We start from the raw sequence: 57671 nt of genomic DNA on the forward strand, positions 1-57671 counted from the left end.
TTATACTGATTAACATCCCCAAACTCAGAACACTTAGCCCGGCTTTCAGACCCTTCCCGCGGAATACAGGTGGCAAAGTGTGAGGAGTTGATAGATATTACACGCCCAGATATATGCTCTTTCAAAGCGCGAAGCTCATCCGATGTGATAGCCTTAGTAAGACTAGCTGCTTTACTAACAAACCGTGAAAAACCACCAAGATACATACTACCAATTTCTATATTTTCTACTAGTAAGTTGTCGACGATGGAGTTCAGCACTTTCGCACGAGCCACCTTGAGTAGATCACTTGCCTCTTTATTGCGTAAATATGCCATAAAAAACGAGTTGTCCATATGACAGAATTGGTGTCGTATTGCCGCTCCTACATCGCCTTGGTACCTAGTCAAAACGGCCTCAGCCCAAATATGTCGGAATGCGTGTGGTGTTGGATAGCGCACTCCCCGCAAAAGCTCTGTGGATATATCACTCATTGCTTTGACGTCTAGGTTGATAATATCTGACCGCAGCCAATTTTTTGTTTCCGTTGAAAGATATTCATTGGCTATTTGTTCATGTTCAGGATCAGAAATACAGCCATTGTGATGAAATTCTAATAAGGATGCTTTGAATTTACTTTGCCTCTTCCCACCAAACCCCGTGCAATTGATTCTAACAATGTCTTTTCTAACCTCTTCACAAGTATTCAAGAGGTGTTTAGCCCTAGCACTAGATAAATCATACTTTGAACTTAATTTTATTAGTGTTTCATTTTCCTGCTGGGTTAAATTCGATCTCCCCGGTTCCGATAATTTCTTTAACTCAATAATTTCTTGGAAAGGTTTATATCGCCTTACAAAGGCCTCCCAGTTGAGTCTGACACGAGTCTCTATGATTGCTCCAGACTCATTGCTTGCCACAGTACCTTTTTGACTTCCCGTCATAGTATACAAACAAGGGGCTCCTTCTGGAGGTTGAAAAAGTTCATTGAGCTGAGCCGCTATTTGATAGCATTGTGACGTGATTTCACGGTCTATTTTGGTTTTGCTATTTGTTTTAGGTACTACCCATTTGAGCTTAAATCGAAAAGGTACATGAGAGTTATCTAATATGTCCAAGTTTTGTTGCGCATGAATTGCACTCAATGGAAATCCAAACTCACTCTTACGATACCCTAACCACGCCACCATAAGACTTGTCATAGCACCTGAAACACGCTCAAACTCTCTTAGCAACTGTCTGTAAGTTATCTTTGCTTTTTGCTCAACCAACTCATTAAACCAATTATTCAGTGAGCTAAGAAAAGCACTTTCAATTAACATGCCTTCTTTTAAAACATTCGACATCAATGAATAAACATCATTGGCAGTAACCGCATTTAAACTCTTGTTATCTATTTCAGTTTTATTCAGTGAGCTAAGATACGACTCCCAAACCGCTTCTGGAACTTTAGTTGTCTCAATAGGATAATATTTTTGTAGCATTAGAATTCGAATGACTTCGACAGCATCAAACCGCAACTCTAATCCTAGAGCCTTTACCACTTTATAAATATTTTCTTCTTGAAGCGATTGCACTTTTTCAAAATGACTTTTGTATTCATTAAACAACGATTTTTTAAAAGTGCTATTTACCTCATTAGTAGAAAGGCAGGTTTTTCCATACTTCCCATTGTGAGGCTCAAAAGAGCCATCAATTGTTTGAACGAAAACCTTAGTTATATGAGATAAACTGTTGTTTTTTCTTCTATCTAGCTCAAGCTTTTTCCAGGTCAACTTCAGTGCTCGCTGACAAACCAAAGTGTAAAAATAGTCGGAATCATGCACTTGCCTCAAAAAGTCAACATAGTATTGCCCAAGCTCAAGAGTTAGGAAGTTGTAACTGCCCCCTTGTTTGTATTCATTAAGGGTAATCCCCATTACAGCACGGCAAGCACAGTCTAAAACAGCTTCGACTTTTCTTACGGTTAAGCCATTATCTATTACTCCTGTGATCCCCTGAGACTGAAGACTATTTCTATTGTTGATAATATTGAAATTGCCGTACGTCCCATTGTAAGCCATTGGCGATAGACGAGAAAAAACACCTTTATCATTTATATTTTCAGTTAGATAGCTGAGATGGAATGCTTCTATATTATTTGATGACAATGATTTATCACCTTGACCTTTTAGAAAATACGCCATATGTACCAATATCCCATAAACACCATAAAGTGCCCCAAGGGATCGCGGCATAATACTGTTAATAACAGCAAGTTTTGCGTACTCTTTAATTGAAAGCGAATAACAACCTACCTTAAGGGTCACTGTGGCAATGTTTTCATCTTTCAGTAATGGCATATCAAATATTGAGAAATTTAGCTCTATAGCACCTTTAGAAGGATGTTTAAAATAGAGGACATCAGAAAACAAATTACCGCGTTCTGAAATAAAGGCGTCATTGGCTAATAATTTTTTATTTTGATCTTTCCAAAATTCGCTAAGTTCTGATTGAACCTGATAAAGTTTCATTTTTCACTCCATTTATGTTTCATGAAAAACACTTACTGACAAACCCGAGCGCAGCATATTCTGGAAGAGTTCTTCTCCGTCGTTCAGTGACCTCTTACTCAATTTCGTCAATACTCGTTCCATCCACTCAACATTTGAAAATACAGTCTGATAAAGGAAATCAGGATTAGCACCAAGCAACTTTTTGTAGTGTTTTCTAAATTCATGCAAGTAATTAAGAATTTTGAAGGCCGTTACTTTACTGTCCAATACATAAATTGGTTGAAATACATCCTCTTTGTTACCCGATAATGCCAATATACCAACCTCATTAATCTTTCCTTTTCCTTGCTCCGTTACTATTTTTAAGCGAGACAATATTTCACCTGTTTTGTATGAAATGGCTTCTGCAACATTTCCAAATTCATAATTAAAAGCAGCTTTTGCTTTATCTCGTTCCTTACCACTCAATTCATCAAAACTTATATCGTAAACATTATTTATCAGGTCCTGCATGATGCTCCGTGTGATACGGCCGGCTGAATTCATAAACTCTTCGTTGTCGGGACCAAGATAGTGTAACTTCTCTGTATTGTTTGTATGTGAGTTACGATTTATCAAATAATGCAATGTATAAGGATCACTAAATGCATGAACAGCAGAGTTCTTTATTGCTTGCAATGTGAGGATATTTAAATGGCTTGGAGTTTCTGACTCTAAAACTAATGTTTGTCGTTGTTCAATGCTGTAGTCTTTTGGATTTGAGACTATGTTACCCGTATGCTTGCCAAATGAGATAACAGCATTGAGTGCCGTCGGTATTGCTAGAGGTAACTTTCCGTTTTGTCTGTGAGCAATGGAAAGTTGTTCACTCATAAATGGTAGTTGTAATATTGCATTAAAAAGCCCGCATCGGCCATCTAATGTAGATGAAAGTGTTGGTCGAGTGTCTCCGATATTTTCACTTACCTTAAAGATATTTTGATTTAGAAGAGTTAATAATGCTCGACCTTCCAATTTTCGCACAGATAGAGTTCTTGTGTTGTGAACCGCATTTGACCTTCCTTTAAAGTACTCACATTCAATGTGCGTTACTCGCGTCCCTACTTTTAGTAATCGAAATGAGCGTTTTGATAGTTTGGGAATATCACTTGGTTGCACAGTTAAACTTGCCATTAACCAATGAAACATCCATACCTCTATGGGAGTAATTGGTATTGGCGCATTGCTGTCTGCCAACTGTTGCAATAATTCAAAAGAAAAAAACTCCCCCTTTAACAGAGCTTTAAAAGTTTTGTCAGTAAACCAATTGGAGAATCGCTTACTGTGGCGAACCTTAGTACAAAACGCATCATTGAGACTGCTCCTGCTATCGAGGCCTTGTCGAACTAGATCATAGTTTTTTCGGTTTGTGACATTGGACAACAGAATAAAATCTATAGCATTGGTTAAGTAAGCCCCCTTTTCATTCCCATCGTGATACTTACACAACAACTCATAAATACACTTCCCTATAACTGTTTTTCTTTGAGACCTCGTCAAATTTTTAGAATTTTGAAAATTAAAATCATTTGCAGAAAAGCCACTGTCATTTAGAAATTTCCTTAGCGCCAATTTAGCCTTATATGACTCAATAATTAAAACAGAAGCTGTAGCTCTTAAAGATTTAATTGTTAATTTGGCTGAAGCCAAAGTTAAATATAGTTGATTTCCAATACCGACTTTGTCACTACGCAACCAGTCCAATGCACCAAAATAGCTAGCGATTGATATTTGTTGCTTATTAACATTTGGGCTGATTTTTGTCTTTCTTAACTCAGCCAAATAGCTTGCTTCTTCGGCTAACAGTGAAGACACAAATTTCTGATACTGATACGCATAGCAAAATAAGCTTTTAACTGCCTTTAATTCACTATTACCGCCATGGCTCTGCCGTTTATCAAACATATAAGACTCGTATTCTTTTAGGGCCGAATATCGATTAGATATCTTGGTACTATTCATCCAACACACAAGAAAGTGCACTGCTGAATTAACCAATCTTTTCGCAGTTGCAGGTGCGAACTCATCTGTATAAGCGTAATTAATAGCAGCGATGCAGAGCCGAAAGAGCAAAGTTTTGTCTTTATCTTCAGTGAACTTAAGTTGCAAGTGACGTGCTGGTAAACGCTGTTCTGCGGGGATAATTATCGATGTATTATTTAAAGGTAATACAAACGAAGTTACACTCTGTTTATTTGAAAAATCCTTAAGAATTTGCTGTTCCAAATAAACTGATCCAGCATCAAAGTTGTTGTTTAATTCATCCATTATTCACAACTTCCCTTAATAAACGCTCACGCAAGCCGCAAGAATGAATATATCTTTTAGTTACTTCTCCAGCATGTCTTGAATCTACTTTATGTCCTAGACGCCGGGCAGTCTCTATATAGACAGAAGACGTTGTTGTTATTGTTTCGTACTTTTTATTAGCTCCCTCGCAAGATTCATAAAAAAAGTCAGTTCCAAACGAATGTCTTAAGTGGTGATATTTACTTCCGGAAGTAATCTCCTGGACATTTACATAAAACTCGGGTTCTACTTGAATCTTACGTTTTAATTTATCTCTAATTTTCCTAAAAGTATCCGAGCCATATGCTTTAGATATGCACTGACCAAAGGAGTTAGGAGCTGAAGATACTAAAAGGTGATTTGAATCAGATTTTGGCCTCTCAATCTCATAGTATTCTTTCATCTTGCTCAATAATTCTCTGGGAATATAGAGCACTCGTTCTCTGCCATATTTAGTATAAATTGAAGGTAGTGTGTATTTGAATTCAAGTTGTTCAGAATTTGTTTCATAAAGCTCAAATAACGTTAAAAGACCGCTGTGATATTTTTGGTTCGCTTTATAGGCGTTTAGTAAAAAACCTTGATTTTCCTTTGTTCGGCAACCTAACTCTCCACCATTTCTTAACACTATCTCCTCAAGCAATGACTCTGCATTCCTATAAAATAGCTGACGAGTCTGAGGTAAAAGATATTTAACAGCTAGATCGCCTTTATTGTTATTTCGAGCTGTTTCTCGAAAGGAAGATTTTATGCCTACTTTCTTTTTTCTGACTTTAAAAAAATAGAAAAGCCAGTCATAGTATGCCGTTAATGAATTAACAGCTTGATTGGCAACAAACTCACTACTTTCGCATTCACCAATCAAATATTCGTTGATGTATTCGTTAATAACTTCATTTGGCAAAGCTGTATGAGTAGGTAAAGTAACTAGGCTACTATCTTCATATTCACTAACCCATTCAAGAAATCTCCCTAAATGATTAGTAATTTTGTAACCAGCATCAGCTCCTATTTCATTCTCGAAAAAAACTTCCTCTTTTAGCTTCGTATCACTATTGAGCCTAACCTCGAAATCAATTCTTACTCCTGAAAGCTGCGTATACCTAGCGAATAAACATGGCAATAACAAAGGGGTGTTTGTTTCATCTAAATAAACATAGTGTTTGTTAAAATCTGAATCATTGAACCTTCGCATACATAAAACCTCTGAATATCAATATTGTGAGTTCAAACATTTTTCAGGTAAGTAAATTCAGCCCGTATTTTTAACGTAAAAAGAGACAAACGAATATTCCCTTAAAGGATATAAACTCGAAGTGTTCACAAAACAATTTTTACCCTTTCGAATAATAAAATTTTGTTATTTCGGTAAACCTGCGCAGCTAACCTGTACCAGCTAACTATAATTAAGGTTACCACTAGGGCAACAAAAACTCCAACAACAAAAATGCTAAATAACAATAAGTTATGTGATTTTCTTAATGTTTACGATGCTGAATTAAGATTGCTTTATTATGTTACGACGAAGTTTGAATAAAACCTGTTTTTAATTACCTTGATGAAGTTATAAGGGAACTGTTATAGCAAAATATTATATTAAAATTCTTTATGCAGTTAATGTCTGATCATGATTGATCAAACAATTTAGATAATGTTGAATTTAGATTGAATGACTTAAAACCGCTTGAATAACCTACTCTAAGTTTAGCCCTAGCTGTTCAGCATCTACTGATATTTTAGGGTCTTCTAATCCAATGTGGATCCCAAGCAATCTGACTGATTTACCATTTCCCCTTTTTACAGCCTCTTTTAGAAGCTCTTGCAGCGTTGCTGAGTTTATTCCTGACGACTTTAGATCTTTGGTTGTTTGCTTAAAATCACTAAACTTTACTTTTACACCCAGCTTATTCATTGAACGAGACTTTAAATATTTTGACGCGCGTTTATCGAGCTCGGGGAGTAAATACTCTTCAATGATTGACTCTAATTCATCAATACTGCTAATGTCTTTTTCAAATGTTCGTTCCACCCCAACCGACTTTCTTACCCTTGTAACTTGCACATCTCTCTCATCAATCCCTTGGCTTCTACTCCACAAAACATGTCCGTATTTACCAAACCTACTAGCCAAAAACGCTTCATTGGATTTCCGTATATCTCCGCATGTTTCGAAACCTAGCTTATTCAATTTTTCGAATGTAACTTTGCCTACGCCTGGTATTTTTTTAAGCGATAAAGTTTCCAAAAAATGACTAATTTCACTCGGTGCAACAGTTAGCTGTCCATTAGGCTTATTCATGTCAGAAGCTACCTTAGCAACAAACTTCAATGGTGCTATCCCAGCTGATGCAGTTAAGCCAGTTGTTTGAAATATCTTCTCTCTAATTTCCTGAGCGACCAACGTTGCAGAACCTTGATGAAGTTTACAATCAGTTAGATCTAAGTATGCTTCATCCAAGGAAAGAGGTTCGATTTTGTCAGTGTACTCCTCAAAAACGCCTCGTATAATTTGGCTTGTTTCTTTGTAAACCTCCATTCTGCCAGGTACAACAATTAAACCGGGGCACTTCTTCATTGCCAATGCTGTCGACATTGCAGAGCTAACGCCAAATTGACGAGCGATATAATTACACGTAGAAAGCACACCTCTACGGTTTGATTTTCCACCTACAGCAACAGGTTTATTAATTAACTCTGGATTATCTCTAATCTCAACTGAAACATAGAAAGCATCCATATCAAAAGATCAGAAAATAAAGTTCCTTACTCGCTGTACCGTAGATAGAAAGAGGCTTACATAAAAAAACAAGTAGGAACTTTTTTTTTGCCAAATTTGATCATAGTTCCTTACTTTTATTATAGCTATTTCCAACTAACCCCACCTTTTTGTCTTATCTAAAATTATCTTAAGCTGCTTCGTCATAGTCAATGCCTCTGAAGAATACTTCATTTTGCTTAATCGCACGTTTCATAATAACCAAATATTCATCAGGTAAGTTCATTTTTTCAATTGATGCAGGTAAAGCGGTAGGTAACATTTCAGCGATAACATCTTCAGATTCTAACCTATTAACAGTACGGATATAATGCTCTGTTGTTTCAATACTAGCATGACCTAACTGTTTCTTTAACCAAACATGAATAGATGAACTTTGTTTTACATCAAGAGTAACTTTATGCTGTTCACTATATAACCATAGCAATTGAGTAGCGCCTGTATGCCTCATTGAGTGAGCTGTAACATCAAACCCTAAGGCTTCACTGGCTTTTATAAATACAGCTTGAAGCTCTTTCTTTGAAACTGGAGTGCCATTTTTATTCAGCCATAAAAACTTATCTTTGACTGTTCTTACTTTATTTCTAGCATGCTTTGATTTCACATATTTACTTTCATATAGACTTCTTCTCTCCTTGTAAAATGGTTTCATATATTCACTTTCAATTAACTCCATAGTACAGAGATGAACCAGGCATTTAGCTCTCCTTTGGCCTTTTTTGATATAATTTAATTCTTGAAATGATTTACTGCCCTGCTTCAATTGAGCATAACGTTTCCATTTAGGATTTTGCTTTGTCGGGGCCATTGGGAATTGAAATACTCCTCCAATGCGTAAAAATGTTTGCAGCATAGTGGCAGCCATAATTGCGTATACAGGATCTTCATCATATAAATATGAATAAAGTTCAAACCACTGATCCATTGAAATAACTTTCTCTCTGTAATCATCTGTAAAAATTAGGTACTCAGTCGGAACCATCGTTTCTCGATCATTATCATAATAGTTAATACTACCTGCTGCATGAGATAAAAATTGATCATCCTTCCTAACTTTTGATGATACTTTCAGTTTCTTCGGCATAATCATATTATGCGAAACATTGATTTTAGTTAAATATGTATAAAATAAACGCCAACTTCCAGCGTAAATAATTAAGCTGCTACCTTTCCATTCCTCATCTTCATATAGGCTTTTTATTACTTGTGATAACGTTTCATATGTAGCCTCTAGATATGAGATTCCCTCTTGCTCAAAAATATTTATTAAAAAACTAATATGCCCTGCAATATCATCAAGCCGACTAGCTCCTACATCTTTCAACTCAGATTTAATCTGTTCTGGATAAGCATTACGAGCAACTAAAAAACTTAGCAAGTTCTCCTCTATTCCGCCACCAACATAGTATGGAATAGGAACAACGCATGGGGTATTTCTATTAAATTCAAGTACTCTCATTACATACCTCCTTTCAAGGTTCTTACTTCAGGTTATTCTTTAGCATTTCAGATAAATACAAATGAGCATGCTCATGTCTAAACTGTGAAGCCGACATAGGAATAAACTTACTAGAAGATGGAAGAAAAAATGGTTGGAAAGCTTCTGATCTAGAGCAATTAAGAAGGGCTTTCAAAATATACTGTTCTGTCATGTTAACAGTCATGAGATCAATTTTTAAATCTTGAGGCTTTACACATGAAGGTTCTAATCTGGAGAAATTTTGGCATGCCTTAACGTACCGCTCTGTCATATTGACTGTCGTGTGACCAACTCCTAAATCATGAAGCTTTAAACTTGAAGGTTTTTTGTTCTGAAGGATTATCTTTTCTAAAATATTATTTAAAGATGTTTTTGAGTTTTCATTTTGTTTGTAAGTCATGTCTATTACCTCTTTTTTAAAGACATATGACATGATAGTAGGTTTTTTATTTTTTTATAATTTTGTGCAAAATTAGTTACTTTTCTATGTCAAACGGGCTGAAATAATCAATATAACCATTAAATACACCCGTTTAGTTCACTATTTAAATACTAGCTCTACTTACAAACTCATCCCTGCACCATTAAATTTCAGCCATTTCTTGGCTTCATCATAGTCAGGCATTACCTTTTCAATGGTACGCCAAAATTTTGGGGAGTGATTTTTATCTTCTAAATGAGCAAGCTCATGAACAATAACGTAGTCTAATACGCTTAAAGGTAACATGGCGCATTTCCAGTTAAGGTTAATAGTACCTTTAGATGTGCATGATCCCCATCGGTTTTGTAATTCCATCACACGAATATTCGTTGGGTTGAGCTTCATTTTCGGCTGATAGAGCTTAAGCCGTTCATCCAGTCGTTTTTGTAGTTTAGCTTTATAAAAAGTTTTAAAGTGTTCAGGAGCATTAATGACTTCTGAACCTAATAACTTAAACTGTCCATAATGAAAAGAAAGTGGCTCTTCTTGCTCAGTCACTAGCTGCAAGCGATAGCTCCTGCCAAAGTACAGGAAGCTTTCTCCATTTACATATTCACGATGAATCCGTGTGCGATTAAGATCTTCCCATTCAGCAAGACTTTTATAAATCCAACTCCTTTTAGACTCGATAATTTGTTCAATTTTATCGACATTAAAAGGAGCTGGTGCGATAACCAAAACAGTGCCATCACGCTCAATATAAATGCTTGTTGTTTTTCGGTCACTTTTCTTTAATTGGTAGCTAATATCCTTATATGTGCTGACACTTTCGGTATTAACCACTAATGATCACCCTTCGATTTTTTACTTGATAAAATATCTAACTCTCTTCTCTTAGCTAAGTTTAAAAGCTCTACTGTGACTAGTTCAAATGATTCTTCTAAAGCAGGAATCTCACTCAAGATAAATATTTCCTGAATTTTTCCTTCCAGCTCATCAACCATATTGGCTCTATCCCAAAAGTTAAGCCCTTCAATTTTATCAGCCATCGTTTCTAGAATTTGCTCAACGATCTTCTTAATAGCTGTTAACTCATTCGCCTGACAATTCCCATCAAAGGCTAATTCAATAATAAGGTCAGTAAACGGATCTCCAGCAGTAGTGTCCTTACCTCGACCTTCATCAATTTCTCCTCTCAAGGTTTCCAACTCAAGCAGCATTTGATCCCAGTTTTCATTGTATTTTTTAAGAATGTCTTCAAGCTTTTCACTAAATCGCTTGTACATCACAGGGTCATCAGCTTCATTAACCTTACAATGCTTGCGGATGGCGTGTTCCATCTCACTTGCCGCTGCGCGGTCATCTTTATGCTCGTTCAGCGTTGTTATAAATTTATCTGAAAATAGCTCTACAGGCGGTACTTTTGGGTTGATACCTAAACTTACCAAGTGCTCACTAACAAGCTTTCTAACCTTCTCACCTACACCACCAATATTGATAGAGTCATCTTTATACCTTTCTCTCGCTTTAGCCTGCAAATGGCTAAATTGATACATTGGAATTTTGTAAGGATGAGCTAATTTATTAGGCAAAATTATATCCATGCTTTGCATGAACTTCTTAAGGTAAACATTAAAACTATCGCGTGTTTTTACATCTTCTAAAGATTGAATTACCGCTTCTGTTACCTTGTACCTTTCAATATCAGAATCTAGCTTTTGTTGAACTAGGCTTTCAATTTGATTGATATTCTTATCTTCAAACAATTGAACCAATTGTCTATAACGGCTTTGCAATACTGGCATTTCAGATTCTACTGATTTGAACGTATCTAAAATATCTTTTTGATCTTTACCAGAATATAGAGATAAAGCTTCTTTTAAGTTTTCTGTTAAACCAATGTAGTCCACAACATAGCCAACCGTTTTACCTGGGTAGGTTCTGTTAACACGCGCTATTGTTTGCAGTAGATTATGTTCTTTAAGCTTTTTATCAATATACATAACCTGCTCAATTGGTGCATCGAAACCAGTTAACAGCATGTCACAAACAATTAGAAATGCGATACCAGTATCTGGCTTTTCATAGTCAAATTTCTTTTTGAAATTTTCAACAGCATTGCGTTTACGAGACTCGTTCCGAGAAGCGACAAATGCAGCTTTTTCATTGGTGCCATCAGAAGAGATAACAACCATAGCATCAAGAAATTCTACCTGCTTTAAAAGCTTACTTTCTTGCTCAATAGTTGGCTTTTCCTTTTCTTCTTCAGCCCATTGTTTTAGTGCTTTTCTTATATACGTTTGATAATGCAGTGCCGCTTGTTTTGAAGAACAAACTACCTGACCTTTATAACCGCTAGGTAATACTTTTTGCACGTAATGTTTAACAAGATCATTGGTAATCTCTTCAATACGCTCTTCTGCTTCTAATATATCTCCAGTGGCCCCGTACTTTTTGCGAATTGCTGCTATTTCTTCATCGCTTCTATCTTTGAATAGGTTTTCAAATTTTGTATCAAAACCGTGTTTATCATAGATTGCAGAATCTGCCGTTTTACCTTCATACAATATTTGCAATGTTGCACCATCATCTACCGCATCTTGAAGCTTATATTCATCAATATAAGGTTCATCAGGGTTATTACCAAAGCGCTTCCATGTAGGGTCGTTATGGTGATCTGCTATTAGTGGCGTACCAGTAAAAGCAAGACGAGTAGCATTTGGAAATGCATCAAACATATTGTCAGATAAGCTTGATTTATCTTGGCCTGTTTTTTGTGTACGGTGCGCTTCATCAATCATGATAAGCACTTTGTCTGAAGGGTTAACTTCACCAAAGCTTTCGAATAATTTTACAATATTATCCTTATCGCTTTTAGCAACGTATTCAGATGCTGGTTCAGCAACAGACTTGCCAAGAGCTTCATTTAAATAGTCTGGGGTATTGCTATCATCAGCTTCTCTAAACTTATGTACCATCACCATATTTAGTGTCGAGCGGTCATCACTCAACTCACTTTTGACTTCATCGCTACTTGATATTTTATAAACTTTTTCACCCGTCAAATCAGCCGTTTCACCTAACTGTTTATCCAAGTCTTTTCGGTCATTTACCATTAACACTTTATAGTCTTTTAAGTCTTCAGTACTTCGCATCTTGCGCACTAAAAAGACCATAGTTAATGATTTACCACTACCTTGTGTATGCCAAACTACACCAGAACGCTCATCACCCGTCTCACCAGTTCTGATACGTTGAATAATTTTATTCACTGCTCGATATTGCTGGTAACGTGCGACTACCTTAATTCTTTGTTTACCTGCATCCATAAACAAAGTGAAGTTATTGGTTATATCAATCAGGTTTCTTGGGTGTAACATGCCCTGAACAAGTGTTTCTTGCTTTCGGTGCTTTCCTGATGTTGGATCTACGTAAGGTGTATCATCTGGATAGATGGTCTTCCAATTAAAATAGTATTCTTCTGTTGAGGTAATGGTGCCGAATTTTGCATCATCACCATACATTCCTATCATCAATTGGTTGGTATAAAACAGCTTCTCTTCACCCTCAATTAGCTGAGAGCCTTCAGGTTCGCGTAGGTCAGCATAACGCCTTAACTGTTCAACAGCCTGGTTCATTGGGTCTGAAGTAAAGCTATTCACATCTTTACACTCAATCACAACCAGTGGAAGACCGTTAACGAATAGCATTACATCAGGAATTATGCATTCTTTAACGCCAGCCGGGGTATCAATTCGGTACTGGTTAATTGCAATAAAGGTATTAGCCTTCCAGTTATCAAAATCAATAATTTTAACCGTAGGGTTTTGCTCACTAGTGACTGTATTTTCATCTACTTGCCACTTCTTTATGCGATCCATAAACTCTTGATTATTTTCAAGCAGGCTTTTTACACCAAAATCAGTAAAATCGTCATAAAGCCCATCAAGTTGCGCATCTGTTAGCCAGCATTGTTCATCAATGGTATTAAGCGAGCTGATAGCCTTTATAAATTCGCGCTTAATCACATATTCTCTAAAGTTATCGCGAAGGCTAATATTAGGGTCTGTAGGAATAGCATTCTGTGGATGTTCAATAATCAGCCATCCCATAGCGGATAATTGATTCAAAAGTGGCTTTTCTACAAATTGATATTCAGACATACCTATCCTTTAATAATCCTTTGGTAAAGCGCTACAACCGCTTCATCATTAATTCTTATGTATATATCATAGATTTCTTTAGCGACTGCACTACCATCTTGTCCTAGAGATATTAGATTCTTGAATATTGTTTCCAAAGGATCTAGTTCATACATATAAAAAGGGTTTGAAAGTGAAACCTTCCATATATCAGCTACATCCAACGCATGCACTTCACTTAACCTTGCAAGCTCTTTCATGAATGACATACCGTTATAATCATCATTGATATACGGTGCGACAGCTATTAACCAATGTTTATTTTGATCATTCAATTCTTCTATGTATTCAGCCCACGATGCCAATTTTGAAGCTAATGGTCTTCTTTCACCAGCTTGCTGCTCGGTTATTTGAACTAAGTCCGGCCACAAAGCCAAAACAAGTTCTTTGGTCATGTCTATATCTTGATCTCTTATCGACCACAGAAACCAAATCACTTTGCTTAATTCATTATCATTATTACGATTTAAAAGAAGCTTTAACAAACTATCATCATCAAAGTCTTCTCTTTTTTGAATATGCGCAATGCAAATGTATTCAATAAAACGACCTTTAACAGTGTCAGATAAATCATCGTGATCTAATAACGCGGTATAGAAGCCTTTTTCCTTAAACATCTGATGTATTTCAGGGATAAGCCATCCTACATATGAGTATGCTTGAACTGCGCAAATCCACTGAAGTGAATTTACATTACCAAACATTCTCTCTAAATTGCGGTGAGTCCAGTCGTTAGATAAATAAAGAAAGTTACGAACATACATAAGTAATATTGTAATGAATTCATACTCATTAGCTGACTCTGGCTTAAGCAATTCACTATCAAACGTTGGTAAATATGTAGCCCAAATTTCTTGATGTTCTGTTGAGTTTTTCTCAACGTTTCGACACTGGTACAGAGCTAACTTTAAGTAAGCTTCTATACACCTACCTCTTGGGCTATTGATTGCAATAGATACAGCGTCAGAATCTCTACCAAAGTCTTCTCCCGATGCGCGTTCAAGAATTATTTCTAGGGTATTTTTTACAGCATCAGCTAAATCTAAATTAAAAGCTCGCTCATCTTTTTCACATCCTGATTCAATTAAACGACAGTAAGAACTAATTACCCAGTGCTTATCACCTATGAAAGGGCCTGATTCAGTATTGTCATCCGACTCCCAAAATGAATCATCGTTAAATATTGTTGAAGAGAAGCCTAATATCTTTGGCCATAGCTCATGCCATGAACGTTGTGCTTTGTCTGACCACAACTTTAAATAAGCCGTAAATATCTGATTTAAATAGTGTGGTTTTAGGTTAATGAATGCTTCTAAATTATTAAGCACTTCACAACTATCAAGTAAGACTAATTCTTCAAATGTATTAACTAACCCCTCAATGCCCGGTTCATTAAAGTGGCTAACTACATTATATTTATTTAAGAAGCTAACTAACTCATCAGTATTTTCAAGCATTACGGCTAATTCTGATACCGTTACAGGAGAAACATTTACTACATTGCTAACCCTCATATAGTTTGAAAAATCAGGATGGTCTGGTTCAACCCCCGTAATATCAACACAAGCTTGATACTTAGCTTGAGCTGTCTCACTTAAGTCCTTAATGGCAGCAAACCAATTTGATTGCTTGTAAGCAGTGGGCTTGTCTTGAACAGCTCCTGTTTCTTCACTTAGGACTGACAGCGATTCTATTGCAGCAATAATAGATTGCTGTCGCGGTTTGCTTAGATTCAAAAAGTTCTTATTTAAGAAATGCCAAAGCTCATGCCGATACTTATCGTTAAAATTAGTAGGCTCTATAACTAAATCTATTACTTGCTCATCAAGTTTATTAAAGCATTCACTAGCGACATGTATACCAATTCGCTTAATGGTCTGGTAATCGCTATTGATAATCTCGGTAAGCTTTTCTAAGGCATTGGGATCAATAGTTGTTTGAACATAGCCTAAGAAAGAATCTCTAAAAAGCTTTAAAACGATATCGTCTGCATCATTGTGTCTGCTATTTTGCTTATGTTCAGGTATTGCATTACGCCAAATGTTCGACCACTTATCATTACCATTAATATCTAGTACTTCTTTAAGCTTTTGTTCAAACAAGTTTATAGCTACCAAGCCAAGTTTTTCGCCTATCTCTACCGCTGAATTCTCAACAAATTTACCAGCTAAATAATCATCAAACCCAAGTACAGCTTCTTTCCTATTATTAGAATATCGCCCTTCGACACTGTTAATTGCGAATAATTTATCTAACAGGTTTAATGCAAAAACAATTGATTGCTCGCTATTCACTTCAACAAGTTCAATAACCCATTCACTAACTTCTTTACTAATAAGATATCGATCAAACTTGTCACTTAACCAATAACCAATGCAATCAAGATCATCAACCGTTAAAACCTCTAATGGTATGCTTCTCAGTATCTTACTGAATTGCCACCATGTTCGATAATTACTGCGCTCGTTTGCAATGGTATACTGAGTTACCTCTTTCATAAGAGTTAAATATTTTTGTGCCATTTCCACATCATTCTCTTCTTTTAACTTTAGAGATGATGCAACTAGATATTCAGTCACAGGCCAAGAAGGTATATGAATCGTACCATCACTTTTTTGTTCAGGTGCGGGATTAAGCTCAGGGTTTAAGTAACCAGAATCTAAGAAGGCATCAAACCAATTTAAATCATCAACTTTTTTAAATAACCAAGGCTCTAATGCAGGTTCATTTTTAACACGCTGTAGCGCATTTCGTTGCTTTACGGTTAACTTATTGCTCATGATAAATCATCATCAAGCCCAGCCAGTTGTTCGGCTAAACTTGCTCCACCAAAATCAAGAAGTTTTACCCACTTCTCAATAATGCTTGTTTGTTGCTCAAAGTTTTCGTGATCTCTTTCAAATCCAACCAATTTGGCATTAAACGAATTACGATAATATTTATTTAATTTTTCAAACAATAATTGTTCTGCACGAAAGAAGCCTTGCAAGATAAACAGCTTAGTTTCAGCCGAGCCTGCTTGGTTACTCGATTTCAGTACATACTCAAGAATTTCGGTTTCTTCTAATCCATACCCCAAAAACAAGACTGTTTTATTAGAGAATAGCTTTTGTAGGAATTCAGGAACCTCTCCTGAGGTATAGTGATTTAAATAATCTTTTGTAGTGATAACCATGCTGTTTGGTTCATCAACGCAACCATGCAAATGAACAACGGCACCTTTTTGATCCAAGTTGGCACTTAACAAATCTTTTCTTTCGAAGTACCGCCATTCATCTTCGCTTATACGTTTAGATATTTCAGGTACTATTAACTTGTCATAATTGGTGGTTACAAACGTACAGCCAAATTCATTGATACTCTTGTAAATATCACTATGTTCTTTTGATAATGTGAATATTTTTTGGTAATCAACCTGAGTACCATTGTCACTTTCTTCATCAAGTATTTTTGCGATAGACAAGCGTTTTCGAGGGTCAGCTAAAGCATTGATCATTTCTTTTTCGTAATGATTGATAACTTTATTGGTAACTAATTGCTCAACGACTCCATATGCAAAGCCATCCCAAGACTGATGCCCAACAAGCCGTGATATACCTGCGCCAATAAATAGAACAAGCGAACCTTCTTTAGCAGCAGTGAGTATTTCAGGATCTAAGTCAGGCATTTCCCTCAAAATATCAGCCATTAGTTAACCTTTACTTTCCCGGTTAACAAATCTTGCATCAGGCCCTTTTTCTTTAGTTTTAATTTTTCTAAATACCTTGTTTCATCATCAATTAGTTTTCTCGCTCCAATGATCTTATCTAATGCAGATTTTTGCTCACCAATTGAAGGTAAAGGTACTAAGAAAGATTTTAACTCTTTTACGTTTACATGTTTAATCGTTGATCCTACAAAAATCTCTTCCATTCGATTCATACCAATTGCAGAGTTCAAATAAAATGATAAAAATTCTGGAAGTATTTTAGATTGTATTAATCTAGTTATAATTAGAGCATGGCAGTTGGCTTCACCAAAGTTTTCAGGGACTATTGCAGTAGTTCCAATATGGCCTGATTGAACAGTAAGCATATCACCATGTTTTAATTGTGATTTTTGAAGCTTTTGGTGAAATTCAGGTTTTATTTTTAATACAGTATCAAGCTCTAACTTGTCTGCTCGAACATTATTTCCATAAAGATACCTAATTCCAACTTCATTTTCATTGGCATAATGTGGTGTCGCTACTCCAACAAAACCATTGGTCATTTGAGTTGATATATCGTCTATTTTTACAACTTCCCAATCCTTAGGAACCCAACCTAACTCTGTTTCTTGGTAAAGCTCCGGTGCATCTTCGAAACTTGGGCGCAACTGTCCGTAGTTTTCGTTGGTGTCTGCTTTACCAGAAAGGTCGATACCACGAGAAAATAAATCTGCCATCATGCCTTGTTTAACTGCGGTATATTTGTCGATAAGGTTTTGGGTTTGGTCAATTAGGTTATCAACAGTGCTTAATACTAGGGCAATTTTTTTTTGGTTTTCTAAGGGAGGGAAGTTCAGTTTAAGAGCACTAATATCACCTAAATTAATTCGTGGAGGTGTGCTAATAATATTTTTTTCAAACTCTCTAAATGTTGGCTCACTCATTAATATGTAGCAAAAGTAAACTGGATCAACTTTAGATTCATCAACATTAATTTTTACTGTAGCGGCATTACTATTACATTCACCAAGAGATCCATCATATATAGCAACTCTGCCTAATGCACCGATTTTTGTATAAAGAATATCTCCTTTACGAACAACAGATTTGTGAAGCTTTTTGTGGACATCTGGATTTATAAATGAAATATTTTTCTTTTCTATAAAGCCCTGTTTGACAGATTCTGACTTTATAAATGGGACACCATCTTCAACAAACTCTATTAAGTTAGTTAATGAGAAGCTACCGAAATCTCTAAGTGGGGCAGACAAAATTTCCTTGATAGAAAAACTATCCCATTCATCTAAGCTGGCTGGTCTGTTACTCATACCCTAGCTCCTGCAAAAAACCATTAAATAATGCAGCTTGCTGATCACGCTCTGTAAGAATGTCCTTAGTTGTAATAGCATACTTGTTATGAATATTTTCAGCAGCTTTAGCTAGTTGTGTAACAAGCTGACGCAAGTAGTGGGCATAACTGGCAACCATCTGCTGTTTAAAACGTGCTTCAATGAGTATTTTAGCTTCCTCAGATGTAATTTTATCGCGAGCTGTGTCAACTAGCTCTTCTTTTTTCTTTTCAGCTTCTTTAATGCCTGCTTTAAGTTCTTTTAGCTCTTTTTCAAGTGCCGTATGCTGCTCCAGTTTGGTATCAATCAAACCGTTAGCTGTATTTAGTTTTTCAATTTCACCTTCAAGTTGCAGTGCTCGTGCTGGATCTTCTTTCTTCGCAAATTTTATCTCTTTCTTCAAATCACGAAGTTGACCATTATTCTCTTTTTTCGCATCTTTCAAGGCTTTTACCTGAGGTTTTGGCAGAATACCTGATTCTGATTCAGTCTGTTCTTCATCAACATCATCTTCAGGCGTTTCATTTACCGCAGCAAAGAGTGCTTCAAGTTCGGTAATTCTGGCAGCATCTTTTTTCAAACTAGCTAATACTTCAGGAAATTGTGATGCTAGAATTTCTTCATCAGGGATCAGCTCAGCGTTCCAACCAGAGTTAGCAATAGACTTTAGATCTGCCTCATGTTGTTTGAAATTGCTCGCCATCGCCCCACGAACTTGATAAATCGATAACAAGTTTTCAGGTAATAGCGCAGTCACAATACTATTTAACGCATCACGCCTTAGGGCAAATACGCCTTTAGACCCTAATTTATCATCACCAAGCTGGTGAAATGCTGGTAAGAATTGCGTATCCCACCATTTTCCTAATTGAGCGTTGAATGCATCATGTTTGGCAATAAGCTGAGGGTGACTTTCAATTGCTGTTTTGATGTCGGCTTTACTTTCAATCGCACTATTAAAAGAGAAGTAGTCACCGTCAACTTGCTTAGGGTGCCCCGAAGTAAATAAAGCTTCTTTTAGGTTTAAGTAATTTTGCCAATGAGAATCAAGGCTGTTTACTTCATCAGCAGGAACTCCACCGTTTAAATGTGCTTTTACATCATGTGGCTCTGGTGCTGGGCTGTTATCAACAAAACGCCTGATATTTAAGTTGAACTCTTCGTCTTCAAGCTCGCTAACAGGCACTGCTCGTGCGTACTTCTCGATTTCATTTTCTGTGTTTGATGTTAAAGCGCCATAAACATGTGTAATTTTTTCAATGTCTTCAGGGCGAAGGCTATTCTGATTTTTACCTTCTTTGTATTCGCGATCAGCATTGATAAATACAACGTGTTCTCGCTTAGCTGCATTTGCTTTGTTAAATACTAAAACACACGCTGGAATGCCTGTACCGTAGAATAAACCTTGTGGTAAACCAATAACGGCTTCTAGAATGCCTTCTTCAATAAATCGTTGGCGACAGAGTTTTTCTTCACCACCACGAAACAAGACTCCATGTGGCATTACTATCGCCATTTTTCCGTCTTGCTTGAGTGAAGCAAGCATGTGCTGCACAAACATGAAGTCAGCTTTTTTGCCACCTTCAGGCAACCATGTATGAAAACGACCTTGGTGGGTCATACCATCACGACTGTAGTTCTGCGAAAATGGTGGGTTCGCGATCAAACGTGAAAAAGTGCGTATCTCGCCATTTGCATCGACATGTTGGGGTTTAGCAAGTGTATCTTCATTTTGAATATTCGCACCACCAACACCATGTAAGATCATATTCATTTTACAAATAGACCAAGTGGTGCCGCTATCTTCCTGCCCAAATAAATCTATCTTGCTTACGTCACCGCCAGTTTCTTCAACGTACTTTTTACTTTGAATCAACATACCGCCACTACCAACCGTGGGATCGTATATTTCCATGCCTTCACCGGGCTGTAAAAGCTCTACTAGTAAGCGAACCACCTCTGATGGTGTATAGAATTCACCACCTTTTTTACCCGCGCTATCGGCAAAATGCTTGATTAAATATTCATAAGCAGCGCCAAGCAAGTCTGGAAATTCAAAGTCATCATTAGTCAGAGGGATAGTATTAAAGTGCTGAATGAAGTTAACTAGAACACTATCTTCCATAGGCTTTTTGCCTACTTTCTTGTTGAAGTTAATGTGCTTAAGTACGTCTTCTAGACCTTTTTTAATATTCGCATCTTCAAGCGCAGCTAGCGCTTTATTTAGCTCAGTACCGACATTCTTTTTAATGTGTTTTATAGTTGACCATGCAGCCTCTTCGGGCACAAAGTAATCAAACTGTGATGGTAATGAAACGAGCTTTTCAATTGCAGCCTCTGACTTACCTTCTTTTGCTAAGCGCCCACGAATTGCTGCTTTATCTGCTTCGAATTGATCAGACATACGTTTTAAGAACAACATACCAAAAATATATTCTTTATATTCTGATGCATCCATTTTACCACGCAGTATGTCACACGCTTTAAATAGCAGGGTTTCTAGCTTGTTTAGTGTCAGTTTATGTTTCATGTAATCGTTATTCTCTGTAATTCACTATCAAAGTTTAAAATTGGATGACCTTGATATCTGTTATTTATTGTTAGTTCGTTTTCTATTTCGTACCCACGAAACAGAACCATTTGTTTGCTTCATTTCAAATAAATCTATTGCAGCGAATAAATCGCTTACTTTTTTATATCCATAATTCCGTTGATCAAAAGAAGCATGGTTAGATATATGATTACCAATAGCGCTTAAATTAGCCCAACCGTCATTATCTTCAGAAGCTTCAACAGCTTGACGAAGCATATTCATTAACTTGGTATCACTTTTTATGTGTGGTTTACGCTTTTGTTTTGGTTTCTCTTCAGTATCTATGTCATCAAGAAATAAGAATTTTGAACAACTATTGACGAAAGCAGTTGGTGCTTTACGTTCACCAAAACCAATAACAAACTTACCATCGGCAAGTGCGCGAGTAACGAGTGGTGTAAAGTCACAATCTGATGAAACTAGGCAAATGGTATCAACATCTTTTGTGTATAGGATATCCATTGCATCAATAACAAGTGCAATATCGGTGGCATTCTTACCTTTAGTTAAATCAAACTGTTGAATTGGTTGGATAGCATACTCATGAAGGACATCTTCCCAAGGCTTGATACAAGGGCTTTTCCAGTTTCCATATGCTTTACGAATATTAACCACACCATACTTAGCTAGTTCAGAAAGTACGATATCGACTTTTGCCGCAGGAGCATTATCTGCGTCTATAAATAATGCAATTTTTTCCTTATCCTTCAAACGGTAATTCCTTTTCTACTTAACGAACTATATTAACAAGTCATTTATGACATACCCCAATGAAATAGCAAACTATTTCATTGAATTATCTCTATATTTTTATTCTAAAATAACTTTATAAGGTCACTCTGGTATTTGTTCAATATCAGGTAACAGTACTGCTGGATTACATTCAAGAGATGCAGCCAACCTATAAAGCGTTTCAACGGTAATATTTACTTCACCACGCTCAATTTTACCAATGTGAGAAGAATCAATATTCGCTGTTTGAGCTACATCACTCTGCGACATATCTTTCTCAACTCTCATTAATTTAATTTTTTTGCCAAGCTTTTTAGCAATGCTACTCATTTAATTTTCACTTAATTAAATAAATAAATTCTTTCATGTTTAAATATTTTTATCGAGGTATTGAAGCACCACAAAAAGGTGTTAAACTACCTTTTTGTGGTATTTTAATGATTAAAGGTTATTGGTATGAGTGTTGATAAAAAGATCTTACAAATAATTAGTGCCCCATCTTTTGATCGTTTTACAACATTTGAACTAAAAAAGGCTTATGAAGAAAAAGTTGGCGAAGATCTTTTAGCGCTCCCCGACATGTTCAAGTTGATATTTGCTCAAGTTAAGCTATTAACCCAAAGTGGAATGATTGAGAGATCCCCTAGTGACCCTGTGTTCAGTGGAATCTATATAAAGACAGATAGATTTCATACCAACCAAAGTAAAAAAAGCGACTTTTCATCAATAGGAGTTAAAGAAAAACATAGAACTTATAAGCAGCAGTTACTAATTGGCATAGGTGAAGCTCAAGAGTACGAACAACTATGCATAGAATACCCAGAACTAAAGAAGGAACTTCAAGATAAGTACAATAAAATTCGAGATCAAAACAGTAGACTTTTAGGCAGAATTAAAGTCATTGAATCAATACTTAATAATACGGATTTAAAACAATGATGAAATTAAGAAAATGGCAGCATGAATGTATTGAACTTGCTTTAAAAAAGTATAAATCAGGACAAGAGCATTTTTTGGTTCAGGCTACACCTGCGGCAGGTAAAACATTTATGACTGCTAATTTGGCTAATCGATTACTGAATAATGGCTCGATTGATTTAGTGCTTTGCTTTTCTCCTTCCAGCATTGTAGCAAATGAATTCTCGACTGTATTAAGTGATATTACACAGTGCTCATTTAACGGAAGAATAGGTGATAAAGGACAATCAATTACTTATCAGAAAATGGGATATCTTGATGAAAATTTTTGGGCATTATTCGAGAAATTAAAAGTTCTTGCTGTCTTCGATGAAATTCACCATTGCAGCGGAACTCATGATGAAAATTCGAATGAATGGGGCAAACAAATTATTAACAAAATTCAATCTAAAGCCACTTATACATTGGCTTTAAGTGGGACACCATGGAGATCAGATGCTGCGCCTATTTCTTTATCTAAATACTCTACAACTAAAGGTCAGATAAAATGTGACTATGTTTATGGTTTATCTGATGCGATAAATGATAATGTCTGTCGAATGCCCAAGATCATTGCTATTGATAATGATGAAATAACACTGAGATCTTCAAATACCACAAAGTCATACAATAGTTTTGATGAGCTATTATCAGGCTCATCATTTTCGTATAAAGCACTTATACATAATGAAAATATTATTGTAAGCCTAATAAAACGAGCAGATAAAGAATTGAATTTAATTCGCCAAAGTAATTCAAATGCGGGTGGTTTAATTGTCGCTTCCTCTGTTGAGCATGCTTTAAAAATTGTTGAAATAATTGAGCAAACGTTGAATGAGTCTGCTGTCATTGTTAGCTATAAAGAAGACTCTCCTACAGAGAAAATTAGGCAGTATAAAAATGGTTCAAACAAATGGATTGTTAGTATAGGAATGATCAGTGAAGGCACTAATATTCCACGCTTGCAGGTCTGTTGCCATTTAACCAATATAAAAACTGAGCTTCATTACCGCCAAATACTAGGCCGTATATTACGTGTAACACATACGAAAAACCAAGAAGCTGCGCTATTCATGCCTGCTGAAACTAAACTAGTTGAGTATGCTTATAGGATAAGTGAAGACATTCCAAAGCACGCAAACATTGTGTCGTTTGAAAAAATTGAAAACTTGAAAAATGAATCAACTAGAAAGGATGATATAGTCGAAGATGAAGGTTCTTCAGAGGAAAGTAACATTGAAGAATTAGTACTTTCAATTAAGGGTAATTTTACAAATAACGTTCTGACAGAATCTTATGAAGCGATGACAGATATTTTTGGAAAATACAGTCAGGAGATAATTAATTTCGAGGAAATGCCAGCATAATAATAATAACTTTACTGGCTTGAAGATTATTGTGTCTACCGCGCTGCGCTTACTAACTCACAAAAATAATTCAGAACCCGCTGCGCGAAACCTAAATCTATTTTTGAGAGTGCCATTAAAATAGTTCTAATTGATCAACTGAGTCATCGCTAGTTTCATTTAATCCGATATGAACGCCTAACAATCTAATTGCTTTACCTTGGCCACGATGTACAGCTTCGTCTAATAGAGCGTCAAAAATTCCTTCATCCATTGAGCTATGTTTAAGCTCCTTCGTTGTCTGAACAAAATCATTAAATTTAACTTTCACACCTAGCTTAGAAATGGTTCTTGTTTCTAAGTGTTTTTTAGAGCGAGCCATCAATTCTGGAATTAACTTTTCAATCATCAACGCTTTAAGATCTGCATATTCACTAATATCTTCACTGAATGTTCTTTCAACGCCTACTGATTTTCTAACTCTTGTGGTTTCTACATTTCTTTCATCAATACCTTGGCAGCGTTTCCAAAGTACATGACCATAATTCCCTAAATTATTTACCAAAAGCATCTCGTTTGAATTTCTGATATCTTGACCCGTATACAAACCAATATCGTTGAGTTTTTTCAACGTAACTTTACCTACACCTGATATCTTTTTTAATGACATTTTTTCAATAAACGGAATAACATCATCTGGTGTAATAACAAATTGACCATTAGGTTTGTTTTCATCACTTGCTACTTTAGCCAGAAATTTAACGGGGGCAACTCCAGCAGAAGCAGTTAAACCTGTTTTATTGAATATTTCTTGACGAATTTCTTGGGCAATTAACGTTGCAGAGCCATGTAAAATATCACACTCAGTAACGTCCAAATAAGCTTCATCTAATGAGAGTGGCTCAATTAAATCTGTATAGCGCTCAAAGATTTCTCTGATTTGTTGGCTAACTTCCTTATAAACATTCATTCGACCAGGCACAATAACTAAATGAGGGCATTCTCGAAGAGCATTTGCTGTGGCCATAGCAGAACGAACACCAAATTTTCTGGCTTCATAATTACATGTAGCTATAACTCCTCTGCGATCAGATTTTCCGCCAACAGCAACAGGTAAGCCTTTCAATTCGGGGTTATCACGAATTTCAACGCTTACATAGAAAGCATCCATATCTACATGAATGAGCTTCTTTTGTCGGTGATCTTCCTCAACCATTTACCTTGCCGCTACAGTTTAAATTAGGTTCAATATCATATTAATTTGAGTTTATCACTTGAACATGTGGCTGTATATAAAAACAGTACCCATAGAGAAGGAGTTAAATACTGGAATAATATTCGTTTCGATCATAAATATAATCCGGCATTTATTTCTTCAAATGCAAATCCTCTATCTATTATTTGTTGAATTAGATCTGTTTTTGTAAGAATGACAACTCTTTTTTTAGCACGTGTTATCGCTGTATATAACCAGCTTCTTTCAAGGTATTCAGATGGTTGAAGGATGATTATTACTACATCAAATTCACTTCCTTGCGCGGCATGACATGTCAGACCATAAGCATGCTGTAAAATATAATCTCCTCTAAAGGTATTTTTTACCTGATCAAATCTTAATGCGGTTTTACCCTCAATATCAAAATCAACAACCAAGTCGATATCACCATCATTTCCGTCTGAGACTATTATTCCTGTACTTCCGTTAACTAAACCTAACTGCTTATTGTTCTTCTTGTATATTACGCTGTCATTAAGTCTAAACTCAGGCACAGCTTTTATGTATTTGTCATTTTTCCGTAATTCTTTGTGTAATATTTGGTTCGACTCTGACACCATTTTTTTGGTTGCTGCAATAATATGCACAGAGCCATAGCTTTCAGCTTCATTATATTTAGTCAGAAGTATCTCATTCAGTTCTATATTTTCATCATATTCAATAATTTCAACTTCATCGTTGGCTGTTATAATTTTACCAAGCTTCACTTTATCAGCAGCATCAATAACACCACTGTTATTCCTATAGTTTTCATTAAGCTCAACTTTAGAAAGACTCTGGCACTGCATTAAACGATGGAATACTAATCCCGGTCCTATTGGTGGTAATTGTGCCCAATCACCTATAAAAACAAGCCTAATAGCTTTACCTTCAAATGCTTTAAGTACTTTAAACATTGTTAAAAGATCTACCATGCTAGCTTCATCAATATGAAAAACGGGTAGCTCTAGGCTATTTAGAAAACTCTTATCAGCTTTAATTTTGCTTAATAAACTTGAGATAGTTAGTGCGTCATCATCAGTTTGTTGTATAAGTCTTTGAGCAGCCTTTCCTGCTATGGCTACTTGTAATACATGATGACCTGCTCTTTTGATTAATTCATTCGCTGCGATGAGCACGGATGTCTTCCCTGTGCCACCGCCACCGCATACTAAAGAGACGCTATTAGACAAGATAGTTTCAACGGCTAACTTTTGTTTGTTATTTAGTTTGTGACCACTTGGAAGTTTATATGATGAAATATCACTTTCTAATACTGGTATATTCTTTATTTTTTGTTCTATTCGGTATGTTAACTGCTCTTCTACATACCTTTCAATTTCAGCCGTACCAGGCAAAGCATAAGCCTGATTATATAATTTGATGAAATCAGGATGTTCATGTTGTGCAGCCAGGTTGAAGCCTTCGCGAGTAAATTGACTCTGAACTGGGTTTAGATGTTCTTGATTCCGAATTATTAGTCTAGGATGGTTATGTTTTGATGAATAATTAGCAGCAACAATCGCCTTAATAACATTATCAGCACCAACACATTTTTCTAGTTCGTCTAAAAACTGTAGAGGGTACACCTGAGTATGTCCCTCAGAAAGTTTTTGATAAACAACATCTTCTACAGCACAGATTAGCCGTCTATTATCATTACTAGCTATTCCCATAGCTTTTGCGAAAGCATCTGTATCCTTGAATGAACAAAAACTCCATAATCGGTACGGATCTTCTTTTAATTTTTCAACAGTGTTCCCTTTATAGAACTCATAACTTTTTTTCACTGATGATTTAATTCTATTTCGTTGAGCTACAGGGGCGTTTTCCAAGACGGACTCGACAAAAGGAATTAGAGCCACTTTTCCGGCATGTGCATGCCATTGATTTATCACAACAAGCGCTGTCGCTCTTGTTATACGCTCTATGCTAGTTAATGCATTAACATCTTTCCTTTCAAGGACTTCAATTAAATTATCTGGAAAGGCCGCTATGATACGTGAAGCAATTGCTTTTCCTATACCTGTTCCTTGCATAATAAAATCATAAATTAAGCTAATGGTAAGTGAGACATAAGACAACTCAGAAACATGGAGTTGTTCTCCATAACGTTCATCAAAAACAAGGCTACCTTTTATTTTAATATGATCGCCTTTCATTACAAAAGGTAGAACATTATTTGAACGTACTTTAATTGTTTTATTTTCAGTTTTTAGGTTATAAACTTGGAGTGAATCAGATTTATATACAAAGCTAGTTACAGTGCCAACCTCTATACGTTCCAACATTTCAACGTACACTCTGAAGTTTGATATCTGACTTTTTGTTTAGTGAACTTAAGCTTTTGCCTTTTTGCTTATACAGGTTTAATTCATTCTCAAGTTCAACTTTACCTTCTTCTAATTTGTCATTTTCTTTTTCTAACTTTTTGTTCTCCTCTCGTAACGCTGCTTTTTGTTCTTGTAACTTTTTAATCTGTTGCCTTGCGGCTCTTAATGCCGAAGAAGTCATGCAATCACTCATTTCATCTAAAGCAGATTCTGAAGCATAATCCAATGTTTTTAATAACTCGCCACAAGCTAATTTAGCATCTATATCTGCAATTAGTGCGCGTATAGGTTCATCATAGAAAAAGTTTGGAGCTGACTTTATTTGTTCAATTGGTTGGTCTAAACACATTGCCCAGATTACTCTTTGGAATAACCTACCGTTGTTATTTACAGGCCAAAAATATGCTGGTTTATTCATTTCTAATCTAGCTTGAATAAAAGTAGTAAAACCTTCGATATTTTCGCTATGTACTTCTTTATTAGATTTTACAACGCCAGTAATAACCCCTCGATTTCTTAATACACTTTCAACTTCTTCAATTTCATCTTTATATGTTTGCCTTAAGCTATCTGTAGTAGTCCCATAGCCCATTAACTTAGCTAGTTTTGCTCTATCTATTTTTGATTTGTTTAAACTAAGGTAACCAGCAATATCATCGCTGTTACATTGTAGAATTTTATCAAGAGTTTCTTTCAGGCAGATTCGTCTGAGTTTACCAAGATCAGCTTTTGATATTTCTTCGCGATTAAACTTTTCAATAAGTACTTCTTTGCTTAAAGTTTTAATAGTCATAATTACTGCCTCACTATGATGATTTCATCAAACAGTTCAGAGGTTGTTGGTGACTCTATACGGTTATAATTATCAGTAATCAACTGGTCTGGTAACCTTTTAGTGGCTGGTCGTTCTTTATTTCGTTGAATTAACTGCAACAGGGGCACATCGAAAAATACAGCACAAACTTTAATATCTTTTTTTGATTCAGACTGAACTTTCATAATTTCCAGAAAAAACTCTGATCTTTTAGCGACAGTCAAATTAGTGGCATCAATTACAATTGGTTGTCTATCTAAGAAAAAATTGTTTCTATTCTCTCGCCATTCTGTTTTACCTGAATTTTGAACGCCAATAAGCATATAGATTCTCATCGAAATTCGAGTATTAAGTATGCTTTCTTTTAATTTATGTTTCGCTGAGCGCCATGCATTATCAATTTTTGTCTGATTTGAGTAATCGTAGTTATTATCTTTATCAACTAAGAAGTCATCTGGGGAGATAATTTTAGGTTCATTAAAACTAACAACATTTGATCGAGATGTGTTGCTATTGACCTGTGAAGCTGCAATGGCGATAGCATTATTTTCAGTTTCTTCTTTTTGCCTCCTATAGTTGTTTAAGTCATCAATAAGCTTTTTATTCTTTTCTGTGATTTTAGCTGTTAGAAAGTGTGCTTCATCACGCTCTTTTTCAAAATTATTACGCTCTAAAATAGCTTCACCTAAAGCAGTCTGCTCTTTTATTCCATCAGTTCCTTTAAAGGTTTTCTTAAATTCATCTACATCCTCTCGGATTTTTTGATATCTAGCATGAATGGCTTGATCTACACGGTCTTTACCGTAAAAATAGCTGTCAGATACATTTACTTGTTTTCTAACTTTCTCAAGACTACATTCATTAATACTTCCAGTCGCGTTAGCTCGTGCTTTGCACTTTTCAAACGAAACCCTCAAGTCAGCTAATCGCTCACTATGGCTTCTTTTTTTAGTCTGTTCGGCTGTTTTAACAGGCTTAATTGTACCATTAGTCAAAATAAGCCTCCTCACGTTCATCTATGTAAAGATCTTTTAGTACTGGTGCATATATTTTTACAACTTGTTTAGCTAAGTTTTCTATATCAACATTTTCATGTCCTTGCCCTTTTAGTAGTTTGATATAATAGTCAAAAGAATAAAGGATATCCCGTGACCAATCTCTACCAAGCAAAGCGTCCGAACAGTCTTTACCAATACAATGCGCTGGATTTGGTAATGTTGCTAAAACATCAGTTACATCTTTACTAATATTTAATACCTTTCTCCGCTCATGGTTACCTCGTTTAGCACATGGAGAATCAGTACTATCGCTTTGGCTTCTCATACAAATAACACCAACAGGGGTATGTAAAGCATAAATATCTTCACCCAATATCCTCATCAATAATATTTCTTTGATTCTTTCTTCAAGACAAACATGAAAGTCCATTTCTGTAAGTGATTCATTCTTCAATTCGTTTTTTAGCTCCTGCTTTATATGCTCAACCCCATCAAGTAACTGATTTCCTTTAACGCCAGAAACAGTAGCTCTAACTAGGTTTTTAGCCATTATTGATGCTTGCTCTTTCTGTGCACTGAGAATTCTTTTTCTTCTATCCCTTACAATAATGGGGTTATTACAAAGGTAAGCATCTGGCATCAAATTATTGCTATGCCCAAACAGTCTTTTTAATAATATTATTGCAGCATGACTTTTTGAGCCAATATAGCCAGCTAGTGTTGCTCTAACACAATGAGCTGTGGCTTCATCATCGTCATCTTCACTGATTGTTTCCAATTGAATATCAAAGTGTTTAGCAAAGTTTTGAATTAAGTTGTTGAAGCCTTTACAGCTACCTATTTTCTTTTTGTCTGAAGAAGTATTATCAGTGGAAGATGCCATCCTTTGGTTTAATAGCATATGGCCAGTTCTATCTATCTTGGCACTAGTGGCTAAATCTACTGCTTTTTTAATAAGTGGAGGTACTGGAATAACATAATTTTTTAAATTTGTTTTTTTTATGTCTGTTATCAGATAATAAAGCAGATCAAATCGTTTACTTTGTTGGCAACAGCCTTTCACTAAGTTACGCATGTCTACATTACGCAAGCCCGTAGTTAAAAGGATTAACCATGCTACTGCTCCTTGAATCAACTGTTCAAATTCATCAAACCATCTTGTTGATAAAGCATTATCTTCATTATCCCTGCTATAAAATAAAGGAACGATTAAATTGAGCTGCTCTCCATATTTATCCTCAATATCTCGCCTTACCTTTTCATGTATTCTTCCTTTCCCATCTTGATGACTAATATTATTTAACTCTGAAAATTTGTCTATTTCATCAAAAACATCATTAATTAGTCCTATATGCTCATCAATAAAAAGCATAGCCTTTTGAACTATTGCATCCACAACCTCCATTTTCAAAGGAGAGTATGATTTTACTCCATCATTGTTTGAATCAAAAAAAAACCCATCTGAATTCTCTTGTTCTAAAGAAGAACATATATCTATAGCCCATTGGGATATAGGCTCATTACCCCAAGGCATCGAGGTTTTGCTGCCTGAAATTAAAAACTCTGCATTAGGAAAGTTGCTCAATTTACATAAAGCTAGGTAATTTAGCCCTATTAAAGGCGCTGGGTGTAATGTTGATGTACTGGCAAACTGAAGCTGACATTGATGGATAACATCACTTTTCGTAAGGTATGACAGGTTTTGGAAAGGTTGGTTATACTCAGCAACAAGAATAGATTTCGATTCAAACATCTCTTTAAAAAAAGAGATGAATTCTCGAATATTGTTTAATACTGTTGAAATTTTTTTGTTCTGGTTTGTTACCTCAAAGTAAGCCATTACTTTGCAAACTAAGAGTAGAGGGTAATGTTTTGACTCAGGCAGCCATTGGTGCCAAACAAAATTCATATTAGCTCCACCATGACCGTCCCACCTGCCGGAGTGAAAAGTTGATACTGGTGATATTTTATCCATATTTTTATCTTTATAATGATCTGATAAAGAATCTAAACAAGTCCACATTTCTTTTCCTTTAGTGAATGCAGAATCAGCTTGTGTTGTGATTTCTAATACTTTATTTTCTTCAATCATCATTTATCCCCCAAAGCTCAAAATAGGTGGTAAAAGTCTTTCACCACTGTTCATAGCAGCCGTTGCTATTACGTAAGCTTCCTCGACTGTTTCCATACCTTTTGAGTGATTATTTTTAAATTTCTCAACAACATCACGAGCAATAGTCAGTTTATCAACTAATGTAATATTAAAGACTTCGGGAGTTACATCTTCTTTCTCCTCATACTCCATTATTCGATAACAAATAGCGGGTAAATGCTCTGAATATACTTCACTACGCTCACAACCTAGGCACATATCATATTTTAAGCACTTTTCAGCAATAGGTAGGCCATGACTTGGGTTTGAAGGGTCACTACAGTCACAAAGAAATACAGGAATGTTTTCCTCTGAACGCTCGCTATCTTCTTTTATTTTTCCTTTAAAAGTCATAGCTTCTTCTAACATTTCTGTTGTTAAAGCAACGATAGCACTATCAACTACCATCCGAGCCATGCCTGATTTCATGATATAACTGGAGAAGGTTGTGTCGAAACTTTTGTGATTAAGTGCTTCACGTAAGTTGTTAACTAGATCATCTGCACTTTTTACACCTTTAAGTAGTTTCAAAGTTTTATAGCCAATGTAGCTTTTTCTAAACTTTCTTGTCTCAATACTACTTAACCTTTTGTCATCATCATCAATAATTGGGTAATGCTTACAAAAAGCAGCAAATATTCCACCTGTACTACCAAATTTGAAAATATACTCTCTGCCCTCAGGTCGAGTTTTATCTAGGAACTTTAAGTAACCATAAAGTGGGCTATTAACAGAAATACTCTTTAGAACTGGTGTTTGCTTACCTCCTTTGCTTTTTATTCCTTTCAACACAATTTTCTTATCGCGAGGGGGAGAATTATGATTTATCCCTAAATCAACATCATAATTTTCGTACCAAGGCCGCCCATTAACTTCCCATTTCCAAGACAGGGCCACTTCTTTATTTATTCCAAGTGTAATAAGCGCATAAAGTAAAATAGCCAATTCATGATGCTTTGAAGATAAAGATAAATAGCTAAATAGTGGTGATTGCTCACTCGTAGGAGTAACCGACCAATTATCCGGTTGAGACGAAATACAGAACGCTCTGAAGTTTTCAATTTTATCTTTTGGGTTATCACTATCTTTATTTAAGCTTTTTGAAATTTCAGAAAGTCTGGTATTAAACCAATGATAATTAGGCTCGTGTTCGAACTTTCTAATGCCATTAACTTCATCATTAATAAACAGATAATAATGGTAGAAAATCTGCTTAAAACCTTCTTCCCCACTATTTAGTAATCGTTCTATGGTTGGATTTTTCTTAACGAGTTCGCTTAAAGGAATATAATCGTCCCTTAGAATATCTACCGATGCTTCTTGTAGGTTTTTAAGCCTTTCCTCAGCCAATTCGATTTCATAATAGATAAAAGCTAAAAATTGAAAGTGAACTTTTTCACTATAATCAGACTCTTTAACAATCTCATCAAAATCTACTTCTTCAAGCGCTTTAGATTCTTTTATATCATGTGAACAACGGAGATCAGTCATATCTAAGGCATTAGACATAGGGTGCAGATCCAAAAGGCTAGTTAAAGCTTTTTTAAGTGTGGCACTAGATCCTTTAGATACTTGTGATAGCCAACCAGATAAATGAATAATGGTAATTTCTTCAAACTTTTGAGGTGAAGTTTCTAGTGATGCCAAATAACTAAAAAAACTCTTAATTGCAGAATGCTCTTTATCCCCAGGGCGAACTGGATTTGTTGCATATCCATTCATTACTTTTCTCATCAATAGACGAGAGAACGTTCTAGCTATGTCGTCACTAACAAGATTTTTACCGTCTTGCATTAACAAAAATGGGTTATGATTACTTTTTTTACGCAGAAATTTTTTATTAGGTCTAAGTTCGTCTATAACCTCATCAATAGATTTAGGGTATTCAAAAAACAAACGAAACTTGTGATCTGGGGAGTCTATAAAATGATGATATGCTGGAAGTGAATTCTCAGTTATCAGTACAACATTAGAGTTATCTGGTTTAGACAACTTTATCTTTAACTTTCCTTTTCTCTTCTTAGCCATTTAGCACCTATGATCAAAAATACAGTAGTTTGTATTTAGACATCATAGTAAATTATTTTTTTTCTTAAACTTATTTAAAAAATAATTTTAAAAAGTAAGGAAGTTTTTAGGATATTACCTTTATATCAACATGTATTATTTTTCTTTGCTTCATCACAAAAAACCAGAAACACTGTAAATATAAACAGTATAATTGGTTTTACCTTAACATCAAGTTGAAATCTTGCCGTTAAAACTAAAAAAGCTACCAAAAGGTAGCTTTAAACAAGAAGGTGTTAGGAAATTACTAGATATTTTTAATATTGATTGAACAGCTTTTATCACGCTCTTGAGCAGCGATACGTTCACGTTCTTGGCGTTTTTCACAAGGACTATCACAGTTACAAGCTTTTTCAATACCAACAGAGCCTAATCCTCCACAACTTCCTGCTAACGTTTTTTGTTGAAAGATATACCCGACCGCCATTCCAGCAGCAATTATAAGAAAAAAACCTAAGGTCACTAAAAAAATCATCATAATGAAATTACTCAACAATTAACGAATAAAAAACTAAAGCTCGGTCTAAAACTAGTATTTTGTTTACCTTCTACTAATTTTTTATTTTAGATACGGGATAAATTTTACCGTGCTTTGCTCAACAAAGCCATTGTCCGTTTTAACGATAAAATACGCAGCCAAATTATTTTGCTCTGCAAAAGCTAACGCTTTTTCTTCACCCATAACCATCATAGCCGTAGATAAGCCGTCGGCAGTCATCGATGATGGATGAATAACCGTTACCGATACTAACTTGTGATTAATTGGCTTGCCTGTAGCGGGATCAATAATATGAGAAAAACGTTGACCGTCTACTTCATAATAGTTGCGATAGTCTCCAGAAGTTGCAACGGCATTGTCTTTAGGAACAATGACTTGCTGCACAGCTCGTTCAGTTGTCACAGGTTTTTCTATCGCAACATGCCAGAGTTCACCGGTATGCTTAAAACCTTTTAGGCGCATTTCACCGCCTATTTCCACCAAATAATTTTCAATACCTTGCTGTTCGATATACTCAGCAACAATATCAACGCCATACCCTTTGGCAATGGTTGATAAATCAACGTATAAATCAGGGATTAATTTATTTAACGTGCCATTTTTTAAGACGAGTTTATCTAAACCAACACGTTGGCGAGTCGATTCAAGTAACTGTTCAGAAGGGCTAGTTTCAGGGCGAAAATCTGGGCCAAACCCCCATAAATTCACTAAAGGCCCCACAGTAATATCAAGTTTTCCTTCACTTAACTGCCCTAAACGAATCGCTTCAGTTATAACTCTATCTAATCCTGCTGAAACTTTAACTGGTGATAGATCCTTTGACTGATTAAATAGCGATAATTCAGAGTCTTTAATATATGTCGACATCTCTTGGTTTAATTGTACTAATAAATCATCAATACCTTGATGCATTTGCTTCATATCTACTTGAGATTCGCTACCGACAACCACTTTGATATTATAGGTGGTCCCCATTGTTTTACCTTGCAAAAGTACTTCTTGCTTTTCCAAATCGTTACTAGGAAAACACCCGCTTAACGCTATCAGTAATGTTAAGACAAAAATTGATTTCAATTTATTCATTTTAAAACCCATCAAATATATTATTTATGTAAACAGCTTTTTTTACTTAATAGTTAAAGCTTCTTATATAAATAATATTTACTAAACTATCTTCATCTAAAGAAAAAGGTGACCTCAGTCACCTTTCTAGTATTAATTATAACGGCTAAGTTTTGATTCGAATTTTGGTTATTAATCAAGGAAGAAGCGCGGAGCCTAGTTTACTAGGTGAGCACTTCTAACGAAGAGTAAAAGCCAAAAGGCCATCAAAATTAGTTGTTATCCGCCGAAATCATCCAACATGATATTTTCATCTTCGACACCTAAGTCTTTCAGCATATGAATAACCGCAGCATTCATCATTGGTGGACCACACATGTAGTATTCACAATCTTCTGGTGCTTCATGATCTTTTAAGTATTGCTCATGTAGTACGTTATGAATAAAACCTGTTAAGCCATCCCAGTTATCTTCTGGTTGAGGATCAGATAACGCAACATGCCATTCGAAGTTCTCATTATCAGCCGCAAGACCGTTATAGTCATCTTCATAGAACATTTCACGAAGTGAACGTGCACCATACCAGAAGCTCATTTTACGTTTAGATTTAAGACGTTTTAATTGGTCGAAAATATGAGAACGCATTGGCGCCATACCAGCACCACCACCAATAAATACCATTTCATTGTCAGTTTCTTTCGCGAAAAATTCACCAAATGGACCTGAAATAGTCACTTTATCGCCAGGCTTAAGACTGAAGATATATGATGACATTTTACCTGCAGGTAAATGTAACTTTCCAGGAGGTGGCGTAGCAATACGCACATTCAGCATGATAATGCCTTCTTCTTCTGGGTAGTTTGCCATTGAATATGCACGTAACGTATCGGTATCAACTTTTGATTCAACATCAAAGAAACCAAAGTGATTCCAGTCACCACGATATTGTTCGTCAATATCAAAATCGCTATATTTTACATGATGCGCAGGCGCTTCAATTTGAATATAACCACCGGCTTTAAATGGTACTGATTCACCGTTTGGAATTTTAAGTTTAAGCTCTTTAATGAAAGTCGCTTTGTTATCATTAGAGATAACTTCACATTCCCATTGTTGAACACCGAAGATTTCATCTTCAACTTCAATTTCCATATTTTGTTTAACAGCCACCTGACACGCTAAACGACAACCTTCTTTCGCTTCACGTTTCGTAATATGACCTAATTCAGTTGGTAAAATATCACCACCACCTGAATGCACTTCAACACGACACTGACCACAAGTACCGCCACCGCCACATGCTGAAGGAATAAAAATCCCTTGTTCAGCAAGTGCGCCTAATAATTTTCCACCCGCAGCGGTTGTTACTGATTTATCAGCATCGCCGTTGATTGAAATAGTTACGTCACCTTCGGCAACCAACTTTGATTTAGCAAATAAGATCACTAGTACCAAAGCTATAACGATTGCAGTGAACATGCCTACGCCGAGAATAATTTCCATCGACTTTTCCTTACACTTTTCTAGGAGAAGGCGCTCTACTCAATGAGTAGCGCACACCTTCTGCATTAATCTTATTATAACGAGATACCACCGAAAGAAAGAAAGCCAAATGCCATCAATCCTGCAGTAATAAACGTAATCCCTAAACCTTTCAGGCCATCTGGTACATCAGAATATTTCATCTTTTCGCGGATACCAGCAAGTAAAACAATTGCTAATGCCCAACCAATACCAGAACCAATACCGTAAACAACAGACTCACCTAAAGTTAAATTTTTCGCAACCATAAAAGATACGGCACCAAAAATCGCACAGTTCACTGTTATTAACGGTAAAAAGATACCTAATGCTTGATAAAGTGCTGGAAAATACTTATCAAGAACCATTTCAAGGATTTGAACTAAAGCTGCAATTACACCGATGAAGGTGATAAAAGATAAAAAGCTTAAGTCGATAGATTTCGCTGGGTCAGTAATTCCCATTAAACTATCTAATGCACCAGGTGCTAATATCGCTTGATAAATAATTTGGTTTGCAGGAACCGCAATACCTAAAACCACTACGACTGCGACACCTAGACCAATTGCCGTACTAACTTTCTTAGAAACCGCTAAGAAAGTACACATTCCTAAAAAGAATGTTAAAGCTATATTTTCAATAAAAATGGTTTTTACTAATAAACTTAAATAATGTTCCATTTGCTTTAATCCTTCTCAACTTGTGCTGGTTTCCATTGGCGAATTGCCCAAATGATTAAACCAATGATGAAGAATGAACTAAATGGTAACACTAATAAGCCATTCGCTTGATACCAACCACCATTTTGAATCAATGGCAGAATTTCAATACCAAATAACTTACCAAAACCAAATAATTCACGGAAGAATGCAACCGTCAATAAGATAAAACCATAGCCTAAACCGTTACCAATACCGTCCATAAAGCTTACAACCGGCTTTTCTTTCATCGCAAAAGCTTCTGCACGCCCCATAACAATACAGTTAGTGATGATCAAACCAACAAAAACCGAAAGTTCTTTCGATAGTTGATATGAAAAGGCTTTTAGCACCTGATCAACCACAATTACCAATGAAGCAATAATTGCCATCTGTACGATGATACGTACACTTGATGGGATCATGTTGCGGATCATTGAAATAAACAAGTTAGAAAATGCTGTTACAACGACTACTGCTAACGTCATTACTAAAGCATTCGCCATAGAGCTTGTTACCGCTAATGCTGAACAAATACCTAGTACTTGTAACGCAATAGGGTTGTTATCAACAATAGGACTCGTTAATACTTTTTTAGTATCTGAAGACATTATTTAAGTCCTCCACGATTTTTAGCAATAAAAGGACCATAGCCTTCTTTACCAAACCAAAACTGTAATGTGTGTGTTACACCGTTACTGGTTAACGTAGCACCAGAAAGTGCATCAACACCATGAATATCATTTTCTTTAGCGCCACCTTTAACAAGTTGCACTTTCACATCACCGGCATCGTTAAAAATTTTCTTACCTGGCCATAAAGCTTTCCAAGCAGGGTTTAATACTTCAGCCCCTAAGCCCGGAGTTTCCTTATGATCAGAATAAATAACACTTTTCACGGTATTTAAATCAGCTTTAAGTCCTACAAAGCCATACATTAAATCCCAAAGGCCAGAGCCAACAATAGGAAGTACCACCGTTTCAACTTCGCCACCACCATTACGTACTAAATAAATAACGGCAGTATTTGAGCGACGGTTTATGCCTGCTAAATCGTTTTCAGGTTTACTTGATTTTTCGGCATCACGTGCATTACGACGTTCATCGAACATATCGATTTCTTGTTGAGATGCATCTTCAATATATGCACCTGTATCAAGGTCAATCATTTTTGCTTCAACAAAACGATTATACGTAGCAACAATATCATCACCGGCAAAATCTAATAAATTAGAGGCTTCTAAAATTTTAGTTTGCTTATCAAGCAACTTATTTGCTGTTTGTAGTGGCTTTAATTGTACCGCCGAAAACGATACTAATAATGCACAAACAAGACAAACAACAAAGACAAAACCAACCGTTCTGCCAAAGGTTTCTTTAGAACTAGACATTACGCGCAAGCCTCCTTTTGATGTTACCTTGAACAACAAAGTAGTCGAACAACGGTGCAAATAAGTTAGCAAACAATATCGCTAACATCATACCTTCTGGGAAAGCAGGATTCACAACTCGAACTAATACCACCATAATTCCTACTAACGCACCAAACCAATATTTACCTGTGTTAGTAAATGAGGCTGATACTGGGTCCGTTGCCATAAACATCATACCAAAGGCGAAACCACCAACCACTAGATGCCAATACCAAGGCATAGCAAACATAGCATTAGTGTCACTACCAATAGCATTAAAAATAAATGAAGTAACGACCATACCGGCAAACACACCTAATACGATACGCCAAGAGGCAATCCCTTTATACAAGATATACGCACCACCCAATAAGATAGCGGCTGTAGATACTTCACCCACAGATCCTGGCATGAATCCCCAAAAAGCATTCCACCAATCAGCGTTTATACTGTAATCAATCAAACCTTGGTTTGCAGCACTTAATGCCGTAGCACCTGAGAAGCCATCAACGGCTACCCAAACAGAGTCACCCGAAATTTCTGCCGGATAAGCAAAGAATAAAAACGCACGACCCGCTAAAGCTGGGTTTAAGAAGTTTTTACCTGTACCACCAAAAATTTCTTTTGCGATAACAATACCAAAAGTAATACCAATAGCGACTTGCCATAATGGAATACTTGCCGGCAAAATTAGTGCGAAAAGTATAGAAGAAACGAAGAAACCTTCATTGACTTCATGTTTACGAACTGCCGCAAATAATACTTCCCAAAAACCACCAACAATAAAAGTTACTGCGTAAATAGGTAAGAAAAACATAGCACCGTAGAACATCATGCTAAACCAGCCAGAATCAGTCGTTAGGGTTCCACCTAACATATGAAAAAGGCCTACTTGCCATGTATCAGGCAATGCATAGTTAAGAGCTAATGCTTCTGTCGCTTGGTAACCAATATTGTACATACCAAAAAACATGGCAGGAAATACCGCTAACCAAACCGTGATCATGATACGTTTTAAATCAATACTATCACGAACGTGAGTTTTACCTTTGTTAACATAACCAGGGGTAAATAAACCAGTAGCTATCGCTTCATATAAAGCAAACCACTTTTCATGTTTGCCGCCTTTTTCAAAATGCGGCTCAATATCTTCTATAAACTTTTTCAAGCCCATGACTAACCTTCCTTCTCAATTGTGGTTAGGCAATCACGAAGGAGTACGCCGTAATCTGTTTTGCCTGGGCAAACAAATGTACAAAGCGCTAAATCTTCTTCGTCTAGCTCTAAGGCACCAAGTTGTTGTGCACTGTCGGTATCACCAGCAGCTAAATCACGTAACAACATAGTTGGTAAAATATCTAAAGGCATAACACGTTCAAAGTTACCAATTGGTACCATTGCACGAGCACTACCATTAGTCGTTGTTGTCATATTAAATAACTTACTTGGAAAGAAGTGAGACATATATGCACGAGTCACCGAGAATTTATTCGGCCCTGGGTACATATAACCAATAAATTCTTTCTCACGACCTTCTTTCAATACAGAAAGTTGTACATGATAACGACCAAGGTATGCATGAACACCTTGTGCTGTAGCTCCTAACAAAACAGAGCCAGATACAACACGCGTTTCTCCATCGTTAATTTCACCTGCCACTAAATCATTAGTATTCGCGCCAATGATAGTACGGATTAAACGAGGGTTCTTCACTTCAGGTCCCGCAAGGGCAATCACACGAGAGCAATTTAATTCACCCGTGGTAAATAATTGACCAATTGCGATAACGTCTTGATAACCAACATGCCAAGCAAATTTTTCAGCGCTAACAGGCTTCAAAAAATGCATATGCGTGCCTACTAAACCAGCAGGATGTTTACCGGCAAATTCGTTAACATTCACATTTTCAGCTACAGGAATATTAGCTCCAGGTGCTTTACTAACAAACACTTCACCTTCAGTTAAACGCGAAAGTACAGTTAAACCTTGTTTGAAAGCTTCAGCTTGTTCATTAATAACCACCTCTGGATTTGCTGCTAACGGATTAGTATCCATTGCGCTAACAAAGATAGCGATTGGTGATGAATCAATAGCAGGAACTTTACTAAATGGACGTGTACGAATTGCGGTCCACAAACCTGAATCAACAAGATTTGAGACAACATCTTCACGTTTTAATGTATTTAGTTCAGTGGCTGGGTAGCTAGTAAACGTTTCTTGTTCATCGCCGTCAACTTCAATAACGACAGACTGTAAAATACGTTTTTCACCACGATTGATTTCTTTAACAACACCGGCTGTTTGAGCTGTGAATTTAACGCCAGGATTCTTTTTATCTTCAAAAAGAACTTGACCTTTTTTAACACGATCATCCACTTTAACAAACATGGTTGGTCGCATACCCACAAACTCTTCACCTAATGTTGCAACGGTTTTGATGGCATTGCCATCATGGATTACCTGCTGGGGAGAACCAACTACAGGAACATCCAGACCTTTTTTTATTGTAATCATAAACACTTGCACTACTTTTGATGGGAGTATCAAAATCAACTATTTACTTACCTAAACAAGCTATACCTCAAAAGACTTATAATTCAATTAGGTAAAGTAAATGATCGATTTCAGTGTATTTCAGTAAGTTACTTATTTTTATAGTAAAAATTAAAAAATAAGACCTACCGGCTCTAAGTTTAAATTTCTGGCGCGATTTTAACACAAAAGCTCTAAATGATTCTATCCTCTGCGTTACTTTAAATTACAATTTAGACGAATAAATTTGATTTTGCTCACAAAACCAACAAAAATATATTTTTAATCAGAATTTTAGTCAATTATCCTGTCTCAAGAATACTAACACCTTGTAATATAACGCTTAATACGATTGATTATCATTACCCTTTAAAATAAGGTAATTAGCTGCTGATAATGATAAAAACAGTGATTGAAAGGTTATTTATATTGCATACTTCAAGCATAAAAAAACCGACGATAAACGTCGGTTTTTTTTAGTTTACAGTGAATAATCACTTACAATAAATGATTAATTTCGGTTACTGGATTTACGTCAATATCATAATCAACACTATCAATACCGAAACCAAACAAACGAATAAATTCGTTGTGATAACTTACATAATCAGTTAATTCGTCAATAGTTTCTGTTTCAACTTTATTCCAAATGTCAGTGACACGTTGCTGAACACTATCTTCTAGTTCTTTATAGTTTTGACGGTACCTATTTTGATCATCAAGTCTTGGCGTATCACTGTAAATATTTTCAATAAATAAATTTTGAATCTGCTCGATACAACCTTCGTAAGTGCCGTCTTCTTTCATCACTTTGAACATAGCAGAAATGTATAATGGCATAATTGGAATAGCTGAACTTGCTTGCGTAACAACTGCATTTAACGACGTGACATGAGCAGCACCATTAAGCGATTTCGTAGATTCATTTATCGCTGCAGCAGCTCTATCTAAATCTTCTTTTGCTTTACCAATCGTCGCTTTACCATAAATTGGCCACGTTAATTCTTTACCAATATAAGTATAAGCAACACTTTTAAAGTTATTTGATAGAACACCCGCTTCATTTAAGGCTTTTATCCATAACTCCCAATCAGCGCCACCCATTACATCAATGGTCCCTTGAATTTCAGCTTCATTCGCTGCTTCAACAGATACCGAATCAATAATACGCTTCGAAGTGTTTAAGTTCTTAGTGGTAACACTTTGTCCGATAGGCTTAAGCGTTGAAGAGTACACTTCACCAGTATCTGGATCAGTACGTCGAGGAGAGGCTAAGCTATATACTACTAAATCAATTTCACCTAATTCAGCTTTAATTGTTTCAATCGCTTTCGCTTTAATTTCATGAGAAAACGCATCACCGTTAATATTCTTAGACCATAATCCTTCAGCATCCGCCGCTTTTTGAAAAGCTGAGGTATTGTACCAACCCGCACTGGCTGTTTTCTTTTCTGTTGGTGGTTTTTCAAAGAAAATGCCTAACGTATTAGCTTTACTACCAAAAGCAGCAGTAATACGAGACGCTAAGCCATAACCTGTTGAAGAACCAATCACTAATACGTTTTTAGGTTTAGTGTCCGGTTGAGCATGCGCTTTAACATAAGCTATTTGCTCATTAACATGAGCTTCACATCCTTTTGGATGTGCATTAGTACAAATAAAACCACGAATTTTTGGCTTGATAACCATAAGAAAACCTTCTTAGTAAATCGATTAATTCGGCTAGTTGCTCGAAAGTTGCCGCATAGTTTACTCTGCTGAGAAAAATAAGAGGTACGAGCAGTTAGGATAATGCAGGTATTTTATCTAAAAACTTGAAATACCTGCTATTTTTTTAAGGGTTACTATCTATTTTTATAATATTCTTTCAAGGTTAAATCGTTATATTCACGCATAGATTGTAAAAATTCTGAATATGATGACCAGATCTTAGCAAAACTTTCATCATTTTGTGCTTGTTCTGCAATAACCTCTTCACTATACCCTTTTAAAGCTTTCATCACTTCAGGTGGAAACTGACGTAACTTTACTTGATGCTTTTCTACAAGATCTTTTAGAGCATTGTTATTTCTAGCATTATATTCATCAAGCATGTCTTCATTTACCGCACGAGCAGCAATTTCGACAATTTTCTGTAAATCTTTAGGTAAAGCCTTTAACGCTTTTTCATTAACAAGAAATTCCAATGTAGTGCCTGTTTCATGCCACACTGAAGAATAGTAATACTCTGCCACTTGATGAAAACCAAATGCTAAATCATTATAAGGACCAACCCATTCAGAAGCATCAATAGCACCACTTTGTAATGAAGAAAATATTTCACCGCCCGTTAAGGTAACTGGTATTGCACCTGCGCGCTTTAATACTTCACCGCCAAGTCCAGGAATACGCATCTTTAAGCCTTTCAAGTCTTCAATAGAGTTGATTTCTTTTTTAAACCAACCGGCAAATTGCGCGCCAGAATTACCACCGGCCATTGGTACTACACCAAAGGGTTGATATAATTCCTGCCAAAGCACCAACCCGCCGCCGTAATGCAACCAAGCGTTAAATTCTGTTGCAGTCATACCAAAAGGAATGGCACTAAATATAGGCGCTGCAGGCATTTTTCCTTTCCAATAATAAGCGCCACTATGTCCCATTTGCGCCGTACCTTGTGATACGGCATCAAAGACTTCAAAACCAGGTACTAATTCACCCGAACCATAAACCTTTACCGTTAAACGCCCGCCACTCATTTCATCAACATATTGAGCAAATTTTTCTGGCCCCATTCCTAAACCTGGAAAATTTTTCGGCCAAGAAGTCACGAGTTTCCACTCAAAGCTTTTAGCTTTTTCAGCGACTGTAGAGGCAGTGTTTTCTTTTTCACCACATCCTGTAAGAAAAAGAGAGAACGCTACTAAAGCGAATGATTTAATTAATAATTTTTTCATAACTTATCCATAATTTTTTTATTATTTTTACCTGAAACGCTGTGACAAATATTCATATAAAATGATTGATTCATCAACCATAAATAACGTTTGGTAACCAAGTGATTAATTCAGGCCATTGGGCAAGCGCTAATAATAACAACAATTGCATGATAATAAAGGGAATGACTCCTCGATAAATCGACGAGGTTTTCACCGCTTTATCGGCAACGCCGCGCAAATAAAATAACGCAAAACCAAATGGCGGTGTTAAAAAAGATGTTTGTAAATTAATGGCGATCATGATGCCTAGCCAAATCGGATCTAATCCCATTGCAAGTAAAATTGGGGCGACAATTGGCACAACAACAAAAGTAATTTCAATAAAGTCTAAAATAAACCCCAGAAGAAAAATGACCAACATGACAATTAAGGTTGCTCCTACCACGCCACCTGGCATACCTTCGAAGAAGCCTTGTACTAATTCCTCGCCTCCAAAACCTCGAAAAACTAATGAAAATAAACTAGCACCTATTAAGATTAAAAATACCATAGAGGTAATTTTAACCGTGCTTTGCATGACTGCTGTTAAGTTTTCACGAGAAAGTTGCCTTTGAAATAGTGCTAAGATTAACGAGCCCATAGCACCGACACCTGCTGCCTCGGTAGGTGTAGCATAACCTAATAATATAGAGCCAAGCACAGCAAACATTAACAATAATGGTGGCACTAATGCAGATAACATCAAGGACGTTTTCGATCTATCCCCTTGGATTTCTTTTATATCACTAGGCGTTAAGCTTGGCACTTCATTAGGTTTCAAGAAAGCATAAACCATGCAGTAAGACATATATAACAACACTAGAATTAATCCAGGAATAACCGCCCCAGCAAATAAATCCCCCACAGAAACGGTTTCGGGACTAAATATCCCCATTTGGAGTTGAGCTTTTTGATAAGCACTAGATAAAACATCTCCTAATAACACTAAAGCAATAGAGGGAGGAATAATCTGCCCTAGCGTACCCGTGGCACAAATGATCCCCGTGGAAAATTGAGGATTGTAACCTCGCTTCAACATCGTCGGTAATGACAATAACCCCATAGTAACAACCGTCGCACCAACAATACCGGTACTTGCCGCTAATAACATGCCCACTAACGTAACAGAAATACCTAAACCACCATTAAAACGACCAAACAAAACAGACATGGCATTGAGTAAGTTTTCGGCAATTTTAGAGCGTTCTAGCATTGCCCCCATAAAAACAAATAATGGCACGGCTAATAACGTTTGATTGTTCATTACGCCATAAATTCGACTTGGTAACGCTGTTAAAAAAGAAGCTTCAAAAATATTAAAAACACTGCCTAAACCTGCAAAAAGTAAAGCGGTTCCTGCTAATGATAGTGCAACAGGGTACCCCAACAAGAGTACCAAACACACAACAACAAACATCAATAAGGCAATATATTCCATTAGATGCCTCCTTCTAAATCAGTTTTAGCAAAGTTATAGCTTGTAATAATCAAAAGATTACGCCCGATTTCAGCAACGCCTTGTAAAAGCAAACTGATAACAAATAATAAAATTAATGATTTATTAATAAAAACTAAAGGTAAGCCACCCGCTTCACTCGACTTTTCCATGATTTCCCAAGAAACAGCGACATAATCGAAACTAATAATAAAAATGGTAATACACACAGGTAAAAGTAGAAATAAAGCACCAAAGAGGTTTACCATCGCTTGTTGCTTTTTTGAAAATCGTTGATAGAAAATATCCACTCTGACATGGCCATCAACTTTTAAGGTGTAAGCTGCTCCAAGCATAAAGACGATGCCATGGAAATAGAGCACAGATTCTTGCATAGCTACCCAACCTAAGTTGAATACATAACGCAGCACAACTATGGCAAAACTAACAACGACCATGGCAAAAGTTAGCCAAGCAATGAGTTTACCAGTAGTGTCGGTAAATTTATCTATAGATGAAATGGTATTTTCTAACCATTTAAATGACATGGATTCTTCCAGAAACTAATTATTGTTATTATTAAGTGAACAAATACCAGATTCTTCAACCGAAAGAAATAATTATTAAGTACTAAGATAAAAAAAAGACGACTAAACATGCAGGTTATGATGCTAAACGGTAGCTTTCTAAGACGTTGAATAACCATTAAAATAGCTTGTATTGAGACGGTCTCAGTCATTCCTAATGCGTAATTTATATAAACTACTCTTTATTAAAATGATGCATCACACGCCCTAATTAAAACGAGGTAAATTATATTTTATCTTCACGAAAGTCTTGAGTTTCATAATATAAAGGCGTCATGGTTCCACAATTAACAAACTTATACAGCAATTCATTTTCTTTAGGCACAGCAGAACTGGTATTAAAACGCCCTAAACAACTAGCTTCCACGTCAATATAAAGAATATGATCAAAACTCGGTGCTTTTTGAATTTTATGCACATAAATTTTGTAATTTTTGTTTAAGTTAATCACGTCATACGCTTGCTGACGTGAAGACTCTTCTAACTCAATCATTTCTCTAACATACAAACGTTTAGCAAAACTCAATGGAATATTTTCATAAACCAACATGCCATCACGCTCAAAATGTCCCGAATAAACATCAACATTAATGATCATTTTTTCACCGCGCATTAAACGCTGTAAATTAAAAGGTTTTGGTTTGATGGTTACTAACCCGCCATCTCTTACACTTTGCAAAAGCGCTAGATTTTTATTCTCTAATTTATAAATTAGCTGCACATTATGCGGTTTGTGATACAAAGGAAGATGAGAAGCATAAATACTTGATGATTTAGTAAACAGTACCATGCCATGTTCGCCCACATAACTTGGGTCTAACGGCGGCAATTCAGCAACCTCTTCGGCAGACAACTGAAAAGAACAGATAAAAACAACGAAAATCATTACTATTTTTGGCATGAAAAGTACTTCTTAGAGGTTATTAATTTATATTAATTGTCCAAATTAACACTAAGCAATCGCAGCTAACTTGGAAATAATTAACAATACAAGATTGAGTATAGAACAATTAAACACATTGAAAAAAGCCATAGAAAATAAATTTTCTATGGCTTTAAACTTTTGAACTATTTCTAAATGACTTAGCTTTTTAAATCATCAAAAAAGTTTTTTACACTGTCAAAAAAACCCGTTTCTTTTGGATTATGTTTCGTTTGATTTTTACCCATTTTTTCTTCAAGTTGGCGTAACAAATCAGCTTGATCGCCTGAGAGATTAACAGGAGTCTCAATGACCGCTTTACACATCAAGTCGCCAGTTGCATGACTTCTTACAGACTTAACCCCTTTACCTCTTAAGCGGAACATTTTACCGGTTTGTGTTTCTTTCGGTATTTTAAGCTTAACTTTACCACCTAGGGTAGGCACTTCAATTTCTCCCCCTAATGCTGCAGTTGTAAAGCTGATCGGTACTTCACAAAATAAATTGTTTTCTTCGCGAACAAAAATAGGATGATCTTTGACGTGAACTTGCACATATAAATCACCTGCCGGAGCGCCATGCTCACCCGCTTCACCTTCGCCTGATAAACGAATACGATCACCCGTATCAACACCTGCTGGCACTTTAGCATTAAGTGTTTTGGTTTTTTCTACACGACCTTGACCACGACACGAAGTACATGGGTCACTAATCACTTTACCTTTACCAGAACAAGTTGGACAAGTTTGCTGAACAGCAAATAACCCTTGACGCATTTGTACTTGCCCATGACCATGACAGGTAGCACAAGTTTTAGCACTGGTTCCTTTTTTAGCACCAGAGCCGTCACATGGCTCACAACTAACATAAGTAGGTACTTTAATTTCTACCGATTTACCTTTTACGGCATCTTCTAACGTCATTTCAAGGTTATAGCGTAAATCACTGCCACGACGTTGGCGCGATTGCCCACCACCACGGCGGCCACCACCAAAAATATCACCAAAGATATCGCCAAACGCATCGCCAAAGTCTTGGCCACCGCCAAATCCGCCACCACCGTGACCACCTTGTTCAAAGGCAGCATGACCATATTGATCATATGCCGCACGCTTTTGATCATCATTTAGAATTTCATAAGCTTCTTTAATTTCTTTAAACGTTTCTTCTTTCGACTTATCACCCTGAGTTCGATCAGGATGATATTTCATCGCTAAACGTTTATAAGCTTTTTTAATTTCTCGTTCGCCAGCGTCTTTAGCAACACCAAGCGTTTCATAATAATCGCGTTTTGACATAATTCTCTTTACTTCACATCTATTGATATCAATTTTATTAATTATTTTTTTGGAATATTTATTTAAAACTTATGTAAACATTAGATAAATAACCAATAAAATTAATATGTTAACAACTAAAGCTAAAACATAATAAAGCGCCGATATCGATCGACGCTTTAATGTTTCTATATGAAACAAACTAATAAATAAATTAGTTGTTGTTGAATTGCTTGAAAGCGAGGCAGAAGCACGGAGCCTAGTTTACTAGGTGAGTACTTCTAACGAAGCTATCAAGCTAATCCGTAGACAAATAATTATTTATCGTCTTTTACTTCTTCAAACTCAGCGTCAACTACGTCATCAGCTGGAGCCGCACTATCTTCAGGTGCAGCACCTTCAGCAGCGCCACCTTGTGCTTGTGCTTTCGCTTGCGCAATTTCCATCAACTTAGCTGACGCTTCGATAACTGCTTGAGATTTAGCTTCAATTTCAGCTTTATCATCACCTTTTAAAGCTGTTTCAAGTTCAGCTAAAGCCGCTTCAATTTTCTCTTTATCTTCAGCAGGTAAATCATCGCCCGCTTCAGTAATTTGAGTACGAGTTGCGTGGATCATGCCATCAGCTTGGTTACGTGCTTGAACTAATTCTTCAAACTTCGCATCTTCATCAGCATTTGCTTCAGCGTCACGTACCATTTGCTCTACTTCATCGTCCGATAAACCAGAAGAAGCTTTAATGGTAATTTTTTGCTCTTTACCTGTGTTCTTATCTTTGGCAGTAACATGCAAGATACCATCAGCATCAATATCGAAAGTTACTTCGATTTGTGGCGTACCACGAGGTGCAGGATCAATACCTTCTAAATTGAACTGACCAAGTGATTTGTTTGCAGATGCTTGCTTACGCTCACCTTGAACAACATGTACTGTTACCGCAGCTTGGTTATCATCAGCCGTTGAGAACGTTTGTGACTGTTTAGTTGGGATAGTGGTATTTTTATCGATAACTTTCGTCATCACGCCACCCATAGTTTCAATCCCTAATGATAATGGCGTTACATCTAAAAGAAGTACGTCAGTCACATCACCAGAAAGAACACCTGCTTGAATTGCCGCACCAGAAGCTACTGCTTCATCTGGGTTAACATCTTTACGAGGCTCTTTGCCAAAAAATTCTGTTACCGCTTTTTGTACCATTGGCATACGTGTTTGACCACCAACCAAGATTACATCATTAACATCACTTACTGATAAATCAGCATCTTTAAGTGCTTGCTTTAATGGTTCTAAAGTTGCTTTAACCATATCTTCTACAAGTGATTCTAATTTTGCACGTGTCACTTTAATGTTCATGTGCTTAGGACCAGAACCATCTGCGGTGATGTAAGGTAAGTTCACATCAGTTTGTTGCGCAGAAGAAAGTTCACATTTCGCTTTTTCTGCCGCTTCTTTCAAACGTTGCATCGCTAATGGATCTTTAGTTAAATCCATGCCTTGGTCTTTCTTAAATTCTTCAACTAGATAATTGATTAAGCGGTTATCAAAATCTTCACCACCTAAGTGTGTATCACCGTTAGTTGCTAATACTTCAAACGTGTGCTCGCCTTCAACTTCATCAATTTCAATAATTGAGATATCGAAAGTACCACCACCTAAGTCATAAACCGCAACAACTTTATCGCCTTGTTTTTTGTCCATGCCATAAGCAAGAGCAGCAGCCGTTGGCTCGTTGATGATACGTTTTACATCTAAGCCCGCAATACGACCAGCATCTTTCGTAGCTTGACGTTGTGAATCGTTAAAATATGCAGGAACTGTGATTACTGCTTCAGAAACTGTTTCACCTAAAAAGTCTTCAGCGGTTTTTTTCATTTTTGCTAAAACTTCTGCTGATACTTGTGGTGGAGCAACGTTTTTATCACGTGCTGTAACCCAAGCATCACCATTGTCAGCTTTAACAATACCAAATGGCATAATACCAATATCACGTTGTACTTCACTGTCATCAAAACGACGACCGATTAAACGCTTAATTGCAAATAATGTATTTTTAGGATTTGTTACTGATTGACGTTTCGCAGGTTGACCTACTAACGTTTCGCCATCTTCTGTATATGCGATGATTGAAGGTGTTGTACGATCGCCTTCAGCATTTTCAATAACACGTACTTTGTCGCCATCGAGTACAGCAACACAAGAGTTTGTTGTCCCTAGGTCAATACCAATAATTTTGCCCATCTTGAGGATCTCCGAATACTAAATGTAAATTAATCTGTTGTTGAAAACTAAATTGGGGGCGGGAAAATTGTTTTCAACTCTTTTTTGTTAAAAAAAGTAAAAAAAATGACATATTGACTCAAAATGACAAATAAAGCAGAAGAACGACCAAGATTACGCAAAAAACGTATGCTTTTCCCTCTATTGTAATAAGTTATTTTCAACCAATAAAAAAACCAGACATAAGGTCTGGCTTTCTTCAATACGACTATATGAATTTATGCAGAAGTATCTACTGCAGGCGCAGCTTTTGAAACCATTACCATTGCTGGTCTGATTAAACGGCCGTTTAATTCATAACCTTTTTGCATTACCGCAATAACGGTGTTTGGCTCGACACCTTCAACTTCTTGCATCGACATTGCTTGGTGAAGTTCAGGGTTAAAAGGTTGATCTTGAGGATCTACGGCTTTAACACCAAATTTCTCTAACCCCGACAATAAACCTTGCAGGGTTAAATTAATCCCCTCAAAAGTCGCTTTCTGCTCTTCCGCTTCCGCATCTATGGTTGCTAAGCCACGTTCTAAATTATCAACAACGGTTAACATTTCTGCGGCAAATTTTTCTAAAGCAAACTTACGTGCTTTTTCTACGTCTTGCGCACTTCTACGGCGAACATTATCAACTTCAGCCTTTGCTCTGATAACAGAATCTTTTTGATCTGCTACGGTTGCTTGAGCTACTGATAAAGAGAGTTCTAATTCATTAATTCTTTCTTGTTCAGGGCTAATGTTATCTGCTGCTGCATCTAATTGAACTTCAACTTGCTCCTCAGCTTCGCCAATAATTTCTGCGGCTAAATCTTCTGCTGAAATTTCTTCAGCACTCTTATTCTCTGTAGACTTGTTAGTCATGAAAAACTCCAAGATAAATCGTAAAATGCGACTAATTTAAACTAATAATCTGCTAATTATGGGGTCTTGTTTGAATGATTCAAGCAGATTTGTGAAACATTTATAAAAAAGTCAACTTTACAAGTTTCAAAAATAGCGCCAAACTGCTGTTAACAGTGAAAAATCCCTAAATATAGCAAATATGAGTAAACTTTATAAAACAATTGGCTTAATTGGCAAACCAAACCATAAAGGTGCGGGTGTGACAATTAATACTCTATACCAATTTTTAACAACGCAAGGTTATCAAATTCTTGTGGAAAATTCTGTAGCTAGCTCGCTTGAATTTGACGATATCACTATTTGTTCTGTCACTGAAATAGGTGAACAAGCAGATCTTGCCATTGTGGTGGGTGGTGATGGTTATATGTTAGGGGCCGCTCGAGTTTTATCCTGTTATAACATAGGTGTATTAGGGGTTAACCGAGGTAATTTAGGTTTTTTAACTGATTTATCGCCCGATGATATCAATGAACCATTAACAAAAATATTGGCTGGCGAATCTCGTTCAGAACAACGATTTATTATCGAAGCTGAAGTATATCGGCATGGCAAATTAAAAAGTTCTAATAGCGCAGTAAATGAGGCGGTATTACATGCTGGTAAAGTGGCTAGCATGATTGAATTTGAAGTTTATATCGACGGCAGCTTTATGTTCAGTCAACGTTCTGATGGTTTAATTGTTTCAACGCCAACAGGTTCAACTGCATATTCTATGTCGGCTGGTGGTCCAATTTTAACCCCAAATTTAAATGCATTATCGCTAGTGCCGATGTTTCCTCATACATTAACCAGTCGCCCGATAGTGGTCGATGGCAACAGTGAAATTAAATTAGTGCTTGCTAATGAAAACTATGAAAATCTACAAGTAAGTTGTGATGGTCACGTTATTTTAGCTGTGATGCCTGGTGATGAAGTGATCATTAAAAAGAGTAAAAATACGCTTCGATTAGTACACCCGCTTGATCATAGCTACTTCAACGTTTTAAGAAATAAACTCAGTTGGGGGCATAAACTTTATTAAATTCATGAGAGTTTTTCGTTTCGCAAGCTTTTTTCTCTTCATACTTATAGGATTTACTACAGGTATTGCAAGAAGTGCTCAATCCCCCAAAATTGATATTATTTGGGCAACTGATACATGGGAGGGTTTTACCAATCGAGATGGTACAGGCATTTATCACGAAATATTTAGTAAAATTTTCGAACACTCTCCCTACCATGTATCAATACAATATTTGCCTTGGAAAAGAGCATTACACCAAGTTGTAATTAACAAAGCTCAGGTCAGCGGCGCCCTACCGAAAAGCAATAAATATCTTTTTGCCGACCTACCGATACTAACTCAACCTTTAAGTATATTAACGCAAGCTGATCAATCATTATCTTTAGCTCAAATTCAAACGTTAGTAGGAGTATGGCCTTTGACTTATGCCGAGGAGTTGATGCAATCCGATATCTCCCAATATCTAGATGGAATTACCGCGCAATATCGGGCAGATGCCATTGCTCTATTACAAAAAAACAAAGTTGATTATTATTTAGATATTAGATCAATACTGGAACTTCACTTGGCTAACTTACCCCTTGAAGAGCAAAGTAAATATCATATTCAAGATTTATCAACACTTAACTTATATTTAATTTTTAGTGATGACGAGCAAGGTCGCGTGTTAAAAAAATATTACGATGAAACCACACAACAGTTATTAGAAAATAATACCCTCCAACCTATTTATAAAAAATATAACCTTTCTTTAAAACTTGACGAAAAAATTAGTCATTCACATTAAAGTAATTTCTGTTAAAAACAGAGACGACAAAAATAATTATTGCAAAAAACCGAAACACTGTATAAATTAACACCTAAGTATTTATACAGTGCAATTAGGTTGATTATGTTATTACATCTAAACATTCAAAATTTTGCGATTGTCCGAGCGTTAGACATTGACTGGCGCAATGGCATGACAACAATCACAGGTGAAACTGGCGCAGGAAAATCAATTGCTATAGATGCATTAGGATTATGTTTAGGTGATCGCGCTGTCACCAATGTTGTAAGAGCTAATAGTAAAAAAGCTGAACTGTCTGCCACGTTTGATATTAGTGACAATAAAATGGCTATGCAGTGGTTAGAAACTAATGAGATTTCATTTGAAGATCATGAATGTATACTTCGCCGATTGATTTCTGCAGAAGGTAGATCAAAAGCATTTATTAATGGTAGCCAAGTACCTTTAGCGCAATTAAAAGAAATTGGAGAATTTTTGATCAACATTCATGGTCAACATGAACATCAACTTATTGTTAAAGCTGCGCAACAACGTCAGATTTTAGATGACTATGCTGATCATAAAAACTTAATCGACACTTTGCAGTTTTACTTCAAACAATGGCAATCATTAAACCATGAAAGTAATAAGCTTCAAGAAAATCAATCTCAACGAAATGCTCAACGCCAACTACTGCAATATCAAGTGAATGAACTCGATGAGTTTGCTTTAGCCGAAGGTGAATTTGAACAGTTAGAAACAGATTATAAACGACATAGTAATAGCCAACAGTTATTAGATATTTCGCTGCAAGCATTACAAAATTTATCAGAAAATGAACAATTAAACATAACCGATAGTTTAAGAACAACTTGTGAGCAGCTAAATACCCTTGCTTCATTAGATCCAAATGTCAGCCAGTTATCTGAGCAACTTAATGAGAGTTTATTACAACTTGAAGATGTAAATAGCGAGCTTAGACACTACTACGAACGTTTAGAGTTAGATCCACAAACTTATCAGATCATTGAAGAGCGATTCTCAACGGCTGTTCAACTAGCTAAAAAGCACCATGTTTCTCCTGAGAACTTGACGCATTTCCACCAGAGTCTTAAACAGGAATTAGCGCTAATCTCTGACGACGAATCTCGATTAGATGTCATTTATCAAGAAATTGAAACTGCAGAAGCCAATTATGTAGCCAGTGCAAAAGCGTTAACTAAATCAAGAATGTCTGCTGCTAAAGTGTTAAGCCAAAAAATTACTGAGAGTATGCGCGAGTTAAATATGGAACACGGGCAGTTTCAAATTAGTGTTAGTCAAAGTGAAAACGAAAAACTCACTTCACATGGCTTAGATAACATCAATTTTTTAATCAGTTTAAACCCAGGTCAGCAATTAGCTGCAATGAATAATGTTGCTTCAGGTGGTGAGTTATCAAGAATAAGCTTAGCAATGCAAGTGATCCTTGCCGATAAAGTCATTACTCCAACATTAATATTTGATGAAGTGGATGTTGGTATCAGCGGTCCAACCGCAGCAATGGTTGGCGCGAAATTACAACAATTAGCATCAAACACCCAAGTTATTTGTGTAACCCACTTGCCTCAAGTAGCTTGTAAAGGCCATCAACAATTATTTGTCACTAAACTTACCGATGGTGAACATACTGAAACGAAAGTTACGGAACTAAGTAACGATGGTAGAGTCCAAGAAATTGCTCGTTTGTTAGCTGGTGATAAAATTACCGATAACAGCATAGCAAATGCCGTAGAATTACTAGCAAGTTGATCAGAAAGTGAAATAAACTAAAAAACTTTTGTATCTGATGGCAGGCTTAGTTATTATCCCCGTTCACAGTTTATAGGATATATACATCATCATGTTGTTTCGAGTTTTAGCTTTAAGTTTAGTTTTATCAATTTCTGCTTGTTCAAGTTGGGTCTTTCGGATTGATATTCCACAAGGTAACTATTTAGAGCAAAAAGATGTCGACAAACTTCAAGTGGGTATGACGAAAGAACAGGTCAAATTTGTGCTCGGTAGCCCAGTAGTATTAGATTCATTTAACCAAGATACTTGGCATTATGTTTATCGTTTTAAATCAGGTAGAAGTGAAAACTTAAATGCGAAAAAACAATTTACGGTAAAATTTGAAGATAATAAATTAGTATCTGCCGAAGGTGATTTTGAGTTGCCTGAGAGTTATCACACACCTATGGTGAATTAATCACCTAATTTTAAAAACAAACTTTCCAACTTTTGAGGAGCTTAAATTAAGCTCCTGTAATGTCGAGATAATGTTAAAACTTAGTCGTAAGATATAGCCAAAAGCTTATTCAGATTTTGAACGTCTAGGATCAACACGGCCGCCGGTTACTTTATCGGCTCTACCTTCTTCTTTAGCTTTTTCCGCACGACGTTTACGCACTTCTTTTGGATCAGCAATTAATGGGCGATAAATTTCAATTCTATCCAAATCTTTAACCGTATCCGTTAGCTTAGCGGTTCGATTCCAAATGCCTACTTTGTTAACCGTTAAATCTATATCCTTAAAACTTAGTAAAATGCCCGATGCAATAATAGCCTGTTCAACCGTAACTCCCTCTTCGACTTCTAAGGTTAATAACGCTTGCTCTGTCGGGATACCATAAACGACTTCAATCTTTATTAATGTTTGTTTTTCATCAGCTTGAGAGCTGTTCATAGTTAAGCTATCCAATTTTTGCTCCATAAACTTCTTTAGCACGTTGTGTAAACGCTTGAACCATATTATTTGCTAAGCTATTAAATACTCGTCCAAAAGCTAAATCAAATACCTTACTCGAAAATTCATAATCTAAGTGTAAACTTATCTTACATGCTTCTTCAGATAATGCTGTTAACTGCCAACTTCCTGTTAAAGTTTTAAATGGACCATCGATTAGCGTCATTTTGACTTCACTGTTTGATATTAGCGTATTTTTAGTGGTAAACCACTTTTTCAATCCGCCTTTGGCCACCAGTAAACCGGCAACCATTTCATGCTGATCCTCAGAGATAATTTTACTATCCCCACAATCAGGAATAAATTGAGGATAAGCAGCAATATCGTTTATTAATTGATACATTTGTTCAACACTAAACATCACTAACGCATTACGACTAATTGACGCCATTTAACCCCCTAAAAATAAAGCGCCATCATAACAAAGCTTATCAAAAAAGGCATTAACCTAAATCAAGTTAGGAAAAATCAAAAATAGTCATTTAATTAGCGATAATTCTCCGTATAATGTCGCCGTTAACGATGGAAAGATAATGGCAAAAAAGAAATTAAATAAATCAAATAGCAATACTATTGCACTCAATAAAAAAGCGCGTCATAACTACACTCTCACTGATAAGTTTGAAGCGGGGTTAAGTCTGCAAGGTTGGGAAATAAAAAGCATTCGTAGCGGAAAAGTAAATATTTCCGATTGTTACGTACATATAAAAAATCGTGAAGCTTATTTGCTTGGCGCTGAAATCATGCCCTTAAACGCCGCATCAAGTCATGTAGTTTGCGACGCTAACCGTGATCGTAAATTATTATTAAACCGCCGAGAGTTAGATAAACTTATTGGCGCAGTAGATCGTGATGGTTATTCATTAATCGCCACTGCTATGTATTGGAAGGCTTGTTGGGTCAAACTCGAGTTTTACTTAGGTAAAGGTAAAAAAGACCACGATAAACGTGCTGATATTAAAGATCGTGAATGGGCTGTCGATAAAGGCCGTTTAATGAAAAATAAAAATTTAGATCGTTAACACGTCTATCTAAACAATTCTGCCAATCCCTTGGACAATTTTTCGGTTAACTAAAGCCTATATAACCCA

Annotated in this window: 45 protein-coding genes (1 of these 45 only partly in view); 7 read left to right on the forward strand and 38 right to left on the reverse strand. The window is 36.3% G+C overall.

All coding sequences use genetic code 11. From position 1 onward, the window contains the following. The 14 genes from Q4493_RS00210 to Q4493_RS00275 all read right to left on the reverse strand — a co-directional run. Positions 1-2492 carry the 5' portion of a hypothetical protein gene (locus Q4493_RS00210; RefSeq protein ID WP_303448463.1) on the reverse strand. 289 nt of this gene lie to the left of the window's left edge, so 2492 of the gene's 2781 nt are visible here — the first part of the coding sequence; the start codon lies at positions 2490-2492; its stop codon lies beyond the left edge, outside the window. Between the two features lie 12 nt (positions 2493-2504). Beyond that, positions 2505-4781, reverse strand: a complete 2277-nt coding sequence (locus Q4493_RS00215; protein WP_303448464.1) for a hypothetical protein — start codon at positions 4779-4781, stop codon at positions 2505-2507. Continuing rightward, positions 4774-5997: a site-specific integrase gene (locus tag Q4493_RS00220; RefSeq protein ID WP_303448465.1), complete on the reverse strand. Its 1224-nt coding sequence runs from the start codon at positions 5995-5997 to the stop codon at positions 4774-4776. Before Q4493_RS00220 ends, Q4493_RS00215 begins: the two co-directional genes overlap by 8 nt. A gap of 498 nt (positions 5998-6495) precedes the next feature. Continuing rightward, the gene (dinB, locus tag Q4493_RS00225) at positions 6496-7539 is read right to left on the reverse strand and encodes a DNA polymerase IV (protein ID WP_303448467.1); all 1044 of its coding nucleotides are present in this window, start codon (positions 7537-7539) and stop codon (positions 6496-6498) included. Between the two features lie 169 nt (positions 7540-7708). Further along, positions 7709-9037, reverse strand: a complete 1329-nt coding sequence (locus Q4493_RS00230; protein ID WP_303448469.1) for a site-specific integrase — start codon at positions 9035-9037, stop codon at positions 7709-7711. 22 nt (positions 9038-9059) lie between these two features. Continuing rightward, on the reverse strand, positions 9060-9458 hold the full coding sequence (locus Q4493_RS00235) for a hypothetical protein (protein WP_303448470.1): 399 nt from the start codon (positions 9456-9458) through the stop codon (positions 9060-9062). Positions 9459-9620: 162 nt separating this feature from the next. Beyond that, positions 9621-10322 carry a M48 family metallopeptidase gene (locus tag Q4493_RS00240; protein WP_303448471.1) on the reverse strand — a complete coding sequence of 234 codons (702 nt, stop codon included), beginning with the start codon at positions 10320-10322 and terminating at the stop codon, positions 9621-9623. Further along, complete coding sequence (locus tag Q4493_RS00245; protein WP_303448472.1) at positions 10322-13642, reverse strand: type I restriction endonuclease subunit R; 3321 nt, start codon at positions 13640-13642, stop codon at positions 10322-10324. The genes Q4493_RS00240 and Q4493_RS00245 overlap by 1 nt, the downstream gene beginning before the upstream one ends. A 2-nt stretch (positions 13643-13644) precedes the next feature. Further along, positions 13645-16461, reverse strand: a complete 2817-nt coding sequence (locus tag Q4493_RS00250) for a hypothetical protein (RefSeq protein ID WP_303448474.1) — start codon at positions 16459-16461, stop codon at positions 13645-13647. Further along, positions 16458-17369, reverse strand: a complete 912-nt coding sequence (locus Q4493_RS00255) for an SIR2 family protein (RefSeq protein WP_303448475.1) — start codon at positions 17367-17369, stop codon at positions 16458-16460. The genes Q4493_RS00250 and Q4493_RS00255 overlap by 4 nt, the downstream gene beginning before the upstream one ends. Further along, positions 17369-18697, reverse strand: a complete 1329-nt coding sequence (locus tag Q4493_RS00260) for a restriction endonuclease subunit S (RefSeq protein WP_303448477.1) — start codon at positions 18695-18697, stop codon at positions 17369-17371. Before Q4493_RS00260 ends, Q4493_RS00255 begins: the two co-directional genes overlap by 1 nt. After that, entirely contained in the window at positions 18690-21248 is a 2559-nt protein-coding gene (locus Q4493_RS00265) for an N-6 DNA methylase (protein ID WP_303448478.1), read from the reverse strand. The genes Q4493_RS00260 and Q4493_RS00265 overlap by 8 nt, the downstream gene beginning before the upstream one ends. Before the next feature lie 60 nt (positions 21249-21308). Then, a complete protein-coding gene (locus tag Q4493_RS00270) occupies positions 21309-22022 on the reverse strand; it encodes an NYN domain-containing protein (protein WP_303448479.1) in 714 nt (237 codons plus the stop codon). A 123-nt stretch (positions 22023-22145) separates the two neighbouring features. Further along, the gene (locus Q4493_RS00275; protein ID WP_303448480.1) at positions 22146-22373 is read right to left on the reverse strand and encodes a helix-turn-helix domain-containing protein; all 228 of its coding nucleotides are present in this window, start codon (positions 22371-22373) and stop codon (positions 22146-22148) included. Between the two features lie 126 nt (positions 22374-22499). On the opposite strand from Q4493_RS00275, the gene Q4493_RS00280 reads away from it, so the two are divergent. Further along, on the forward strand, positions 22500-22982 hold the full coding sequence (locus tag Q4493_RS00280; protein WP_303448482.1) for a hypothetical protein: 483 nt from the start codon (positions 22500-22502) through the stop codon (positions 22980-22982). Then, positions 22979-24367: a DEAD/DEAH box helicase gene (locus Q4493_RS00285; RefSeq protein ID WP_303448483.1), complete on the forward strand. Its 1389-nt coding sequence runs from the start codon at positions 22979-22981 to the stop codon at positions 24365-24367. The genes Q4493_RS00280 and Q4493_RS00285 overlap by 4 nt, the downstream gene beginning before the upstream one ends. Positions 24368-24482: 115 nt before the next feature. Here Q4493_RS00285 and dinB (Q4493_RS00290) read toward each other — a convergent pair whose 3' ends face one another. The 22 genes from dinB (Q4493_RS00290) to grpE all read right to left on the reverse strand — a co-directional run bounded on the left by dinB (Q4493_RS00290) (position 24483) and on the right by grpE (position 51999). Beyond that, positions 24483-25562 carry a DNA polymerase IV gene (gene dinB / locus Q4493_RS00290; RefSeq protein WP_303448485.1) on the reverse strand — a complete coding sequence of 360 codons (1080 nt, stop codon included), beginning with the start codon at positions 25560-25562 and terminating at the stop codon, positions 24483-24485. Positions 25563-25693: 131 nt separating this feature from the next. Beyond that, positions 25694-27892, reverse strand: a complete 2199-nt coding sequence (locus Q4493_RS00295) for an ATP-dependent RecD-like DNA helicase (RefSeq protein ID WP_303448486.1) — start codon at positions 27890-27892, stop codon at positions 25694-25696. Between the two features lies 1 nt (position 27893). Further along, positions 27894-28727, reverse strand: coding sequence for a hypothetical protein (locus tag Q4493_RS00300; RefSeq protein WP_303448489.1), 834 nt, complete (start codon positions 28725-28727; stop codon positions 27894-27896). A 2-nt stretch (positions 28728-28729) separates the two neighbouring features. Next, positions 28730-29743: a hypothetical protein gene (locus Q4493_RS00305; protein ID WP_303448490.1), complete on the reverse strand. Its 1014-nt coding sequence runs from the start codon at positions 29741-29743 to the stop codon at positions 28730-28732. Next, the gene (locus Q4493_RS00310; protein WP_303448492.1) at positions 29736-31841 is read right to left on the reverse strand and encodes a hypothetical protein; all 2106 of its coding nucleotides are present in this window, start codon (positions 31839-31841) and stop codon (positions 29736-29738) included. The genes Q4493_RS00305 and Q4493_RS00310 overlap by 8 nt, the downstream gene beginning before the upstream one ends. Further along, positions 31842-33926: a hypothetical protein gene (locus Q4493_RS00315; protein ID WP_303448494.1), complete on the reverse strand. Its 2085-nt coding sequence runs from the start codon at positions 33924-33926 to the stop codon at positions 31842-31844. It abuts the gene before it with no gap. 286 nt (positions 33927-34212) lie between these two features. Continuing rightward, positions 34213-34443, reverse strand: coding sequence for a (Na+)-NQR maturation NqrM (gene nqrM / locus Q4493_RS00320; protein WP_303448496.1), 231 nt, complete (start codon positions 34441-34443; stop codon positions 34213-34215). A gap of 81 nt (positions 34444-34524) precedes the next feature. Further along, positions 34525-35547, reverse strand: a complete 1023-nt coding sequence (locus Q4493_RS00325; RefSeq protein ID WP_303448497.1) for an FAD:protein FMN transferase — start codon at positions 35545-35547, stop codon at positions 34525-34527. 258 nt (positions 35548-35805) lie between these two features. After that, positions 35806-37029: an NADH:ubiquinone reductase (Na(+)-transporting) subunit F gene (gene nqrF, locus Q4493_RS00330; RefSeq protein WP_303448499.1), complete on the reverse strand. Its 1224-nt coding sequence runs from the start codon at positions 37027-37029 to the stop codon at positions 35806-35808. Positions 37030-37103: 74 nt separating this feature from the next. After that, on the reverse strand, positions 37104-37727 hold the full coding sequence (nqrE, locus tag Q4493_RS00335) for an NADH:ubiquinone reductase (Na(+)-transporting) subunit E (protein ID WP_303448501.1): 624 nt from the start codon (positions 37725-37727) through the stop codon (positions 37104-37106). A gap of 5 nt (positions 37728-37732) precedes the next feature. Beyond that, entirely contained in the window at positions 37733-38356 is a 624-nt protein-coding gene (locus Q4493_RS00340; protein ID WP_303448503.1) for an NADH:ubiquinone reductase (Na(+)-transporting) subunit D, read from the reverse strand. Continuing rightward, positions 38356-39135, reverse strand: coding sequence for a Na(+)-translocating NADH-quinone reductase subunit C (locus Q4493_RS00345; RefSeq protein WP_303448505.1), 780 nt, complete (start codon positions 39133-39135; stop codon positions 38356-38358). The genes Q4493_RS00340 and Q4493_RS00345 overlap by 1 nt, the downstream gene beginning before the upstream one ends. Continuing rightward, complete coding sequence (locus Q4493_RS00350) at positions 39128-40330, reverse strand: NADH:ubiquinone reductase (Na(+)-transporting) subunit B (RefSeq protein WP_303448507.1); 1203 nt, start codon at positions 40328-40330, stop codon at positions 39128-39130. The genes Q4493_RS00345 and Q4493_RS00350 overlap by 8 nt, the downstream gene beginning before the upstream one ends. Before the next feature lie 2 nt (positions 40331-40332). After that, a complete protein-coding gene (locus tag Q4493_RS00355; RefSeq protein WP_303448510.1) occupies positions 40333-41670 on the reverse strand; it encodes a Na(+)-translocating NADH-quinone reductase subunit A in 1338 nt (445 codons plus the stop codon). Positions 41671-42186: 516 nt separating this feature from the next. Next, positions 42187-43377: an enoyl-ACP reductase FabV gene (gene fabV, locus Q4493_RS00360; RefSeq protein ID WP_303448512.1), complete on the reverse strand. Its 1191-nt coding sequence runs from the start codon at positions 43375-43377 to the stop codon at positions 42187-42189. Between the two features lie 155 nt (positions 43378-43532). Next, a complete protein-coding gene (locus Q4493_RS00365) occupies positions 43533-44624 on the reverse strand; it encodes a TRAP transporter substrate-binding protein (protein WP_303448514.1) in 1092 nt (363 codons plus the stop codon). A gap of 73 nt (positions 44625-44697) precedes the next feature. Beyond that, positions 44698-46083, reverse strand: coding sequence for a TRAP transporter large permease subunit (locus tag Q4493_RS00370; RefSeq protein ID WP_303448516.1), 1386 nt, complete (start codon positions 46081-46083; stop codon positions 44698-44700). Then, complete coding sequence (locus Q4493_RS00375; protein WP_303448518.1) at positions 46083-46628, reverse strand: TRAP transporter small permease subunit; 546 nt, start codon at positions 46626-46628, stop codon at positions 46083-46085. The genes Q4493_RS00370 and Q4493_RS00375 overlap by 1 nt, the downstream gene beginning before the upstream one ends. A gap of 265 nt (positions 46629-46893) precedes the next feature. Beyond that, complete coding sequence (locus Q4493_RS00380) at positions 46894-47568, reverse strand: hypothetical protein (RefSeq protein WP_303448520.1); 675 nt, start codon at positions 47566-47568, stop codon at positions 46894-46896. A 182-nt stretch (positions 47569-47750) separates the two neighbouring features. Then, positions 47751-48887 carry a molecular chaperone DnaJ gene (gene dnaJ / locus Q4493_RS00385; RefSeq protein WP_303448522.1) on the reverse strand — a complete coding sequence of 379 codons (1137 nt, stop codon included), beginning with the start codon at positions 48885-48887 and terminating at the stop codon, positions 47751-47753. Between the two features lie 296 nt (positions 48888-49183). Then, a complete protein-coding gene (gene dnaK, locus Q4493_RS00390) occupies positions 49184-51106 on the reverse strand; it encodes a molecular chaperone DnaK (RefSeq protein WP_303448523.1) in 1923 nt (640 codons plus the stop codon). 257 nt (positions 51107-51363) lie between these two features. Next, positions 51364-51999, reverse strand: coding sequence for a nucleotide exchange factor GrpE (gene grpE / locus Q4493_RS00395; RefSeq protein ID WP_303448525.1), 636 nt, complete (start codon positions 51997-51999; stop codon positions 51364-51366). Between the two features lie 181 nt (positions 52000-52180). Here grpE and nadK point away from each other — a divergent pair, with 181 nt between their 5' ends. From nadK to Q4493_RS00415, 4 genes are all read left to right on the forward strand, one after another. Beyond that, positions 52181-53062: an NAD(+) kinase gene (gene nadK, locus Q4493_RS00400; RefSeq protein ID WP_303448527.1), complete on the forward strand. Its 882-nt coding sequence runs from the start codon at positions 52181-52183 to the stop codon at positions 53060-53062. A gap of 4 nt (positions 53063-53066) precedes the next feature. Continuing rightward, positions 53067-53831 (forward strand): ABC transporter substrate-binding protein, encoded by a 765-nt coding sequence (locus Q4493_RS00405; RefSeq protein WP_303448528.1) that lies wholly within the window; start codon positions 53067-53069, stop codon positions 53829-53831. Between the two features lie 105 nt (positions 53832-53936). Beyond that, positions 53937-55604 carry a DNA repair protein RecN gene (gene recN / locus Q4493_RS00410; RefSeq protein ID WP_303448529.1) on the forward strand — a complete coding sequence of 556 codons (1668 nt, stop codon included), beginning with the start codon at positions 53937-53939 and terminating at the stop codon, positions 55602-55604. Between the two features lie 91 nt (positions 55605-55695). Then, positions 55696-56043: an outer membrane protein assembly factor BamE gene (locus tag Q4493_RS00415; RefSeq protein ID WP_303448531.1), complete on the forward strand. Its 348-nt coding sequence runs from the start codon at positions 55696-55698 to the stop codon at positions 56041-56043. Positions 56044-56148: 105 nt separating this feature from the next. Here Q4493_RS00415 and Q4493_RS00420 read toward each other — a convergent pair whose 3' ends face one another. Further along, positions 56149-56520, reverse strand: a complete 372-nt coding sequence (locus tag Q4493_RS00420) for an RnfH family protein (protein WP_303448533.1) — start codon at positions 56518-56520, stop codon at positions 56149-56151. Positions 56521-56527: 7 nt separating this feature from the next. Then, positions 56528-56971, reverse strand: a complete 444-nt coding sequence (locus Q4493_RS00425; RefSeq protein WP_303448534.1) for a type II toxin-antitoxin system RatA family toxin — start codon at positions 56969-56971, stop codon at positions 56528-56530. Positions 56972-57113: 142 nt separating this feature from the next. Here Q4493_RS00425 and smpB point away from each other — a divergent pair, with 142 nt between their 5' ends. After that, positions 57114-57602, forward strand: coding sequence for an SsrA-binding protein SmpB (gene smpB, locus Q4493_RS00430; RefSeq protein WP_303448536.1), 489 nt, complete (start codon positions 57114-57116; stop codon positions 57600-57602). The last annotated feature ends 69 nt before the right edge of the window (positions 57603-57671 follow it).

Source organism: Colwellia sp. 1_MG-2023 (assembly GCF_030546755.1).
Classification (GTDB): Bacteria; Pseudomonadota; Gammaproteobacteria; order Enterobacterales; family Alteromonadaceae; genus Thalassotalea_H.

Excerpts from the sequence above, each read along its gene's own strand:
- Q4493_RS00215 (WP_303448464.1), bottom strand. The coding sequence starts at position 4,781 with ATGGATGAATTAAACAACAACTTTGATGCTGGATCAGTTTATTTGGAA.
- Q4493_RS00220 (WP_303448465.1), bottom strand. The coding sequence starts at position 5,997 with ATGCGAAGGTTCAATGATTCAGATTTTAACAAACACTATGTTTATTTA.
- dinB (WP_303448467.1), bottom strand. The coding sequence starts at position 7,539 with ATGGATGCTTTCTATGTTTCAGTTGAGATTAGAGATAATCCAGAGTTA.
- Q4493_RS00230 (WP_303448469.1), bottom strand. The coding sequence starts at position 9,037 with ATGAGAGTACTTGAATTTAATAGAAATACCCCATGCGTTGTTCCTATT.
- Q4493_RS00235 (WP_303448470.1), bottom strand. The coding sequence starts at position 9,458 with ATGACTTACAAACAAAATGAAAACTCAAAAACATCTTTAAATAATATT.
- Q4493_RS00245 (WP_303448472.1), bottom strand. The coding sequence starts at position 13,642 with ATGTCTGAATATCAATTTGTAGAAAAGCCACTTTTGAATCAATTATCC.
- Q4493_RS00250 (WP_303448474.1), bottom strand. The coding sequence starts at position 16,461 with ATGAGCAATAAGTTAACCGTAAAGCAACGAAATGCGCTACAGCGTGTT.
- Q4493_RS00255 (WP_303448475.1), bottom strand. The coding sequence starts at position 17,369 with ATGGCTGATATTTTGAGGGAAATGCCTGACTTAGATCCTGAAATACTC.
- Q4493_RS00260 (WP_303448477.1), bottom strand. The coding sequence starts at position 18,697 with ATGAGTAACAGACCAGCCAGCTTAGATGAATGGGATAGTTTTTCTATC.
- Q4493_RS00265 (WP_303448478.1), bottom strand. The coding sequence starts at position 21,248 with ATGAAACATAAACTGACACTAAACAAGCTAGAAACCCTGCTATTTAAA.
- Q4493_RS00275 (WP_303448480.1), bottom strand. The coding sequence starts at position 22,373 with ATGAGTAGCATTGCTAAAAAGCTTGGCAAAAAAATTAAATTAATGAGA.
- Q4493_RS00280 (WP_303448482.1), top strand. The coding sequence starts at position 22,500 with ATGAGTGTTGATAAAAAGATCTTACAAATAATTAGTGCCCCATCTTTT.
- Q4493_RS00285 (WP_303448483.1), top strand. The coding sequence starts at position 22,979 with ATGATGAAATTAAGAAAATGGCAGCATGAATGTATTGAACTTGCTTTA.
- dinB (WP_303448485.1), bottom strand. The coding sequence starts at position 25,562 with ATGGTTGAGGAAGATCACCGACAAAAGAAGCTCATTCATGTAGATATG.
- Q4493_RS00295 (WP_303448486.1), bottom strand. The coding sequence starts at position 27,892 with ATGTTGGAACGTATAGAGGTTGGCACTGTAACTAGCTTTGTATATAAA.
- Q4493_RS00300 (WP_303448489.1), bottom strand. The coding sequence starts at position 28,727 with ATGACTATTAAAACTTTAAGCAAAGAAGTACTTATTGAAAAGTTTAAT.
- Q4493_RS00310 (WP_303448492.1), bottom strand. The coding sequence starts at position 31,841 with ATGATGATTGAAGAAAATAAAGTATTAGAAATCACAACACAAGCTGAT.
- Q4493_RS00315 (WP_303448494.1), bottom strand. The coding sequence starts at position 33,926 with ATGGCTAAGAAGAGAAAAGGAAAGTTAAAGATAAAGTTGTCTAAACCA.
- nqrM (WP_303448496.1), bottom strand. The coding sequence starts at position 34,443 with ATGATGATTTTTTTAGTGACCTTAGGTTTTTTTCTTATAATTGCTGCT.
- Q4493_RS00325 (WP_303448497.1), bottom strand. The coding sequence starts at position 35,547 with ATGAATAAATTGAAATCAATTTTTGTCTTAACATTACTGATAGCGTTA.
- nqrF (WP_303448499.1), bottom strand. The coding sequence starts at position 37,029 with ATGGAAATTATTCTCGGCGTAGGCATGTTCACTGCAATCGTTATAGCT.
- nqrE (WP_303448501.1), bottom strand. The coding sequence starts at position 37,727 with ATGGAACATTATTTAAGTTTATTAGTAAAAACCATTTTTATTGAAAAT.
- Q4493_RS00340 (WP_303448503.1), bottom strand. The coding sequence starts at position 38,356 with ATGTCTTCAGATACTAAAAAAGTATTAACGAGTCCTATTGTTGATAAC.
- Q4493_RS00345 (WP_303448505.1), bottom strand. The coding sequence starts at position 39,135 with ATGTCTAGTTCTAAAGAAACCTTTGGCAGAACGGTTGGTTTTGTCTTT.
- Q4493_RS00350 (WP_303448507.1), bottom strand. The coding sequence starts at position 40,330 with ATGGGCTTGAAAAAGTTTATAGAAGATATTGAGCCGCATTTTGAAAAA.
- Q4493_RS00355 (WP_303448510.1), bottom strand. The coding sequence starts at position 41,670 with ATGATTACAATAAAAAAAGGTCTGGATGTTCCTGTAGTTGGTTCTCCC.
- fabV (WP_303448512.1), bottom strand. The coding sequence starts at position 43,377 with ATGGTTATCAAGCCAAAAATTCGTGGTTTTATTTGTACTAATGCACAT.
- Q4493_RS00365 (WP_303448514.1), bottom strand. The coding sequence starts at position 44,624 with ATGAAAAAATTATTAATTAAATCATTCGCTTTAGTAGCGTTCTCTCTT.
- Q4493_RS00370 (WP_303448516.1), bottom strand. The coding sequence starts at position 46,083 with ATGGAATATATTGCCTTATTGATGTTTGTTGTTGTGTGTTTGGTACTC.
- Q4493_RS00375 (WP_303448518.1), bottom strand. The coding sequence starts at position 46,628 with ATGTCATTTAAATGGTTAGAAAATACCATTTCATCTATAGATAAATTT.
- Q4493_RS00380 (WP_303448520.1), bottom strand. The coding sequence starts at position 47,568 with ATGCCAAAAATAGTAATGATTTTCGTTGTTTTTATCTGTTCTTTTCAG.
- dnaJ (WP_303448522.1), bottom strand. The coding sequence starts at position 48,887 with ATGTCAAAACGCGATTATTATGAAACGCTTGGTGTTGCTAAAGACGCT.
- dnaK (WP_303448523.1), bottom strand. The coding sequence starts at position 51,106 with ATGGGCAAAATTATTGGTATTGACCTAGGGACAACAAACTCTTGTGTT.
- grpE (WP_303448525.1), bottom strand. The coding sequence starts at position 51,999 with ATGACTAACAAGTCTACAGAGAATAAGAGTGCTGAAGAAATTTCAGCA.
- nadK (WP_303448527.1), top strand. The coding sequence starts at position 52,181 with ATGAGTAAACTTTATAAAACAATTGGCTTAATTGGCAAACCAAACCAT.
- Q4493_RS00405 (WP_303448528.1), top strand. The coding sequence starts at position 53,067 with ATGAGAGTTTTTCGTTTCGCAAGCTTTTTTCTCTTCATACTTATAGGA.
- recN (WP_303448529.1), top strand. The coding sequence starts at position 53,937 with ATGTTATTACATCTAAACATTCAAAATTTTGCGATTGTCCGAGCGTTA.
- Q4493_RS00415 (WP_303448531.1), top strand. The coding sequence starts at position 55,696 with ATGTTGTTTCGAGTTTTAGCTTTAAGTTTAGTTTTATCAATTTCTGCT.
- Q4493_RS00420 (WP_303448533.1), bottom strand. The coding sequence starts at position 56,520 with ATGAACAGCTCTCAAGCTGATGAAAAACAAACATTAATAAAGATTGAA.
- Q4493_RS00425 (WP_303448534.1), bottom strand. The coding sequence starts at position 56,971 with ATGGCGTCAATTAGTCGTAATGCGTTAGTGATGTTTAGTGTTGAACAA.
- smpB (WP_303448536.1), top strand. The coding sequence starts at position 57,114 with ATGGCAAAAAAGAAATTAAATAAATCAAATAGCAATACTATTGCACTC.